The following is a 42,006-nucleotide window of genomic DNA, read 5'->3' as shown; positions in this document are numbered from 1 at the left end:
CGTCAGCCCCAAAGCCTGGGTGAAGAGTTGTTCTTGCATCCGCCAAGGCTGACATCATCCGGCGGCCCGTTCCACACCAGACGCGATGGAGCCTTTTCTTTTCTGCCACCGTTCTGCCACCTCCCGCCTGGCCAGGCGCATCACCCGCCAGGCGCAGGTAGACCAGGCAACCTTCGCGCACACGATTGCCGCGTATGCGCCAAGCCCAAACATGGGCTGGGATCGACCTGAGCTGACAACGCCAGGCTGGCGTTGTTCAGAGCGTCCTTAGCGTTCCAAAATCGCCGCCACACCCATGCCGCCGGCGGTGCAGATGCTGATCAGGCAGCGGCCATGGCCGCGCAGTTTCAGTTCCTTGGCGGCGGTGGCGACGATGCGCGCGCCGGTGGCCGCAAACGGGTGGCCAGTGGCGAGCGAAGAGCCATTGGGGTTGATCCGGTTCGGGTCGATCCGCCCCAGCGGCGCCGACAGCCCAAGCCGGTCGCGGCAATACGCCTCGCTTTCCCACGCCCGCAGCGTGCACAGCACCTGCGCCGCGAACGCTTCGTGGATCTCGTAGAAATCGAAGTCCTGCAAGGTCAGCCCGGTGCGCGCCAGCAGTTCGGCCACCGCCACCGTGGGCGCCATCAGCAGGCCTTCGCCATGGATGAAATCCACCGCGGCGACCTGGGCATCGCGGATGTGGCAGAGCACTTCAAAGCCGTGTGCCGCTGCCCAGTCGTCGCTGGCCAGCAGGCAGGCGGCCGCACCGTCGGTAAGCGGGGTGGAGTTGCCGGCGGTCAGGGTGCCCTTGCCCGAGGTCTTGTCGAAGGCGGGCTTGAGCGTGGCCAGCTTCTCGATGCTGGTATCCGGGCGCAGGATGTTGTCGCGGCTGACACCGCGGAAGCTCACCACCAGGTCATCGAAGAAGCCACGCGCGTAGGCCGCGGCCAGTTTGTGATGGGAATCGACCGCCAGTGCGTCCTGGGCCTCACGCGAAATACCCCATTCCTTGGCCATGTCCTCGCAGTGCTGGCCCATCGACTTGCCGGTGCGCGGTTCGGCCACGCCAGGGAACTCCGGCTTGAGTTCCGACAACCGAAATCCCTTGAACGCCGCCAGCCGATCCCGCAACGTCTTGGCCGCGGCGGCTTTCAGCAGGCGTTGCCGCAGCGCTTTGCTATACACGATCGGTACGTCCGAGGTGGTATCGGAACCGCCACCGATGCCGGCGTCGATCTGGCCGGTTGCAATCTTGCCGGCGATCAGTAGCACGCTGTCCAGCGAGGTGCCGCAGGCGCGCTGCAGGGTGATGCCAGGCGTCAGCGGCGACAGGCCGGAGGACAACGTGGCCTCGCGTGCCAGGTTCCAATCGGATGAGTGCTTGATCACCGCCCCCATCGCCACCTCGCCCAGCCGCTGCCCGTGCAGGCCGAACTTTTCGACCAGCGCACCCAGGGTGCGCACCGACAACCCCAAGTTGCCGACATCGGCATACGCGGTGTTTTGCCGGCAGAACGGAATGCGCACACCCCCCAGCACGGCGACCGGACGACCAAACTGCATTGCCTCACCTCAAAAGTTGACGCCCGCAGCGCGGGCATAATGTCGGCAAAGTGTAGCCTCCCCTTGCCGAGCCGGAACTTCAGATGCCGTCCATGGATGCCGAACCCGTCTTCCGCGGCGTGATCGCCCTGGAACTGCGCAATGGCACGCCCCCCGACAGGGCGGCCCTCGCGGTGGATGCCGCCGGGCAGATTGCCGAACGGCTGGGCCGCGACCTGGCGGCACAGGTTCCTGCGGTCACCGGGTGCGAACTGGCGCTGCTGGGCGCGCACTTCGATCCGGCTGAAGCCCTGCGGCCAGGCTGGCCGCTGCATCGGCGCGCACTGGAACTGCTGCAACGCGCCCCCGGCAAGGCCCAGGGCGCCCGCATCGTCGGGTTTGGCGCCGATGCCCGCGGCGAGGTGCCGTTGCCTTTGCAGGCTGATCCTGAACTCACCGGCGGCGGCTTGCGGGTGCTTCCGTTCGTGCTACGCGGCGACCAGGTCAGCACCGTCACCGCCGCGCTGGAAGAGCGTCTGCTGGATCACGGCATGCTCTCCGCCGATACCGCTCTGGCCGTGCAGGAGGCGCTGGCCGCGCAGATCGAGCACGGCCGCCTGCTCAGCCTGCACGACCTGCTGGCGATGACCGCCCTGCAATATCGCAACGTCGGCCTGGACGGGCTGTGGTCGCTGCTGGAAGCCGCACTGCTGGCCCCGGACAGCGAATACCTGCTGGACGCTCCGCCCGAGCCGCTGGCCCGCTACGTGCAGGGCCAGGTGCAGATCGCTCTGCTCGATCCGGTGGCCTGGCGTCGTCGCAACCAGCCCGATGCCAGCGACCCACAACAGCTGGAACGCGGTTTCAAGCTGTTCCAGATGCGGCAGCGCCAATACGCCGCGGTGCTGCAGGCACACGCGGTGCCGGTGGAGTTCGTGCACTGCCGCGCGGGTGAAGCCGCCGCCCTGTGCTAAGGCTGGCGGATCACGCCGCAGGCGATTCGGGCCCCGGCATTGCCGGCGGGTTGGCTGGTGTAATCGTCGGGCACCGCATGGACGATGAGCGCACGCCCAAGGACATCGTTTGCTTCGCCCCCGCCGAGGCTAACCCCGGCCACGTGCACATCGACGTGGGCCACGCCATTGCGATTGGCAATCAGGTTGTCGATATCTCCGGCGTGGTGGGCGCCGTGACCGGCACGGCCGTGTGGCTGCCCCGCAGGATTGAAGTGCCCGCCGGCACTGCTGGCATCGGCCGCACTGCAGTCGCCTTTTTCGTGCACATGGAACCCGTGCACGCTATCCGGCGCCAGGCCACCGATGTCACCGCGAATCCGCACGCCATCGCCCTCCGGGGTGAGGATGAGTCGGCCGCTGACCAGGCTGCCCGAAGCCGGCGCCATGATCGCCACCGCCTGCGCGACCCTGGCACCCGCCAGCGGGGGCGATCCTGACGCCACGGACGCTGTCGGTATGGGCCCGGCACATGCGACCAACGTGCCGAAGGTTGTCAGTAGCAAGCAACGCAAGATGACCATAGGAACGCTCCGGGATGGGTGGCAATGCCCGCCAGACACAGCCGTTTGAACGCCGCCATCTCTGCGGGATCAGCGTCGTCAAGGTAACGCATCCCCAGCTGGTTGGTGCCTTGATCTCAGCGGCGCTTGCGTGAAGTACCCAGCTTGCGGGTGACGGTATTGCGGCTGAGCCCAAGGGCGCGGGCGGCACGCTGGCGATGCCCGGCGTGGCGCGCAAGCGCCGCGTCCAGCAACGTCTGGTCGAGCAGAGCGCGGGCGCGGGCATGGATGTCCGCTGCTCCGACCTCCAGCTGCGCACGCGCCCAGGCCGCCAGCGCTGCCGTCCAGGCGGACTCCGACGCCCCGTCGTCGTTTCCACCCGGGGTGGCTTCGGGCCAGGCCAGGGCCAGGTCTTCGGGGCCGATGCGCTCACCGGGTGCCAGCGCCGCCAGCCGCCAGCAGACGTTCTCCAGCTCACGCACATTGCCGGGCCAGGCATGCGCGCGCAGCCGTTCCAGCGCGGCCGGGGACAACCGCTTGGGCGGCAGCCCCAGGCGCTGCGCCGCCTCGGTCAAAAACCGTCCGGCCAGCAGCGGGATGTCTTCGCGGCGTTCGCGCAGGGGTGGCAGGTGCAGCCGCACCACGTCCAGCCGATGCAGCAGGTCGGCGCGGAACCGGCCCTGCGCAACCAGTGCTTCCAATGGCTGATGGGTGGCGGCGATCACCCGCACGTCCACGCGCACCAGCTCGCGGCCACCGACCCGGAAAAACTCGCCCTCGGCCAGCACGCGCAGCAGGCGGGTCTGCAACGCGGCAGGCATGTCACCGATCTCGTCCAGGAACAGGGTGCCGCCGTCGGCCTGCTCGAAACGGCCCAGATGCCGCCGCTGGGCTCCGGTGAAGGCGCCGGCTTCGTGGCCGAACAGCTCCGACTCCAGCAACTCGGCCGGGATGGCCGCCGTATTGAGGGCGATGAAGGGCTTGCCGGCACGCGGCGATTCGCGGTGCAGCGCGCGCGCCACCAGTTCCTTGCCGGTGCCGGTCTCGCCGGTGATCAGCACCGACAACGGCACCTGCGCCAGCCGACCGATGGCACGAAACAGTGCGCGCATGGCCGGTGCCTGTCCGATCAACGCCTGCCCGCCCTCCACCGTCGGGGTGGGTGCGACCGGACGCGGCGGGCTGCCCGGAAGCGCACGCTGCACCAGCGCCACCGCCTCGTCCATGTCGAACGGCTTGGACAAAAACTCCTGCGCGCCGCCCCGGAAGGCCCCGGCGGTGCTGGCCACGTCGGTATGCGCCGACATCACGATCACCGGCAGGTGCGGCAGCGCAGCTTTCACCTTGTCCAACAGCACCAGCCCGCTGTCACCCGGCATGCGCACATCGGTCAACAGCAGATCCGGGCATCGCCCGGCCACCAGCGCCGCCAGCACTTCGGCGGCATCGGCAAATGCCGTGACCTGAAAGCCCGCCTCCTCCAGCGCCGCGGCCAGCACGAAGCGCACCGAGCGGTCATCGTCCACCACCCAGATCCGGGCCGGTTCAGTCATGGGCGCCCTCCGTCCCTGTCAGCGGCAGCAGCAGGGTAAACACGGTATGCCCCGGACGGGAGCGCCAGGTCAGCACGCCGCGGTGCTCGCGCGCCACCTGCTGCGCCAGCGCCAGCCCCAGCCCGGTCCCATCGGCACGGCCGCTGACCAGCGGCAGCAGCAGGTGCTCGGCCAGTTCCGCAGGCACGCCACGGCCGTCGTCGATCACGTCCAGCCGCAGCGCCAGGGTGGGCGGCGCCTCGCCGATGCGGGCCGCGTGCTCGACGCGGGTGCGCAGGGTGACCGTGCCGGCGCCGGCCTCCAGGGCATTGCGCACCAGGTTCCACACCGCCTGACTGAGCCGGTCGGCATCGCCTTGCAGCTCCGGCAGCGAGGGATCGTAATCGCGCTGCAACTGCACCGCCCAGCCGGCATCGTGCTCGGCCAGACGCAGCACCCGTTCCAGCACGGCATGGATGTTGACGGGCGCGAATGGGCGTGGCGGCGCCGGGCTGAGCAGACGATCCACCAGGGCCGACAGCCGACCGACTTCGCTTTCGATGATCGCCGTCAGCTCGCGGCTCTCGCCTTCCACCCGCCGCGCCAGCAGTTGTGCCGCACCCTTGATGCCCAGCAGCGGATTGCGCAGCTCATGCGCCAGGCCTTTCAACGAGGCGGCCAGGGCCGAGGGCAGCAGCCGCGCCGGATCCTCGCCCGGAAACTCCTCCACCGGATGCGCCTCCAGCCAGCACCCGGCATCCGCTGGGGCCAGCCAGAGGTCGGCAAACCGCGGGGCCGGGCCATTGGGCAGCCCGAGCATCACCCGTCGCAGCCGCAGCGGTGCCTGCAAGGGAACCGCCAGGCAATCGGCCAGCTGGCGGCCATCCTGCTCCAGCGCCGCCGCATGCAGCCCCAACAACCGGCGCACGCCCACGCCCAGCCAGCGCGCAGTGGCAAGGTTGGCAAAGCGCACCACGCCCGCCGCATCCAGCCGTAAGACCGGCGTGGACAGGGCATCGAGCAGGGCCGGATCGGGAGCAAGGTCCATTTGCACTAATCTAGCAGGGTGTTGCAAACCGCCCCGCCACGCGCTGCGGCGGTGGATTCCGCATTGAAAATCCGTCGGCGCGGCCGTCAATGTCATGGCTGGACGCCCCGGCACCCCGTTACGCGCCACCGCCGACCGCATGACCGACCAACCGCACGCCCCCGCCCAAGCACACGATGAGGCCCCCACCGCACCTGCGGGCTGGCAGGTGCGGCTGCGGCAGATCCTCTGGCTGCTAGTGCTGTGTTTCTGCCTCACCCTGGGGCTCAACCTGGCCATCGGGTTCTATCCAGTGGCCGCGCTGGAAGCCTTGCTGATCGGCATTTTGCTGTTTGCACTCAGGCAGGTCGAACAACGACCACGGCTGGCCGCCAATCTGACTGCGGTTGCCCTGTTTGCCGTGCTGACCCTGGTGATGGTTCTCAACCAGGGGCTGTACGACGAAGCATTGCTGACATTCCCCGCACTTCTGCTGTTTACCCAGACCTTTTCATCCCGGCGCGCACTGCCATGGATGCTGGCCGCCATGCTGCTGGTGGTGGTGGGCTTTTTCGTGCTGGATCGCACCGGCATCCTGCCCAGCCTGCCGCGTCAGCCGCTGCCGTGGCGGCGGCTGTTTGTCATCGCGCTGGTACTTGCCGCGACCGGGCTGTTCGTTCGGCTGATCTCCCAGGACATCCAGCGCACCATGCGCCAGCTCGAAGAAGGCAAGCAGGCGTTGGAGCAATCGCATGCGCAGATCGAGATCCTGGCCCAGCGCGACAGCCTGACCGGCCTGCCTAACCGGGCGCTGGCCAAGGATCGGCTGTCCCAGCTGCTGCAACAGGCCCGCCGCAACCGGGACATGGTGGCGGTGATGTTTCTGGATCTGGACAACTTCAAGACCATCAACGACTCACTGGGCCATGCCGCCGGCGACGCCCTGCTGTGCCAGGTGGCGGATACCCTGCAAGGCTGCGTGCGCGATTCCGACACGGTGGCGCGGTTGTCCGGCGACGAGTTCCTAATCCTGATGGGTGGCCTGCAGGAAGAAGACGCCATCGTTTCGGTGGTGGCCAAGCTCACCCACCTGCTCAGCCAGGCGTTTTCGGTCGATGGCGTGGATGTGCTGGTCACCGCCTCGCTCGGCATCGCGGTGGCACCCCGCGACGGCATGGACGTGGGCACCCTGCTCCGGCACGCGGACATGGCCATGTATCAGGCCAAGGATGCCGGTCGCAACACGTTCCGCTTCTTCGACCCGAGCATGAACGAGAGCGTGGCCGAACATCTGCATCTGGCCGCCGCACTGCGCTCGGCGCTGGGCACCCCGCAACTGGAACTGCATTACCAGCCGCAGATCGAACTGGCCAGTGGCCGCATCATCGGCGCGGAAGCCCTGGTGCGCTGGCGCCATCCGGAACTGGGCCCGATCTCGCCGGCACATTTCATCCCGGTGGCCGAACGCAGCGGCCTGATCCACGACCTGGGCGCCTGGGTGCTGCATCAAGCCTGCCGAGACGCCCAGCACTGGCGCACGCAAGGGTTTGCCGATCTCAGCGTGGCGGTGAACGTGTCCGCGCTGCAGTTCCGCCGTGATGATTTCGAGCGCGAAATCACCCAGGCACTGGCCACGTCCGGGCTGCCCGCCAGTGCCCTGGAGGTGGAACTCACCGAGTCGTTGCTGATGGCCGATGCCGCCTACATCACCAACACCCTGCAAAACCTGGCCAGCCGCGGCGTGCGGATCGCCATCGACGACTTCGGTACCGGCTACTCCAATCTGGGCTACCTGCGCCGGTTTGCCGTGCATCGCCTCAAGATCGACCAGTCCTTCGTGCGGCGGATGACCAGCGACCCGCAGGATGAAGGCCTGGTGCGCGCCATCATCGAGATGGGCCGCTGCCTCAATCTGCAACTGGTGGCCGAAGGCGTGGAAGATGCCCCGACCCTGACCCGCCTGCGCCAGTTCGGATGCGATGCCGGGCAGGGCTTCCATTGGTCCCCTGCGCTGCCGGCACCAGCGTTTCTGGACTATCTGCGCACGCACACGCCATCCGTCGCCTGAGCACCGTTGCGGGGGGGGGGGTAGATCCGCGCCACCCTGACCAACGGCTTCGGACGCCGCGCAAGATCGCAGCCCCTCTCTTTTCGCTCGATTGCTCTGGCCGACTTCTGCACGCGCCATGCCCGGCCCGCAAGCGCTTGAGGCCATTGGGCGGCTTGCCTCAATGCTCTCCGCGGCACAACGGAGTAGAGGCGACCTTCGGGGCACACCTGGCGTTACAAAAACGCACACACAATTGACTTTGATAGTGGAATTAGAACAACCTTGCGACATGGATCCCCACGCCAAAGCCAAACGCCTGCTCGCAGCCCAGGGCAGTGTCCGCGCCCGCGACCTCCGGGCCGCCGGGCTGGAAGGCGCCCAGATCACGCGTCTGGTGCAGCGGGGTGAGCTGGTCAGACTGGCACGTGGCGTCTACTCGCTGCCCGGACGGGTGCCGGCGGCGGACGAGGGACTGCAGATCGTCTCGCGCCGCGTGCCCGATGGCTTCTTCTGCCTCCTGACGGCGCTGCGCTTCCACGGACTGACGACACAGGCACCGCACTCGGTCTGGCTGGGTATCGCCGCAGGACGGCACGCGCCCAAGCTGGACTGGCCTTCGCTGCGAGTCGTTCGCTACTCGGGTGTCAGCCTCTCGGCCGGGATCGAAACGCATGTCCGCGACGGCGTGCCGCTTCGGGTGACCGGGGTCGCACGGACCGTCGTGGATTGTTTCAAGTTCCGCAACAGGATTGGCCTGGACGTGGCACTGGAGGCGCTGTCCCAGGTGCGCCGCGAGCGTCGCACGAGCCACGATGAAATCTGGCGACTGGCGAGCCAGCTTCGGATGGCGAACGTCATGCGACCCTATCTGGAATCGGTGGCATGAGTGCGTCCTCGCCAGCCCGCGTCGATTCGATCCGCCAGCGGCTTTTGAACCATGCGAAGGCGACGGGCGAGGAGTTCCAGCGCACGCTGGATCGCTATGCCGTCGAGCGCCTGCTGTATCGACTGTCGATCTCGCGCCACCGGGACGATTTCCTGCTCAAAGGGGCAATGCTTTTCCGGCACTGGTTCGAGCAGGAACACCGTCCGACGCGCGACGCAGACTTTCTGGGCTTTGGCGCACCAGATCCGGCGCGGATCGAAGCAATCATCAGCGAACTCTGCGAGCTTGAGCTCGACGACGGCCTGGCCTTCGATCTTGCCAGCCTGCGCGTCAGCGAGATCCGAGAAACGGCGCACTACCACGGCCTGCGCGTGAACCTGCGTGCCCGACTCGGGACGGCGGAATGCCTGATCCAGTGGGATATCGGGTTCGGGGATGCCGTGACGCCTGGGCCCGAAGACGCCAAGCTGCCGACCCTGCTCGACGATCTGCCGGCACCTTGGCTGCGCATCTATCCACGCGAAACCGTCTTCGCCGAGAAGCTGGAGGTGATCGTCATGCTCGGCATGACCAACAGCCGGATGAAGGATTACTTCGATCTGTTCAGCCTGGTCCGGGAGGGCCAGCTTGATCCGACGCTGCTTCGAGACGCCGTGTCTGCCACGTTCGCGCGACGGAACACCCCGATGCCTGATTCCCTGCCGGTGGGGCTGACGCAGGCGTTCGCCTCGGACAACACCAAGCAGAAACAATGGCGGGCATTTCTCGAAAGGGCTCGGCTAAAGGCACCTGGGCTTGAGGAGGTCGTGGCCGAGCTCGCTGGCGTCGTGGCTCCGCTTCTGAGGTGAGGGCCTGTGCTCCGAACGCCCGCCGCCATGCGGCGGGCCGGGAATCCTGGAAGGAAGCCATCCGAAGGATGGCGCGCCTGGAGGGATTCGAACCCCCGACCAACGGCTTCGGAAGCCGCTACTCTATCCGGCTGAGCTACAGGCGCGTCGACGCGATCAATCTCGCGGTGGCGCATTCTCGCATGAATGCGGCCGTTTGTGCCGCCAGTGACCGCACATGGTACCCGACTCTTCCCCGATGGTGACACGTCCCAACTGGCCGCAACGGCTGCGGCATTACTGGCAACTGGTGCGCGGGGACCGTCCGATCGGTTGGCTGCTGCTGCTGTGGCCGACCTGGTGGGGCTTGTGGCTGGCGGCGGGCGGGCTGCCGCCGGCCTGGATCCTGCTGGTGTTCTCGCTGGGGGTGTGGCTGACCCGTTCGGCGGGCTGCGTGATCAACGACTACGCCGACCGCTGGCTGGATGGCGAGGTGGCGCGGACCCGCCAGCGCCCGCTGGTGACCGGCGCGGTATCTGGGCGCGAGGCGCTGGCGTTGTTTGCGGTGCTGATGCTGGTGGCGTTTGCCCTGGTGCTGACGCTCAACCGCCTGACCGTGTGGCTGAGCGTGGTCGGGGTGTTCCTGGCGGCAACCTACCCGTATCTGAAGCGCTACACCTACCTGCCGCAGGTGTATCTGGGCATGGCGTTCGGCTGGGGCATCCCGATGGCGTTCGCCGCCATCCAGGGGACGGTGCCGCCGCTGGCCTGGCTGCTGTATGTGGCCAACATTTTCTGGGCCACCGCCTATGACACCTGGTATGCGATGGTGGACCGCGACGACGACCTGCGCATGGGCGCCAAATCCACCGCGATCCTGTTCGGTGAGCTGGATCTGCCCGCCCAGGGCGTGCTGTATGCCGGGATGTTTGCGGCGCTGGCCCTGGTCGGACGGCAGGCCGGGCTGGGCCCGTGGTACTGGGCTGGACTCGCGGTGGCGCTGCTGCTGGTGGTCTGGGAGTTCCGGCTGGCCCGCACCCGGGCGCGCGAGGACTGCTTCCGCGCCTTTTTGCACAACAACTGGGTGGGGCTGGCGGTGTTTGCCGGCATCGCGCTCGACTTTGCCCTGCGCGCCAAGGTCGTGGCCGCCTGACCACCGCCGCGGCGCCGGTCAGGCGACCCGTGCGCACACCCACGCCTCGACCACGGCCACACCGGCCGCACGCAGTGCCCGTGCCGCCGCCTGCAAGGTGGCACCGGTGGTCATCACGTCATCGAACAGGGTGACCCGGGTGGGCAGCGCTACCCCGCTGCGCACCCCGAAGGCGGCGTGCAGGTTGCGCTGCCGGGCGGCAGCGTTCAGGGATGTCTGGGCGGCCGTGGCGTGCCGACGGACGAGCAGGTCGTCGCGCAGCGGCACACCCAGCCGCCGGGCCAACGGCCGCGCCAGCTCCAATGCCTGGTCGTAGCCACGCCAGCGCAGGCGACGCCGGTGCAGCGGCACCGGCACCAGGGCCTGCGGGCGCGGCAGCGCGGCAAAACGCTCGGCCAGGCAGTGCGCCAGCACCCGCGCGACCGTCAGATCGCCGTGGAACTTCAGCCGCGGCAGCAGCTGATCCAGCGGAAAGGCGTATTCGAACCCGGCATGGATCCGGGTCAGGGCACCCCCGTCCGACTGCCGGCAGGCCGGGCAGAACTGTGCGCGGGGCTGCGGCAGGGCACAGCGCGGGCAGGGGTGGTGCAACCACGGCAGCGCCGCATGGCAGTCGGGGCAGAGGTCGCGCCCCGGTGCGCCAGGCGCGGCGCAGATCAGACAGCGGGGCGGCCAGCAGAGAAACGACAGGCCGCCGTCGACTTTGCCGGGGCCGGATTGGTTGACGGCGCGGAACATGATCTCCAGACTGCCGGCTCCATCGCCTGCCGTCAGTCGGGAAATCCCCATGTCCGAAGTCACCCACTTCCCCATCCGCCACGACTGGACCCGCGCCGAGGTCGAGGCCCTGTTCGAGCTGCCGCTGCCGGAACTGCTGTTCCGCGCCGCCTGTGCCCATCGTCAGTATTTCGATCCCCGCCAGGTGCAGGTGTCCACCCTGCTGTCGATCAAGACCGGCGGCTGCCCCGAGGACTGTGGCTACTGCCCGCAGGCGGCGCGCTACCACACCGGGGTTCAGGCCAGCAAACTGATGGACACCGACGCGGTGCTGGAAAAGGCCCGGCAGGCCAAGGCCGCCGGTGCCACCCGGTTCTGCATGGGGGCGGCCTGGCGCAGCCCCAAAGACCGCGACATCCCCAAGGTCGCCGAAATGATCCGCGAAGTGAAGGCACTGGGGCTGGAGACCTGCGCCACGCTGGGGATGCTCACCGCATCCCAGGCACAGGCACTCAAGGAGGCCGGCCTGGACTACTACAACCACAATCTGGACACCGACCCGGAGTACTACGGCAGCATCATCCACACCCGCGAGGTGCAGGACCGGTTGGACACCCTGGCTCATGTGCGCGACGCCGGCCTGAAGACCTGCTGCGGCGGCATCGTCGGCATGGGCGAATCGCGGCGCCAGCGCGCCGGGTTGCTGCAGACGCTGGCCAACCTGCCGGCGCATCCGGATTCGGTGCCGATCAACCGGCTGGTGCAGGTGGAAGGCACACCGCTGCACGGCACGGTCGAACTGGATCCATTCGAGTTCGTGCGCACCATCGCGGTGGCACGCATTCTGATGCCGGCGTCGATGGTGCGGCTGTCGGCCGGCCGCGACACCATGAGCGACGAACTGCAGGCGCTGTGTTTCCTGGCCGGGGCCAACTCGATCTTCTACGGCGAGAAGCTTTTGACCACCGGCAACCCGGACACCGAACGCGACCAGGCGCTGTTTGCGCGGCTGGGCCTGCAGCCGATGCCGGTGGCCGAGGCGATGGATGACCGCATCAGCGCCTGCACCACCACCGTCCACGCCGGCATCACCGAAGCCGCGTAAGCCCCATGCCCCGGCGTGCCTTAAGCGCTCGCATCCAGGCCCTGCGCGAGCAACGTCAGGCCCGCCAGCGCCAGCGCGTGCGTCGCACCGTGCTGCGTCGTGACGGCATGCGCTGCGAGGTGGCCGACCCCGCTGGCCGGTCGCGCTGGCTGCTCGACTTCTGCGGCAACGATTATCTGGGCCTGGCGCGCCATTACGCGGTCAGCACGGCCCTGCAGGACACCGCGGCGCGCGTCGGCAGCGGCGGTGTGGCCTCGCATCTGGTGTGCGGGCACCACGCCGCCCACGCCGCCCTGGAGCGGGAAGTGGCCGACTGGTTGCAGGCCCCCGCGGCACTGCTGCTGGGCAGCGGCTATCTGGCCAATCTGGCGGTGGTGCAGGGGTTGCTGGGACGCGACGATGTCTGCGTACAGGACCGGCTCAATCACGCCAGCCTGATCGACGGGGCGCGCCTGGCCGGCTGCACCCTGCGCCGCTACCCGCACGCCGACCCGGAAGGTGCCCTGCGCCAGTTGCGCGCCTGTCCGGACGGAGCCGCCCTGCTGGCCAGCGACGGGGTGTTCAGCATGGACGGTGATGTCGCGCCGTTGCGTGCCCTGGCACTGGTGGCACTGGCCCAGCGCGCCACCCTGTACATCGACGAGGCACATGCCATCGGGGTGCTGGGCGACGCCGGCCGTGGCAGTGTCGCCGCCGCTGGACTGGATCACACCCAGGTGCCGCTGCGTCTGGTGACACTGGGCAAGGCGCTCGGGGTGCACGGCGCGCTGCTGGTGGGCGATGCCGACCTGATCGGCCATCTGGCGGAAACCGCCCGGCCCTACCTCTACACCACCGCCACCCCGCCAGCGCTGGCGGCCGCGGCGCTGGCCGCCGTGCAGCGCGCACGGCAGGACGACTGGCGAAGGCAGCGGCTGGCGGCGTTGGTGGCGCGCTTCCGCGAAGGCGCGCAGCGACGCGGGCTGCCGATGCTGGCGTCGCAGACACCGATCCAGCCCCTGCTGTGCGGCAGCGAGGCGCGCGCGCTGGCGCTGGCCGCCGCACTGGAAGCGCAGGGGTTCTGGGTGGCCGCGATCCGGCCGCCGACCGTGCCGGAAGGCAGCGCACGGTTGCGCATCACCCTCTCTGCCGCCCATACCGAAGCCGAGGTCGATGCCCTGCTCGACGCGCTGGCCCGTGCCTGCGACAGGGTGGCCGTCGATGCCACGGCCCCCAGCCACGCCCCGCCGCCGGCGCTGGAGACGGCCTGAACGGGCGTGCTCAAGCGTGCGCCATCAACCGCCTGCGCGCATATCGAGCCCGCCGATGCAGACGTACTTGATGTGGCTGTAATCCTCCAGCCCGTGCTGCGAGCCTTCGCGCCCGAACCCGGACTGCTTGATGCCCCCAAACGGCGCCACTTCGGTCGAGATCAGCCCGGTGTTGAGGCCCACCATCCCGCACTCCAGCGCCTCGGCCACGCGCCAGGCGCGGGCGTTGTCGCGGGTGTAGAAATACCCGGCCAGGCCGTACTCGGTGGCATTGGCCAGGGCGATGGCCTCCGCCTCGGTCTTGAAGCGGAACAGCGGCGCCACCGGCCCGAAGGTTTCTTCGTGCGCCAGCCGCATCTGCGGGGTGGCGTCCAGCAGCACCGTCGGCGCGTAGAACGTGCCGCCCAGCGCGTGACGGTGCCCGCCGGTCGCCACGCGTGCGCCATGCGCCAGCGCGTCGGCCACATGCGCCTCCACCTTCTCCAGCGCCTTGGCATCGATCAGCGGGCCCTGATCGGTCTCGCCGGTCAGCCCCGGCCCCACCCGCAACGCCTGCACGGCGGCCACCAGTTTTTCGGCAAACGCGTCGTACACCCCGTCCTGCACCAGCAGCCGGTTGGCGCAGACGCAGGTCTGCCCGCTGTTGCGGAACTTGCTGGCAATGGCGCCGGCCACCGCGGCGTCCAGGTCGGCATCGTCGAACACGATGAACGGCGCATTGCCACCCAGTTCCAGCGACAGCCGCTTGAGGCCATCCGCGCATTGCGCCATCAGCCGGCGGCCGACCGCGGTGGAGCCGGTGAAGCTGAGCTTGCGCACCTTCGGGTTGCTGGTCATCTCCGCGCCAATTGCTGCGGCATCGGCCCCGGTGACGATGTTCAGCACGCCGGCGGGCAGGCCTGCGCGTTCGGCCAGCACCCCCAGTGCCAGCGCCGAGAACGGGGTCTGCACGGCAGGCTTGCACACCACTGTGCACCCGGCCGCCAGCGCCGCCGCCACCTTGCGACCCAGCATCGCCGACGGGAAGTTCCACGGCGTGATCGCCGCCACCACCCCCACCGGCTGGCGCAAGGCCAGCAGGCGCACGCCTGGGACATGGCCGGGGATCACCTCGCCGTCCATCCGTTTGGCCTGTTCGCCGAACCATTCGAAATACCCCGCCGAATAGGCGATCTCGGCGCGTGCCTCGGCCAGCGGCTTGCCCTGCTCGGCGGTCAGCAACCGGGCCAGGTCTTCCTGATGGGCCAGCATCAGGTCGTGGATCCGGCGCAACACCTGCGCGCGTTGTTTGGCGGTTTTGCCCGCCCAGGCCGGGAAGGCCGCATCGGCGGCATCGATGGCGCAGCGGGTTTCGGCTGCACCCATGTCCGGCACGCTGCCCAGCCGCAGGCCATCGGCCGGATCGTGCACGGCACAGGTGCCGGCGGCATCGGCATCGCACCAACGGCCCGCGATCAGGGCCTGCTGCCGCCACAGGGTGGGCTCGCGCAAGGCCAGTCGGGTGGCTGCATCCATGGAGATTCTCCTGGCACATCACAGACAGAACAGCACGATACGCCAGACCATCCCGGCCTGAACACCTGCGGGCGTCCTGCGCCCACCCAATGCCGCAATGCACGCCGGCAAGGCCATAATGCGCGCCTTCCTCCCCCGGGCCGGCCGCCTTGCCGGCCCACCACGTCACCCACATGAACGCTCTGCACCTGGACATCGTGGGCGCCGGCCCACCGCTGGTCGTGCTGCATGGCTGGGCCATGCACGGCGGCATCTTTGCGCCACTGGTGGAACGCCTGCGCGATCACCGCACGCTGTATCTGGTCGATCTGCCCGGCCACGGCTACAGCCGCCACAGCCCGCTGCCGCTGGCGCTGGCGCCCTGCGCGCAGGCCATCGCCGCCCAGGTGCCCGCTGGCGCCCCCTGGTGCGGCTGGTCGCTGGGTGGGCTGATCGCCCTGTACGCGGCGCTGCAGACGCCCACGGCGGTGCCGGCACTGGCCCTGCTGTGTGCCACGCCGCGCTTTGTGGACGGGCCGGACTGGCCGCAGGGCATGCCCCAGCATGTGTTCGACACGTTCGCCCAGGGCCTGGCGCAGGACTGGCAGGCCACCGTCGATCGTTTCCTGGCGCTGGAAGCATTTGGCTCTGATCACATGCGCGAGGAAATGCGCCTGCTGCGCGATGCCGTGCTGGCGCGTGGTGCGCCGGATCCGCGTGTGCTCGACGAAGGGCTGCGGCTGCTGGCGCAGACCGATCTGCGCCAGTCGCTGCCTTCGCTTGCCGTGCCCAGCCTGTGGCTGGCCGGCCGTCGCGACCGCTTGGTGAACCCGCAGGCGATGCAGGCCGCTGCCGCGCAAGCGCCGGGCGCACGCTACCTGGCCATCGAGCACGCCGGCCATGCACCCTTTTTGACCCATGCCGACGCCGTCGCCGAGGCATTGCTGGACTTTCTTGCCGGGGCGCGGGCATGACCGGGCTGTTTGACACCCGTCAGGTGCGGCGCGCCTTCTCGCGCTCGGCCAGCCAGTACGACAGCGCGGCAGTGCTGCAACGCCAGGTGGAAGCGCGCCTGCTGGAATCGCTGGACTACTGGGACGACCCGGCCCTCGGGCACGGCCCGCCGCAGGTGGTGCTGGATCTGGGCTGCGGCACCGGCCACGCCAGCGGGTTGCTGCAGCAGCGCTGGCCGAAGGCGCAGGTGGTGGCGCTGGATCTGGCTCTGCCGATGCTGCGTCAGGCACGTGCCGCCACCACCCCCCGGCTGCCCGGGCTGGGCCTGCCCAACCCGCTGGCACGCCGGCCGCACCTGGTCTGCGCCGATGCCCGCGCCCTGCCGCTGGCCGACGGCAGCGTGGACATCCTCTTCTCCAACCTGTGCCTGCAATGGGTGGACGATCTGCCGGCGGTGCTGGCCGGGTTCCGGCGCGTGCTGCGTCCGCACGGTCTGCTGCTGTTTTCCACCTTTGGCCCGCAAACGCTCTGGCAGCTACGCGATGCTTTCGCCCAGGCCGATGCCGCACCGCATGTCAGCCCGTTCCCGGATCTGGCCATGGTGGGCGACGCCCTGCTGGCCGCCGGATTCTTCCAGCCGGTGGTCGATCGTGATCTGGAAACCCGCTTCCACCCCGACCTGCCGGCGCTGATGCACGAACTGCGCGCACTCGGCGCCACCAACGCCCTGACCCGCCGGCGCCAGACCCTGACCGGCCGCCGCCGGTTCACTGCGGCCGCCCGCGCCTACGAGGCGCACCGCACCCCGCATGGGCTGCCGGCCGACTGGGAGATCATCAGCGCACTGGCCTGGGCCCCCGAACCGGGCACGCCGATCCGGGCCGATGGCATCGAGCAGGTGGCCATCCCCCTCAGCCGGATCCCGATCCGCCGGCGCTGAGCGCCGCGTCCGGCGGCCGGTCGCGCACCACCCGGAAGATCACCCGTCCCCGATACGGCGCACCGGCCACCTCCGCCCGCCAGCCGTGCCGCGCCAGCGCCGCCTGCACCTGCGGCAGATGCGCCTGCGGCGTGTACCAGACCTGCCCGGCCTGCGGCTGACGCAGGGCATCGTCCAGCGTGCGGTCGTAGGGCGGGTTAATGCGTGAGACGTTGGGCACGGCGGTCAGCGCCACCTGCACCACCGGCACCCCCAATGTCAGATGCAGGCCATAGCGCGGTGCATCGTCCAGCGCATTGACCGCCACGATCGGCGCCGGCACCCGTGCGCGGATCGCCTGCGCCCAGGCAGTGGCATCCTTACCCGTCTCCAGCCGTGCCGCCAACCCTTTCAGGCCCAGGAGCAACAACGCCCAGGCCATGATCCAGCCCACCCGCGGCAACCGCCCGGGATGACGCTGCTGCCACTGACGCGCCACCAGCACCGCGATCGGCAGGAACAACGGCAGCAGGTACAGCGGCAGACGCGAACGTGCCAGGCAAAACACCAGCAAGGGCAGCAGCAGCCACAGCGTCAAAAGCAGCGCCTCGGCGTCCTGCAGACGTGCCTCCGGCTGCCGCCAGCGCCGCACGCTGGCCGGTAACTGCGCCGCCCAGCGCAGCAGCCACCCGGTCCACGGCAAACTGCCCAGCAGCAGGGTGGGCAGATAGACCTTCAGCCAGCCGTACCACTCGCCGTTGCGGCCAAAGCTGTCGCTGGCCACCCGCGCATACACCTCCTGCCCGAGGAAGTAGTTCAAAAGCCCCGGCGTGTGGGTGATCACCCACAGGTACCACGGCAGCGCCACCAGCAAAAACACCCCCAGCCCAGCCGGCAGCCACAGCGTGCGCTGCGCCTTGGGAACCGGCCGCAGGCGGTCGAACACCAGCACAGCCAGCAGCGGCAGCAGCGCCGGCGGCCCCTTGGTCAGAAAGCCCAGCCCGAAGCCCAGCCACATCAGCGCCAGCCAGCGCCGCTGCGCCGCGGGCGGGCCAAACCGGGCCTCGACGAACGCCGCCATCGCCAGCCCCTGCCAGACCGCAAGCCAAGGGTCGGTGGTGATCAGCTGCGAAGCAGCAAACGGCAGCAGCATGGTGGCGTAGGCCAGCGCCGCCATCGCCTCGCCGCCGGGGGCCAACCGCCGCGCCGTGCGCCAGGCCAACGCGATCAGGGCCAGATAGGCCAGCACCGACGGCAACCGCGCCGCAAACGCGGTGCGGCCCAGCGTGCCCATGCTGGCCGCCAGCACCCAGTAGGTCAGCGGTGGTTTGGTCCAGTGGCCGGTGTCCGGGCTGCGGTGCGGTGACACCCAGTCGCCGCGATCGAGCATGGTCAGGGCGACGTTGGTATAGCGCCCTTCGTCGGGTTCCCACAGCCCGCGTGCGCCCAGCCCGGTCAGCGCCAGCACCAGTGCCAACAGCGCAATCGCCCAGGCCGGTGTGAAGACGTTTTTCATCACGCAGCGGACTCTCCCTCCAACAGCGCCGGCAGCGCCGACAGATCGACATTGCCGCCGGACAGCAGCAACCCCACCCGCGCCCCGGCAAAACGCTCCCGATGGGCCAACACCGCCGCCAGGGTGATCGCGGCTGAAGGCTCCACCAGCTGTTTGGTCCGGCTCCACAGCAATCGCAGCGCCGCCCGCGTGTCGGCATCCTCCACCGTCAGCACCTGTGCCCCGGCGGCACGCAGCAGCGCGAAGTTGGGCGCCCCCAACGTCCCGCGCAGACCGTCGCAGATGGTGTCTGGCGGCACCCCATCCGGTTCCAGCACACCCCGTGCGAACGCGCGCGCACCGTCGGCGGCACCGGCCGGCTCGGCCAGATACAGCCGACATTGCGGGGCCCGCCCCTGCAACGCCAGCGCGCTGCCTGCGGCCAGCCCGCCACCGCCCAGCGGCACCACCAGCGCGTCCAGATCGGGCTGCGCGGTCAACAGCTCCAGCGCCGCGGTGCCCTGGCCTGCGATCACCTGCGAATCAGCATACGGATGCACCAGGGTGGCACCCGTCTCCGCCTGGACCTGCGCACAGGCGGCCTCGCGCGCGGCGATGCCGGGCGCACAGCGATGCAGCACCGCCCCGGCCCGCACGATCGCCTCCAGCTTTGCCTGCACCGCGCCCTCGGGCACCACCACATGACAGGGAATCCCGCGCAGCCGTGCCGCCAGCGCCAGCGCCGCCCCGTGGTTGCCAGACGAATGCGTCACCACCCCCCGCGCAGCCGTGGCCGCATCCAGAGAAAACACCGCATTGCACGCACCACGGAACTTGAACGCCCCCACCCGCTGCAGATGCTCGGCCTTCAGCCAGAGCGCCGCCCCGGCCTGAGCCTCCAGCGAACGGCTGCGCAAAACCGGCGTGACCTGCGCATACGGCGCAATCCGCGCCGCGGCATCCAGCACATCAATGAACGTAGGAAGCGGGGACAAGGAAGAGGGCGACATCCGGGCATGCTAACCCGCAACCATGGTGGCATGGCCTGACTCTGCCCCCGGCAAATGGACGATGGCCTGCAGCCCAGCAAACCGTGACCGACGCCACAGGTGGCCCTCAGGGTGTCAAAAACTGCCCCTGTTGCGTCACATCGCACCAAATCGGGTAAGCTTACGCGTGCCGGCATCGGCAGGATTTCCCGGATCCCCCCTGTTCCGCTTTCCTGTCGGTGCCGGCGCTTTGTTTGCGCCAGCCCGGCACAGCCGCGCCCGTAGCGGGCGTTTGCCGGCGCAGAAAAGATCGAGGGCCGGCTGTCCCCCGACAACCGGCCCTCATAGCATCCTCGACCTGCGCAGGGTCGGCCCCTGTTCAGTCCGACCATCGCCTGACGGCGTGCCAGGTCGAGTGCTGGCCCGATAAATGCAGGAAGCATGCCAAACCCGGTCTGCATTGGCCGCCCGTGCGCGTGATAATGCCTCCATGAGTGACTCCTTCTACCGCTACGACGTCATCGTGATCGGCGGCGGCCATGCCGGCACCGAGGCGGCCCTGGCTGCCGCCCGCAGCGGTGCGCGCACGCTGCTGCTGACCCATTCCATCGAGACCGTGGGGGCGATGAGCTGCAACCCGGCGATTGGTGGCATCGGCAAGGGCCATCTGGTGCGCGAGATCGATGCGCTGGGCGGGATCATGGCGCGTGCGGCGGACGCCGCCGGGATCCAGTGGCGCACGCTCAATGCCAGCAAGGGGCCGGCGGTACGCGCCACCCGCTGCCAGGCCGACCGTGCGCTGTACCGCGCCTTCATCCGGCGCGCGGTGGAAACCCAGCCCAACCTGACCGTGTTCCAGGCCGCGGTGGATGACCTGATCATCGACCAGGACGCCGTGCACGGCGCCATCACCAACACCGGCCTGCGCTTTCACGCCCCGGCGGTGGTGCTCACTGCGGGCACGTTCCTGGCCGGGAAAATCCACATCGGCCAGACCCAATACGCCGCCGGGCGCATGGGCGATCCACCAGCCGTCACCCTGGCCCAGCGCCTGCGCGAAGGGCCGTTCACCGTGGCCCGGCTGAAGACCGGCACGCCGCCGCGCATCGACGGCCGCACGCTGAACTACGCGGTGATGACCGAACAGCCCGGCGATACCCCACGCCCGGTGTTTTCGTTCATCGGCTCAACGGAGGATCACCCGCGCCAGGTGTCGTGCTGGATCACCCACACCACCGAACGCACCCACGACATCATCCGCGCCGCGCTCGACCGCAGCCCGCTGTATTCCGGCCAGATCGAAGGGATCGGCCCGCGCTACTGCCCGTCGATCGAGGACAAAGTGGTGCGCTTTGCCGACAAGCCCAGCCATCAGGTGTTCGTCGAGCCGGAAGGGCTGGATGTGGTGGAGATCTACCCGAACGGCATTTCCACCTCGCTGCCGTTCGACGTGCAGCTGGCGCTGGTGCGCAGCATCGTCGGCTTCGAGCAGGCGCACATCACCCGCCCCGGCTACGCCATCGAATACGACTTCTTCGATCCGCGCGGGCTGAAAGCCTCGCTGGAGACCAAGGCGGTGTCCGGGCTGTTCTTCGCCGGCCAGATCAACGGCACCACCGGCTACGAGGAAGCCGCCGCGCAGGGCTTGCTGGCCGGCATCAACGCCGCCCGCTATGTGCGCCAGCAGCCGGCCTGGACGCTCCGCCGCGACGAGGCCTACCTCGGCGTGCTGGTGGATGACCTGATCACCCACGGCACCAACGAGCCGTATCGCATGTTCACCAGCCGCGCCGAATACCGGCTGCAACTGCGTCAGGACAATGCCGACCTGCGCCTGACCCCGGCCGGACGTGCGCTGGGGCTGGTGGACGACCACCGCTGGGCGCGCTTCTGCCGCAAGCAGGAGGCCATCGAACGCGAACGGGCTCGGCTGGCCGCGCTGTGGGCCGCCCCCAACAATGCCCTGGGCGCCGCGCTGGAACGCCAGCTGGGGCTTTCCGTCAGCCACGAAACCTGCGTCCTGGATCTGCTGCGCCGGCCGGAGCTGGACTACGACACGCTGATGACGGTGCCGGCGCTGGGGCCGGGCGTGGACGATCCGGACGTGGCCGAGCAAGTAGAAATCGACAGCAAATACGCCGGCTACCTGCAACGGCAACGCGAGGAAATCGCCCGCCAGCAGCGCCATGAAGCCACGCCGATCCCGGACGGGTTCGACTACAGCCAGGTGCGCGGACTGTCCGCCGAAGTCCTGCAGAAACTGCAACAGGTGCGGCCGCAGACCGTGGGCCAGGCACAACGCATCCCTGGTGTGACGCCGGCGGCGATCAGCCTGCTGCTGGTGCATCTGGAGCGGCAGCGCCGACAGCACGCCGCCTGAACCCTTGTCTTCGCACGGCCCGCCTTCAAGGCGGGCACGTCTGCAGGCGCCGTTTGTGCAGGCGCAGCGCCGGCGTATCCTTGCGCGCATGAACACCCTGCGCGCCCGTCTTGCCGTTTTCGCCCTGCCGCTGCTGCTGGCTGCCTGTGGCCATGACACGCCGCCGCCCCGAGCCAGCAATGGCGACTATGCCGCCCAGGTCTGGGCGCTGCCGGCCGAGCCCGGCTCGCTGGCTCCGACCTTGCGTCAGACCCCGGACGGCCGCCTGCTGCTGGGCTGGATCAACCGCCGCGAAGGCCGCCGCACTGCGCTGCAGTTTGCCATCTACAACACCCGCGACGGCTGGCAGAGTCAGCCGCGCACGATTGCCGTGGGCAACGCCCTGGCCGCCAGCCCCGCCGACCCGCCGCACCTGCTGGCCACCGCCGATGGGGCGTTGTGGGCGCAATGGGTGCAGGCGCAACCCGACCAGGCCGGCGGCACCGACGTGGTGCTGGCGCGTTCCCGTGATGGCGGGATGCGCTGGGAGCAGATCACCCGCGTCAACAGCGACGGCATGCCCACCGAGCACGGCTTTGCCGCACTGTGGCCGGATGGCAGCGATGCCCTGGGCATCGCCTGGCTGGATGGCCGTGCCAAGACACCGGAGCATGGGCAGGCCGAGGCCAGCGGCGACATGCAGCTGCGGGTCAACCGCTTCGATCTGAACCTGCAGCGCGGCACCGACACCGTGCTGGACACCCGCACCTGCGACTGCTGCACGCTGGCGGTGGCGATGACCGCGCGCGGCCCGCTGCTGGCCTGGCGCGACCGCAGCCCGGACGACGTCCGCGACATCGTGGTGGCGCGCTGGCAGAACGGCGCCTGGAGCGCCCCGCGCCCCGTGCATGCCGACCACTGGGTGCAACCGGGCTGCCCGGTCAACGGCCCGGCCCTGGCCGCCCGTGGCGATACGGTGGCGCTGGCCTGGTACACCGAGGCCGATGGCGGCCCACGACTGCGGCTGGCGCTCAGCCGCGATGCCGGCACCCAGTTTGCCGCCCCGGTGGACGTGGACCAGGGCCCTGGCGTGCTGGGCCGAGCAGCGGTGGCACTGGATGCCCACCAGGTGTGGGTGGCCTGGCTGCGCGAGGACGCCAGCGGCCAGCACCTGAAGCTGGCCCGCTATGCCCCCGACCTGTCGCGCCGCCTGCAGACCCTGGATGTGGCCACCCTGGCCACCCGCGGTCTGGCCAGCGGTTACCCCAGCCTTGCGGTCGATGCCGACGGGGCATGGCTGGTGTGGACCGACCAGGACGCCAATGGCACCCCCCGTCTCAAAGGCGTCCGGCTGACCCGTTGAGCAGGCCCGGCTTCGATTGGCACACCCGTGTGCTGCCGGCTTATTTCTCCTTGCGCCAGTTGATCGAGGCGCGATTTTCCACGGTGGACGATTCCACCTGGATGTCGAAGCCCTTTTTCAGCAGGTATTTGAGCATCACCACTTGACCGGTGCCGAGCAGGGACACCCCGTAGCTGACATACAGCCGGGGCGAGAGGTATTTGCCTACACCCAGCACCTCGCCGCCGAGTGCGCGCGACGTGCTCACCCCGGCCTCGTCCAGCCCGATCCGGGCGCCCAGTTGCGCCGCCAGTAGCCCGACACCGGCATTGAGGGCGGTGCGGGCGGCATCGACCTGCTGCAACTCGCTGCGGCTCAGATCCGGCAGCGGCCGGCCCAGGGTGAGATAGGCCAACGCCTCCGATGGGCTCATCACCGGATCCGACCACACGCTGGCCCGCGGCGAGGACACCCGCCCGGTCACCTGGATCCCGGCCGTGACCTCGCCCACCGTACGCTCCGCCCGCAAATCGAGCAGCGGATCGTCCAGCGCCGTGTTCGACCACAGCAGCCGGCCACGGGTGATGCGCAGATCCTGCCCGTAGGCGCGGTAACGGCCGCCGAGATCCAACGCGCCAGTGGCGCGCATCGCCTGGCCCGGTGCCTGACGAACGTGCAGACTGCCGCCGACGGTGCCGGCCAGGCCGTAACCGTCGATACGCACGGCGTCACCCGCGGTCAGGGTGAGATCCAGATCAACACCCAGCGGAGCGCGCGCCCGGTCAGGATCGACCGGATCCAGCACCACCACGTCCGGGGATGGCGACACCGCCATCTCCAGCCGTTCCAGATGCAGATCGGTCTGCGCCACGGTCACCGCGCCACGCACCTGCACCGGCGAACCGGCGCGATAACTCACCGCGATATCGGGCGATGCCAGGATGCGCGCCTGACGGGTATCGGCCAGCAGCACGTCGGTGCCACGCAGGGTCAGTTGCAGTGGCGCGGACTGATCCTGCCAGCCCAGCCGCCCGGCCACGACCAGCTCGCCCTTGCCGGTGGGCAGGCGGCCCTGGATCTGGGCCACGCCATCGGCGTCTGCCTGCAACTGCAGCTGGCCGTTCTCGATCGCAATGCCCAGCGCCGGCAGTTCGGCATTCAAACCGTGCAGGTCGGCGGTGCCGGCCAGTGTCGGCTGCGTGCGGGTGCCGCCCAGCTGCAGGGCAAGATCGAGCTGGCCCTGCGGCGCCACCAGGTCGGGCGAGAGCAGCTCCAGCAGACGTAACTGCCGGGTGCGCAGACGCAGTGCCCCCTGCAGCGGCGCCTGTGGCTGCGGGCCGGTGTCCAGCCGGGCCGCCAGGGTGCCGGTATCGCCCAGCGCCGCATAGGCCGACAGCTGCCACTGGCGCGGCCCAAGCGCGGCAGTGACCACCAGATCGCGGTATTCGAGCAGGGCGCTCCCTGCCCGCGGGCGACTGCGCAGACGACCATTGGCCGACGTCAGCTGGGCGTCGAGCTGCCAGTCGGCGCCCTGCGGACGCAGCCTGGCCTCGAGGCCGGCCTGACCATCGAGCCCCCAGGGCTGATTCGGCGCGCGCGCCGGCAGCCACCCGGCCAGCAAGGCCAGCGGCAGCGCCTGCCCCTGCAGCGTCAACCCCTGCCGCGGCCAGTCAGCACTGAGGCACAGCACACCGCCGATGGTGGCGTGCAGGCAGGCCGGCGTCAGCACGCCGTTGCCGCCATTCCAACGCCACTCTGCGGGAGCCTGCAGCGTCCACGCCGCCGCCTGCGCGGGCGTGAACTGCAGCTGTGCCAGCCGCCCCTGCCAGCGCGCCCCCTGCGCCTGGGCCGTGCCGGCCAGCACCAGCGCACCGAAATCGCCACGCGCTTCGGCATCCAACTGCAGACGTGTCACCGCCCCGCGCAGGGTGGCGTGCACGGCATCCAGCGCCAGCCCGGCCTGCACTGCGCTGGCATCGAGCCGTAAGCGGCCCTCGCCGTGCTGCCACGGCAGCCGGCCCTGCGCCTGCACCTGGGCGGCGCGCAGGTCACCGAAGGCCAGGCCGCTGCCGGTCAGGTCCACGGCCAGGTCTGGGGCAGTGCGGGTACCGCGCAGGGTGAGCGTGCCGCGCAGCATGCCGTGGGCCCCCGGCAGCAGATCCTCCAGGCGCAGCGGGGCCAGCGTCGCCGCCACGGCCATCGTTGTCGCAATGCTGGCGCGTGCGTCGATGCGGCTGCCGCCCAGCGTCAGCGCGAGTTCGCCGGCATAGCGGTCGCCATCGATATCGCCATGGGCATGCCCGGACAGGGCGCGGCCGCGCAAGGTGCCGCCCAGTTCCTGCGCGTCGATCTGCGCGCGCAGACCTCGACCATCGCGCAACGTGCCTTCGCTGCGCAGGCGGCCGCGGATTGCGCCGGGCCAGTCCGGTGCGAAGTAGCCAGGGTCGAAGCCGGCCAGCTGTGCTTGTGCCGTCCACTGCAGTGCTGGTGTCCATGCCAGCGTGCCTGTGGCATCCAGCCGGCCCTGCGGCATGACGGCCGAGAGCGCCTCGACGCGCAGGCCGGCACGATCACCACGACCGGTCAGATCGACCGTGGCGTGCTCCTTGCCGCGCGTCAGCCGGGCCTGGCCAGTCAGCATCCAGCGATCGACCGTGCCGGTCAGCGCAACCCCGGCGTCGGCCAGAATCGCACGGGTGCCGGTTTGATCGCGCCAACGCAGCCCGCGGGCATTGATCGTCAGCGCCAGCATGGCCTGCGCCGGGTCACGCAGATCGACTTCGCCGGTTGCCTCGATGCGCCCATCCAGGATTTGCAACGCCAGTGCCTGTAGTTGCACGCGCTGATCCTGCACCTGCAGCCGCGAAGGCAGCACGCGCACGGTGAACGCGCCGCGTTGCAGCGTTCCGTGCCACTGGGCACTGCCCCCGGTGCCAGTGGCGGTAAAGCCAAAACGCAACGGCATGCCAGGCTGGCCACCTGTCAGCAGGCCGGGGTCGAGCCCGTCGCTGCGTGCCTGCAACCACCAGCGTGGCCGATCCGGGTTGCCCTGCACGATCAGCGCCGCCTGCAGTGGCTCACCGGCACGGCCAGCCAGCGCCACCACCATCCGCGACAGATTGCCGCGCGCCACTAGCCCCAGCCGCGCCGCAGGCTGCCCGGCAGGTGCAGGCAGCACGGCGGTGGCGAGCAATTCGGTGTGATCGCGATGGCCGGGTGCGTAATCGCCATGCAGGGTAAAGCGACCACGATCGCTGTCCACCCGGAGGTGTTCCACGTGCAGACGGCCACGCTGCACGTCGAGCCCGCCGCGGGCATGGCGAATGTCGATCACCGGCGCGCCCTCATGCCGGATGCGCAGCGCATCGATGCCGATGGCCGTAGCACGGATCGTCAATGGTGGCGCGACCTGCGGCAGCAGCTCGGGCCAGCTGGGCAGCTTGAACGGGGCGTCACTGCGCGGCAGGTCCAATGTCGCATCCGTCACCTGCACCTGCTTGAGCCGCACGGTACCGGCAAGGAGTGCAGCCAAATCCGGATCCAGCATGACCATGCCGGCGGTGAAGGTGAGCGTACCCATCGCACAGCGGGTCGATGCCGTGGCAATGCAGTCCGGGTCCCGCGGGCGCGGCATGGACAACCGCACGCCATGCAGGGTCATCGGGCCGGACAGCGGCCCGTCCACCTGCTGCCAGGTCAGCTGCGTATTCGCTGGCAGGTGCGCCACGACCTGCCGCAACACGACATCGCGGCCCGCGCGGGTGGTCAGCAGCCAGCCCAGCAGCACCGAGATCGCCACCGCCAGCAGCGCCAGCCCGGCCAGGCTGGCCATGCGCCATCCGCGTCGGTGCCGCCGGGGCTGTTCGTCGTGCTGGGTCACAGGTCAGGCCCGATGTTGAGGTACAGCCCCAGCGGTGACTGCGGCGAATCCAGGCCGCGGGCGATATCGATCCGCACCGGCCCGATCGGCGAACGCCAGCGCACGCCAATGCCGACGCCGGTCCGCAGGCCCAGTGTCCGGTCAGCAAACGCATTCCCGCTATCCACGAATACCGCCGCGCCCCATGCGCCGTTGAAATAGCGCTCATATTCCACGCTGGCGGTGAGCACATTGGGGGCGCCGGTGTAGTACAGGCCACCGCTGGTCGCCACGGCCGGGCCGAGTTCGTGCCAACCGTAGCCGCGCACGCTGCGGTCGCCGCCGGCATAGAAGCGCAGGCTGGGGGCCAGGTTGAGCACGTCGCGGGTGAAGGTATGGCCCACCTCGCCGCGCAGCAGCAGGCGGCTGTCGGCGTCCAGCCCGTGGAACCACTGGGCACGGACATGCACTTGGGCAAAGCCGGTGCGGGTATTGGCACCACCACTGCCGCCGCGCAGGGTCAGGCTGAGCCCGCCGCCACGGCGCGGTGCCAGGCGATCGTCGACGTCGATGTAATCGGCCGTGAGCGCCGGGTACAGGAAACTGCCGAACTGCTCGGCCGGCGCGGTCAGGGTGGGATCGAGGTAGGCCCAACGCTCACGCAGCACGTGCAGGCCGGCCGACAGGGTGAGGTGGCGACGGTACTGTCCGGTGCGGCCCAACACCAGCTCCAACCGGCGGCTATCGACATAGGCGGTCTGTTCGTCGCCGGCCTGCAGGCTGACGCTGTACCAGCCGTCCAGCCAGGCAAATGCCGGAACCCGGTACTGCAGGGTCGCGGTCTTGCGCTTTTGTGCCCAGTCCAACTGGGCCAACGCCTTGTGACCGCGGCGGTTGAGGTAACGCCGCTCCACCCCAAGGCTGACGCCGCTGCCGCTGGCGGTGCCATAGCTGAAGCCGGCGCTGTAGAGGCTGCGCCGGGCCGGAGTCAGGGTGGCCTCGATCGGCACCTGCCCCGCGCGCGCCTGTGCCGGATCAGCCTGCACATCGACCAGGGCGAAGTAATCGAGTGCCTGCAAGGCATCACGCAGGCGATCCACCTGCGCCTCGTCGTAGGGTTGGCCCGGTGTCCACAGCACCAGCCGCTCCAGCAACCGCGGCCACACCACTACCTGCGGGGTCTGGGTGAAATGCACCGGCCCCAGCGCCATCCGTTCGCCGCTGTCCCAGCGCAATGTCACGGCGGCGCTGTGGCTGGCGCGGGTGACCTCGACCCGATGTTGCAGCGGGCGTGCCGCGAAATAACCGTGCCGGGCCAGAGCGGCCTCCACTGCGGCCTTGCTGGTGTCATAGCGGGTGTGATCGAACACCTCACCGGGGCGCGGACGAAACGCCGCCAGCGCCGCCTCCACCCCGGCATCGGCCCCTCCCGGTCCCTCCACCGCCAACACCTCTGTGCTGACCCGCACCGGCGTCCCTGGGTCGATGGTGAGCGTCACCGTGATCCCCATGGCACCATCCTCCCCGGCGTCATCCTCCCCAGCCTCGTCTTCGCTGGCAGCCTCCAGGGCATCCGGGTTGCCGGTCGGCACCGGCTCGGCGCGATCGCTGCGGCTGAGGGTGATGACCGGGTCGTAATAGCCGAACGGTTCCAGCGCCTGTCGCGCCTCGTCCGGCGCAATCTCCAGCAGATACACCAGCCGGCTCGGCCGCACGTTCTTGCCCAGCGCATCGCTGAGCGACAGCGTGCTGCGCACGTTGGCTTCCATCGCTTGGTCGTGCAGCCCACGAATTTCGATCCTGGTCACCTTGGCCGCCAGCGCCGGCATGGCGGCCAGGCAACAGAGCAGGAACAGCGTCGGACGGGCGCGGCAGAGTGGCATCGGCGCAGGATACCGATGCAGCGTCAAAGTGTGATTAACGGCAGCGTCGGTATCCGCCGCCGCGACCGCTTACTGTAGCCAGGCCTTGATCTTGCGCTTGAGCCAGCCGTCGTGGGCGCCGCTCTGACCCGGCCGCTTGTAGGTGTCCAGGTAGTGGCGCACGTGCGGGGCATAGGATTTGTCGTCACCGCGAATGTGGTTGAACAGCCAGCGCGCCAGCATGCCTTTCAGTTCGCCAGCGATATTCTCGCCCGCGTCGAAGCGCATGCGGTACTCATTGACGCGGCGCACGAACATCTCATGCACACGCTTGTGTGCCGGCCCGAAGGCATAACCGGACTCTTCCATCAATTCTTCTTCGAATGCAAAGTGCGAGAGGGTGTAGTCAACCAATTCCTCCAGCACGGCCGCCTGGTCGTCGCGGGTGGTCGCCGCATCAAGCTGGTTGATCAGCGCCACGATGCGGTGGTGCTGCTGGTCGATGATATCGATGCCGGTGTCGAGTTCGGGTTGCCAAACAAGGAGGGCCATGGGGTGCTCCGGAAAAACTTTTCCCAGCAGCCTAGGTGCGCGCACCCCGTGGCATGTTGATTTCGCTCAAAAAAGTGGCCCTCAGGCGGACAGGCACTCGATCGCCGCCACGCTGTCCAACCGGCTGGCCAGCCGTGCCAGCAACGCCAGCCGGTTGCTGCGCAGGGCTGGATCGTCGGCGTTGACCATCACGGCCTCGAAGAAGGCATCCACCTGCGGCCGCAGCTGTGCCAGCCGGGTCAGCACCTGCACGTAGTCGCCGCGTTGCAGCGCCGGCATGGTCTCGGCCTCGGCGGCTGCCACCGCGTCGGCCAATGCCTGTTCGGCGGGTTCGACCAGCCGCGCCGGGTCGATCTGGTCGGGGATGGCGCCATCGGCTTTCTTCAGGATGTTGCCGATGCGCTTGTTGGCGGCGGCCAGCGCAGCGGCTTCCGGCAGTTGCGCAAACAGGCCGATGGCGGCGAGGCGACGGTCGAAGTCGTACAGCGAGGCGGGCTTCAGCTCGGCCACGGCATTGAAATGCGCCGCCGGCACACCGCGTTCAGCGTAGTAGCTGCGCAACCGGTCGAGGATGAAGTCGTACAGCTCGGCAACCTCTGCGCGCAGACCATGCGCGGCAAGCCCGGCATTGGCCCGCGCCAGCAGATCCGGTAGGTCCAGCGTCAGGCCGCTTTCGATGATGGTGCGCGCCAACCCCAGCGCATTGCGACGCAGCGCGAACGGGTCTTTGTTGCCGGTGGGCTTGAGACCCGCAGCAAAGCCGCCCGCCAGGGTGTCCAGGCGCTCGGCGATGGCCAGCACTTTGCCCAGCATGGATGCCGCGATGTCGTCGGCGGCAAAGCGTGGCCGGTAGGCCTCGTCGATCGCCAGCGCCACTGCCTCCGGCTCACCCGCGGCCAGGGCGTAGTAGCGCCCGGCGATGCCTTGCAACTCGGGGAACTCGTTGACCATGCGCGACTGCAGATCGTTCTTGCACAACTGCGCCGCACGCCGCGCCTGGGCGACATCGGCACCGACGCAAGACGCGATCACCTCGGCCAGCGCCGTCACCCGCACCACCTTGTCGGCCAGGGTGCCAAGCCGGGCCTGATAGGTGACGGTCTTGAGCCCCTCGCCCATCGCCAGCAGGCCCTGCTTGAGATCTTCGTCGTAGAAGAAGCGGGCATCGGCAAAGCGCGGCCGGATCACGCGCTCGTAGCCCTTGCGGATTTCTGCCGGATCCTTGGACGCGATGTTGGCAATGCCGATGAAGTGCTCGGTCAACCGACCCTGCGCATCCAGCACCGGGAAGAACTTCTGGTTGGTCTCCATGGTCTGGATCAGCGCTTCCTGCGGCACCGCCAGAAACTCGCGCTCAAACGCACAACGGATGGCGACCGGCCATTCGGTGAGGCAGTTGACCTGTTCGAGGATGTCCGGCTCGATCCGCGCCTGCCCGCCAGCGGCCTTGGCCGCATGCTCCACCTCGGCGACGATGCGCGCCCGGCGCTGGTCGGGATCGACCAGCACGAACGCCGCCCGCAACGCCTCGACGTATGCCTGCGGCGTGGCGACGGGCACCGGCTGGGGATGGTGGAAGCGATGGCCACGCGTTTCCCGACCGGCGCGAATGCCCAGCGCGGTGACATCGGCCACCGCATCGCCCAGCAACGCCACCAGCCAGTGCAACGGACGGGCGAAGCCATAGGGGTGATCGCCCCAGCGCATCGGCTTGGGGATGGGCATCGCAGCCAACGCCTCATCCAGCACGTCCTGCAGCAGATCCAGCGTGCGTGCGCCGGGCTTGACTGTCCGATGGACGAAGCGTTCGCCCTTGGCGTCGGAGATTTTCTCCAGCTGCGTCCAGTCCACCCCGGCCTTGGCCGCAAAGCCTTGCAGGGCGCGGGTGGGCTGGCCGTCGGTATCGAGCGCGATGTTGAGATACGGGCCCAGCACTTCGCTGTGCTGCGCTGGCTGTTCGCTGGCCACACCGGGCAGCAGCACCGCCAGCCGACGCGGGGTGTACAGCGGCTTGGCATCGCCACGCTCGACGGCGACGCCACGCTTCTCCAGCGCCGCGATCACGCCATCGAAAAACGCCTGCGCCAACCCCGGCAGCGCCTTGACCGGCAGCTCCTCGGTGCCCAGTTCGATCAGCAGCGGTTGCATGCTCATGCCGCCACCTCCGAATGGATGGCGGCCCGCTTCAGGCCAGGAAAGCCGAGTTTTTCGCGCTGCGCGTAATACGCCTCCGCCACCGCCTGCGCCAGCTTGCGCACGCGCAGGATGTAGCGCTGACGCTCGGTCACGGAGATCGCCCGGCGTGCATCCAGCAGGTTGAAGCTGTGGCTGGCCTTGGTGACCTGCTCGTAGGCCGGCAGCGGCAGGCCCAGCTCGACCAGCTTCATCGCCTCGGCCTCGCAGGCATCGAAGCGGTGGAACAGTTCCGCCACGTCGGCATGCTCGAAGTTGTAGGCGCTCTGCTCGACTTCGTTCTGGTGATAGACATCGCCATAGGTCACCGGCAAGCCATCCGGGCCGTAGGTCCAGATCAGGTCATAAACGTTGTCGCAGTGCTGCAGATACATGCACAGGCGCTCCAGGCCATAGGTGATCTCGCCCAGCACCGGCCGGCACTCCAGCCCGCCAGCCTGCTGGAAGTAGGTGAACTGGGTCACCTCCATGCCGTTGAGCCAGACCTCCCAGCCCAGGCCCCAGGCCCCCAGCGTGGGCGATTCCCAGTTGTCCTCGACCAGACGCAGGTCGTGCACCAGCGGGTCGATGCCAAGGCTTTTCAGCGAATCGAAATACAGCTCGACGATGTTGTCGGGCGACGGCTTCATCACCACCTGGTACTGGTAATAGCGCTGCAGGCGGTTGGGGTTTTCGCCGTAACGGCCATCGGTGGGCCGACGCGAGGGCTGCACATACGCGGCATTCCACGGCTCCGGGCCGATCGCACGCAGGAAGGTCGCCGGATGGAACGTGCCGGCGCCGACTTCCAGATCCAGCGGCTGGATCAGGACGCAGCCCTGCTCCGCCCAGTAGGCGTTGAGGCGGGAAATGAGTTGCTGGAAGGTGATCGGAACGCGTTCGTGAGCCATCGGGGCAAAATGCAGCAACGTGGCCGGCTAGTATAAGGGCCGCGCCTGTGCGCCCCTGCCTGCACCCTTGCTTGCCGCCCTGCCCATGTCCGCCCGCCGCCATCGCCCGCCCCTGTTGATCCTGCAGACCGGCCAGCCCACCGACAGCATGCGCCGGCACGGCAGTTTTGCGCACTGGATCCGGGTGGCCGCAGGCCTCGACCGTGATGACGCCGTGGTGGTGGACGTGGCCCAAGGCGAGCCGCTGCCGGCGCGCGCTGGGTTCGCTGGCGTCATCGTGACCGGCTCGGCGGCGATGGTGACCGACCGTCACGACTGGAGCGAGCGCAGCGCGGCGTGGCTGGCCGAAGCGGCGCAGGCCGGGTTACCGCTGTTTGGCATCTGCTATGGCCACCAACTGCTGGCGCATGCGCTGGGCGGCACGGTCGGCCCCAACCCGCGCGGACGCGAAATCGGCACCGTGCCCATCGAGCTGACGCCTCTGGCCCAGCAGGATCCGTTGTTCGCCGGCCTGCCCGCGCGCTTTTCCGCCCAGGCCACCCACCTGCAAAGCGTGCTGCAGCCACCCGCTGGCGCCCATGTGCTGGCCCGCAACGAGCACGACGCCTGCCACGCCTTCCGCTGGGGCCAGGCGGTCTGGGGCGTGCAGTTCCACCCCGAGTTCGCCACCCGCCACATGCACGGTTATCTGCAGGCACGCCGCGCGGCACTCAGCGCCGAAGGCCGCGATGCCCGTCACCTGCAGGCGCAGGTGCACGCCACCCCGCAGGCCCGCCGCGTGCTGCGCCGGTTCGTGCGTCATGCCCATGGCCGGCGTGCAGGTTGAGTATGCTGTGCATTGGGCCCGCACCGCGGGCCGATGACGGACACGAGAGGACATGATGACCACACGCGCGGTGGGCGCCGGCGCCGGCCTGACTTGGCTGCAGCGCGCCCTGGATCTGGGACGGGACAATCCGAAGGCGATTTTTGGCGGCGCCCTGCTGCTGCTGACGACACTGATCGCCATGGCCATCGGGCTGGCACTGGTGATGACGGCGATCAGTGTGAGCGCGGGCACAAGCGGCCTGATCTCGGGCCTGGTGTCGCTGCTCACCGGCGTGGCCATCAGCGCCCTGATGGCGGTGTTGATGGCAGGCTATCTGCAGCTGCTCGACGCGGTCGAGCAAGGCCGGCCGGTGAGTGCCCTGCAGGTGTTCTCGGTGCTGGGACAGAGCGTGGTGGCGGTGCGGGCGGCCGCGTTCATGGTGCTGCTGATGCTGGCCCAGAACCTGCTGCTGGGCGCGCTGGTCGGCCTGCTGGCTCCGGATATCGGCAGTTGGTATCTGCAGACCTTGCAGTCACCGGAGAACGGCGACGCGCTTCCTGCCCTGCCGCAGGGGTTTGGCCCGGCGCTGCTGATCTTCTGGGCCGTGGGCCTGCTGAGCTACGGCGTGCAAGCCATCGGCTTGGGCCAGATCGCGCTGCGCGACAAGGGCGTCGTGGACGCCCTGCAGGACGGTGTCGCGGGCACTCTGCGCAATCTGCTGCCGCTGCTGGTGCTGTTCCTACTGGCGATGGTGGCCGCCGTGGTGCTGGCACTGCTGCTGGTGATCGCCGCGCTGCTGGTGGGCGTCCTGGCAAAACTGCTGGGTGGCTGGGTGGTGGTCGTGCTTGCGGTGCCGCTGTACTTGGTGCTGGTGCTCGCCCTGATGGTGGTGATGCTGGGCGTGATGTATGGGGTCTGGCGTGATGTCTGCGCCGCGCCGGGCAGCCCGGCCACGACCGTGAGCAATCAGATCGAACTCTGACGCTGCGCCCGCAGACGGCATCGACGCAGGCTGGTTCAACCGGGCGCGGCCATCCCCAACGCCGCCAGGGTCCACGCCTGCACCAGCCGCCACAGCCAGATCAGCGCCAGCAGGGCGCCGACCGATTGCAGCCCCAACCAGGCCTGGGCCCAACGCGGCAGCCGACGCGTGCCGCTGTGCGTCTGCACGCAGGTGCCGCTCAGCCGGTCATGCAACGCAAGATGCGGCGGCACGGCCGCCAGCGCATGGCCGAGGTTGAGCGACGCCCACGACAGCCCGGCGGCCAACCAGCGCAGCGCCAACCGGGCCAGACTGGGTTTGCCGCCCTGGCTGTCGGTCACGGCAAGCCCCAACACCCGCTTGCCGGGGGTGGCCTGCCAGGCCGAGCCCTCGAACCCCAGCGTCCACAGCGCCGACAGCAGGGCATAGAGCAGCACCGGCAGCCCGAACAGGGTGAACAGGGCGGCGTTCAACACGGCCGCACCCGCCTGCACCTGCGGGTCTGCCAGCACCCCTGACAACAGGGCCTGCGGCGGTTGACCACTGGCCAACGCGATCTCCAGTTGCCGGCCCAGCAGGGCGGTCAGGGTCTTCAGCGCCTGCGCGGCCTGCGCCCAGGCGCGCTGAAGCGGCGACCACGCCAGTCCTGCGACCAGCGGCAGCAGACAGACGGCATCCAGCGACCAGGCGGCATAGCGCTGCCAGAATCCGGCCGGCACACCCTCAGGCGAGGTCATCCCGTTGCCCTCCGGCCGGCGCCAGGATCCGCGCCGCCAGGATGCCGGCTTCGTACAGAAGGCACATGGGGATCGCCAGCAGCAGCTGGCTGATCACGTCGGGCGGGGTCACCACGGCGGCGATGATGAAGATGCCCACGATCGCGTAACCGCGCCCCTCGCGCAGCTGGTCTGGCGTCACCCAGCCCAGCAGGGCCAGGATCACCAGTGCCACCGGCAGCTCGAACGCCAGCCCGAACGCCAGAAACAGCACCAGCACGAAATCGAGGTAGGCGCTGATGTCGGTCATCATCGCCACCCCTTCCGGGGTGATCCGGGCCAGAAAGCCAAACACCGTTGGCAGCACCAAAAAGTACGCAAACGCGCAGCCGGCATAGAACAACAGCAGCGCCGAGACCAGCAACGGCAGCGCCAGACGCTTCTCGCGCCGGTACAGGCCCGGCGCGACGAACGCCCAGAGCTGGTAGAGCAGCCAGGGCATGGCCAGCATCAACGCCGTCACCAGCGCCAGTTTCATCGGTGTGAAGAAGGGGGCCGCCACCTGCGTGGCGATCAGCTGACCACCTTTGGGCAGTTTGGCCAATAGTGGCTGTGCCAACCAGGCGTACAGGCGATTGGCAAATGGCAGCAGCAGCAACAACACCAGCCCGAACCCCCACAGCCCACGCAGCAGCCGCATGCGGAGTTCCAGCAGGTGGCTGATCAGCGGGCGCTGCTCGTCGTCGGGCACCTCAGCGGTCATGCCGTGCCTCGTCGGATGGGGCGGGTGGCGACGCTGGTCGCTGCTCCAGGGAGGCGCGAGTTTCGTCCAGTGCCTGCTGGGTTTCGCGCAGGCTGCGGGCCAGCTCTTCGCGGGCCAGCTCCTGTTCCAGCTCGTTCTTCATGGTCACCCACTGCGCACGCAGCCGGCGCAAGCCCAACCCGGCCAGACGTGCGGCCTTGGGCAGCCGTTCCGGGCCAAGCACGACCAACGCCACCAGGGCCACCACCACCAGCTCGCCCAGCGAAAACTCGAACATGGCAGCGTCAGGCCGAATCAGCGCCCGCTGTCGTCGTGCTCGCGCGGGCGCGCCGTCGCAGCGGGATCCTTCGACTCCTGACCGATACGGGCCGCAGGTGCGTCCTGCCCCGCCTCTTCATCGTCGCCGCGCATGCCTTTCTTGAATTCATGCACGGCGCGCCCCAGATCGCGCGCGCCCGACGTCAGCCGCTTGGTGCCAAACACCAGCAGCACGATCAACAGCACGATCAGCCAGTGCCAGATGCTAAACCCGCCCATGGATGCACCTGCGTCGAAAGGGGAGATGCAACAGTCTAGCAGCTGCGCCGGATCACCTGTGCCGTCCGGCGTGGCTGGTGGTCAGGGCGTGCCGGCGGGCGGCAACGGGGTGCGGGCAGCCGGCGCGTCCTCGCCCAGCGGCGTGACGGTGGCGCTGCCGGGAGCCGGGGCCGGCGCCTTGGCCGCCTCGCTGCGCTTGCGTGCGTAACGGGCAGCGGCGGTGGCTTCCTCCAGGGTGTCGCGGAAGGCACGGATGGCGGCAGAGGGTGCCGGGGCGCGACCCTCAAACACCATCCGCGGCGTCACCCCTTCGCCATACACGCTGCGGTTGGCGCCGTGGTCGATCTGCAGCACCGCACCGTCCAGGGCAACACCGGCAAACAGCCCGCGTGCACGCGACCACGACCAGATCTCGGCCTTCATCGCACCATCGGTGGCGGCAGCGGCATTGCGCCCGACCGGGCCGGCGGCCACGCTGGCATCCGCGCCGAGGGTGAACTTGCCGTTGACGATGTTGTCCAGGCCGCGCTCGCTGCGGAATACCAGGATCACGTCCGCCGACTGCACCCCGGCCTGGAAGCCAAAGCTGGCGCCGGACAACTTGACGAACACCGGGTTGGACCAGGTGCCATCGGGCCGCTTGACCGCCATCAGGCCCAATCCGCGCCGGCCACCCACCATGAACCCGGCTTTGATGGTGTCGGGCACCACCACGATGGCGTGTGCCTCGTCGAGCAGGCGGTCGGGAATGGACGCTTCGGGGATGGCCTGGATCTGCTTGACCACACGGCTGGCGTCCTCGGCGCGAACGTCCTCGCGGGCCCCGGCAGTGACGCTGCCAATGGCAAGCAGGGCGGCCAAGGCCAGGGTCAGGCGGCGTGAAGGTGTGCGCATCGCGATCTCCGGTTGCCAAAAATGACCTGCGCATCGTGGCGCGGGCGGGATGAATCGATGATAAGTCAGCCGCCTGCACGGCGGAGCATGCGATCCTATTGGCATGCAAACGCCTGCCCCCGACACCGCGGCGCCATCCGCGCGCGCATTGCTGCTAGTCAATCTCGGTACGCCAGCGGCGCCCACGCCGCGCGCCGTGCGCCGGTATCTCGCGCAGTTCCTGCATGATTACCGGGTGGTGCAACTGACCCGCTGGTTGTGGTGCCCACTGCTGCATTTCGTGATCCTGCCGCTGCGCAGCCCCAAGGTCGCGCACAAATACGCCGAAATCTGGATGGAGGGCGGCTCACCGCTGGCCGTGCACACCGCCGCATTGGCGCGCGCGGTAGCCGCACGCCTGCCGGGCTGGGAGGTGCAGCATGCGATGCGCTACGGCGAGCCGGCGCTGGCAACGGTGCTGGCGACGTTGCGGGCGCGTGGCGTGCAGGAGGTGCGGGTGCTGCCGCTGTATCCGCAGTATTCGACCACCACCACCGCCAGCGTCGAAGACGTGCTGGCGCGGGCAGGTGCCGGGCTGCAGCTTGCCCTGCGCCGGGACTACCACTCCGATCCCGGCTGGGTCGCGGCGATCGCCGACAGCATCCGCGCTCACTGGCAGCAGCACGGCCGCGGCGAGCGGTTGCTGCTGTCCTTCCACGGCATCCCGCAGCGGCTGGTCAACCAAGGCGACCCCTACGCGGCCCAGTGTGAGGCCAGCACGGCGGCCATCGCCCAGGCGCTGGGATTGCCTCGCGACGAGGTACTGCTGACTTTCCAGTCCCGCTTTGGCCGCGAGGCCTGGCTGCAGCCGTATACCCAGGCCACTCTGGAAGCATTGGCACGCAGTGGCGTGCGCACGGTGGACATTGCCTGCCCGGGCTTTGCGGTGGACTGTCTGGAAACCCTGGAAGAAATCGCCATGCAGAACGCCGAGGCGTTCCGGGCCGCGGGTGGCCAGGCCCTGCGCTACATCCCCTGCCTGAATGCCAGCCCCGCGCATGCCGACGTGATCGCCGCCCTGGCGCAAGCGGAGGAGGGCTGGCAGTGATGCAGGAGGCGGTGATTGAGGTCGCCCTCGGACGCATCGCGGCACTGCGCACCTATGGTCGCGGGCCGCGGGTGCTGGCACTGCATGGCTGGCTGGACAATGCCGCCAGCTTTCTGCCGCTGGCACCGGCGCTGGCCGAGCTGGACCTGGTGGCGCTGGATCTGCCCGGCCACGGCCACAGTGTGCATGCACCACCCGGCACCGACTACGGCTTCCCGCTGGCACTGCACACCCTGCTCGATGTCGCCGATGCGCTGGGCTGGGAGCGGTTTTGCCTGCTCGGTCATTCGATGGGCGCGGGGTTGGCCAGCCTGCTGGCCTCCGGCTGTCCTGAGCGGGTGGAGCGGCTGGTGGTCATCGAAATGCTGGGTGCGCTGGCAGAAGCGCCGGAACGCACCGCGGCACGACTGCGCGAAGCCCTGGCACCGCGGCAGCGCCCCAGCCGTGGGCTGCGGGTGTTCCCGGATGTGGAGACCGCCGTGCGCGCCCGCCTGCAGTCGGTGCGTGTGCCCGGCACCGGGCTGACCGAGGCGGAGGTGCGCCTGCTGGTGGAGCGCGGCCTGCGCCGGGTGGATGGTGGCTTCGTCTGGCGCAGTGATCCGCGCCTGGTGCAACCGACCGCATTCCGGCTGACCCAACCCCAGATCGACGATCTGCTGGCGGCGATCGAATGCCCGACCCTGGCCCTGTTTGCCGACCCAGCCCAGCCCTATCTGCCCGATGCCGAACGTCGGCGCCGGGTGGCGCTGTTGCCGCGTGGCCAGATGCACACCTTGCCCGGCGGTCACCATCTGCACATGCAACAGCCGGAGGCGGTGGCGCGGGTGATCCTGCCGTTCTTGACCGAGCGCTGAGCACGGCCCGGTGCCCGGCTGCATGCCGGTCGCACCGCGCGCCTAATCCCCGCTGCCCAGCCGCACGACCAACCGGGTGCCACCGCCCGGATCACCGACCAGCTGATAAAACACCGACCGGTCGGCCTTGCGATAGGCCAGCGTGCTGACGTCATCGGACTGCATGGCCAGCTCACGCGTCCAGCCCTGGCCCTGCATGCGCTGCTCGATGTCGGCATAGACCGCCGGCAGTGCCTGTGCCGTGACCAGAGTGACCATCTGCATCCCGGCTATATTGGCCACCGAGACGATGCGCCGCTGCGCCGGCAGATAGATGTCCTGCGGAAAGGTCGCCGGCAAGGTCAGCTCGACACTGGTCGCGGATACCGGCGCTGCCGGACTGGTCGTATGCATGGCGGCGGCATCGGCCGGCTCGACCGCAGGCGGCCGGGCCTGCTGGCAGGACGTCAGCAGCATGAAGACGGCGCATGACACGCCAAGGCGGCAGCATGCCGGCATGAAAGACCCCATCAGTTGGACGTTTGCTTGGGAAAACGCAAATGTCGCTTTCACCCGGTCAGCAATGCCCGCAGCCGCGCCTTCAGACGCATTCCGTCCTGTTTCAGCAGATCGCGATGCCGGCGCCAGTCGGGACAGCGTGACTCCACCTCGCGCCAGAAACGCGGCGAGTGGTCGCGATGCAGGAGATGGCACAGCTCATGGACCAGGACGTACTCAAACACTGCGGGCGGCGCCAGCAGTAACGCCAGATCCAGCATCAGGCTGCCGTCCACGGTCAGTGACCCCCACAGCGAACGGGTGCGCTTGAACAGAATCCGGCGCGGCGCCCGCGGCAGGCCAGGCAGGTAGGTTGGCAGCCAGCGGCCAACATCGGCGCGCCCCTGCGCCTCATAGAAATCCCGCAGAACACGCCGCACCGCAGCGGGGGCGGCACGCGGCGGCCAGTGAATGCACACTCCGTCGTCGGCATCGGGACTGATGCCAAGCGCACGCGCGTGCTGCCAGCGCAGCGGCACCTCACAGCCGCGCAGGGGCAGCCACGCGGTCTGGCCGGGCACCAGCGCGGTATCACCCAGCGTCGCCTGACGGTCAAGCTGGTCGACCAGCCAGGGCAGGTGCGCGTGCAGGAAATGCTCGGCGTCGCGCACGCTGGCATGCGGCGGCACGGTCAGGCGCCCGCCCTGTTCGTTCACCGTCAACTTCAGCCGCCGTGCGCGCGGGTCGCGTACCCGCAGCACCTGGATGTTGCGGCCCTGCGCCAGAGTGAGCACGAGCGTCTCCCGCTGCGGCGGCACGGCGGGCCGTGTCCGCGCGATCAGGCGACGCAGACCGCGCATCACGGCTCAGCCCTGCGGCCAGCCCGGCATGCGCACGGGGTCAAGCCCGCCGACCTCGAATACCGCGGTCTTGCGGCCGACTGCGCGGGTGGGGAACGTGATCGCCAGGGTCTGGCCGGACCGGGCCAGCCGCCACAGCCCTTTCCAGTCCTCAATGAACATGGCGATGGCCTCGTCGGTCTTCGGCCGCAACCCCGGCAGGACATGGGCCTTGCCATCCAGCGTCACCGTCAGTCGGCAGCCCTTGTAACAGTCGAAATCACCCGCCTGCAGCACCAGATAGGCGCTGCGCCCCCAGGCCGGATGGTCGCGGAAAATCAGCCGCACCGGGTGCGCGCCGCTGCCATCGGTGTCCACCGGTTCTTTCGAGTAGATCGAGGCCGACCGCTGCTGGCCGTCCTTGCCGACCGGCTGCTCGGCATAGCTCCACAGCGCCGCCAGCCGCTGCTGTTGCGCCTGCGCCTCGGCCTTGGCGCGGACCTCGTCCAACCGTGGCCGCACCCGGGCCGCCGCCGCGCTGTTGGGGTAATCGGTCTGCAACACCTCGGCATAGCCCTTGGCCAGTCGCCAGTTGCCTTCGCCGATTGCCGCCTCGAACTTGGCTTCCATCGCCTGCGCCGCCTGCTCCCGCTCCGCCTGGGCGGCCTGGGCCTGGGCCGCAGCCTGGCGATCGTCCTGCGGCTGGCAGGCCAACAGGGACATCAGGGCGATCATCAACATCGGGCGTGTCGGGTTCATCGTCTGTGTTTCTCCGTCCAGCCATTGAAATCCTCTCCGACCTGAATGCCGGAGGGCTGTTGTGCGTGAGCCAGTCTGCCCGTTAGGCTACTTATGGCATATCATTAGATCAAATTTAGCCTTTTGAAAGATAGAACAGCATGGATCGGATCGAGACAAGACGGATGAAGGGCAAGCCCATCAAAGCTGCGATGGCCCCCAGAACGTCTGTCTATTCATACAGGCAGATGCTGCGCCAAGCGACTCCGATGGAGCGTGTGAAGCTGGAGCGGAGAGGCGTGCCCGCAGAGATTATCAAGGTGCTGCTAACGGAGTTCGGCATGACCACGGGCGCGGTGCAGAAGCTGGCCGGAATACCGAAGTCCACCTACACGAAAAAGATTCGGGAGAAGGCGCCTTTCGCGGGAACGCCCGGGCAGTCAGTGATCGGCTTGCTGGATTTGGTCAACATGGTCGAGGACATGCTCAAAGACATGCCGGACATGGCCGTGCCACCCGGATTCAGCGCTGAGAAATGGGTGGCGGAATGGGTGGAGCGTCCGCAGCCCGCTCTAGGTGGTGTGGCACCTATCGACATCATGGATACGCCCACGGGGCGTGCGTCGGTGATGAAGCTGCTCGGCTCACTCCAGAGCGGGGCGTACCAGTGAGATTGGCGAGGATCGCAACAGCCGGGAAGGCGTGGTTGGCCAACGATCTGACGGGTGCGGGCGCTGCAAGGTACCCAGGCCGGTGGAACCTCGAAGGGGAGTATGTCGTCTATGCATCGACGACACTCGCCTTGGCGATGCTGGA

The 42,006-nt window shown here is 69.0% G+C and carries 37 protein-coding genes, 1 tRNA gene and 1 pseudogene (1 of these 39 running past the window's edge); 17 read left to right on the top strand and 22 right to left on the bottom strand.

Annotation, left to right across the window (positions count from 1 at the left end; genetic code table 11):
• Positions 1 to 267: 267 nt before the first annotated feature.
• Positions 268 to 1,545 (bottom strand): acetyl-CoA C-acetyltransferase, encoded by a 1,278-nt coding sequence (locus BUA29_RS03005; protein ID WP_072755147.1) that lies wholly within the window; start codon positions 1,543 to 1,545, stop codon positions 268 to 270.
• An 83-nt stretch (positions 1,546 to 1,628) separates the two neighbouring features.
• Here BUA29_RS03005 and BUA29_RS03000 point away from each other — a divergent pair, with 83 nt between their 5' ends.
• Positions 1,629 to 2,498, top strand: coding sequence for a hypothetical protein (locus tag BUA29_RS03000; RefSeq protein WP_072755146.1), 870 nt, complete (start codon positions 1,629 to 1,631; stop codon positions 2,496 to 2,498).
• On the opposite strand, the gene BUA29_RS02995 is transcribed toward BUA29_RS03000, so the two are convergent.
• From BUA29_RS02995 to BUA29_RS02985, 3 genes are all read right to left on the bottom strand, one after another.
• Complete coding sequence (locus tag BUA29_RS02995; RefSeq protein WP_084602320.1) at positions 2,495 to 3,061, bottom strand: superoxide dismutase family protein; 567 nt, start codon at positions 3,059 to 3,061, stop codon at positions 2,495 to 2,497. The two genes, BUA29_RS03000 and BUA29_RS02995, sit on opposite strands and share 4 nt — an antisense overlap.
• A gap of 116 nt (positions 3,062 to 3,177) precedes the next feature.
• Entirely contained in the window at positions 3,178 to 4,593 is a 1,416-nt protein-coding gene (gene ntrC / locus BUA29_RS02990; RefSeq protein WP_072755145.1) for a nitrogen regulation protein NR(I), read from the bottom strand.
• Positions 4,586 to 5,620 (bottom strand): two-component system sensor histidine kinase NtrB, encoded by a 1,035-nt coding sequence (locus tag BUA29_RS02985; RefSeq protein WP_072755144.1) that lies wholly within the window; start codon positions 5,618 to 5,620, stop codon positions 4,586 to 4,588. The genes ntrC and BUA29_RS02985 overlap by 8 nt, the downstream gene beginning before the upstream one ends.
• Positions 5,621 to 5,714: 94 nt before the next feature.
• Here BUA29_RS02985 and BUA29_RS02980 point away from each other — a divergent pair, with 94 nt between their 5' ends.
• The 3 genes from BUA29_RS02980 to BUA29_RS02970 all read left to right on the top strand — a co-directional run bounded on the left by BUA29_RS02980 (position 5,715) and on the right by BUA29_RS02970 (position 9,383).
• Positions 5,715 to 7,667, top strand: coding sequence for a putative bifunctional diguanylate cyclase/phosphodiesterase (locus tag BUA29_RS02980; RefSeq protein WP_084602319.1), 1,953 nt, complete (start codon positions 5,715 to 5,717; stop codon positions 7,665 to 7,667).
• Positions 7,668 to 7,938: 271 nt separating this feature from the next.
• Positions 7,939 to 8,535, top strand: a complete 597-nt coding sequence (locus tag BUA29_RS02975) for a type IV toxin-antitoxin system AbiEi family antitoxin domain-containing protein (RefSeq protein ID WP_072755143.1) — start codon at positions 7,939 to 7,941, stop codon at positions 8,533 to 8,535.
• Positions 8,532 to 9,383: a nucleotidyl transferase AbiEii/AbiGii toxin family protein gene (locus tag BUA29_RS02970; RefSeq protein ID WP_072755142.1), complete on the top strand. Its 852-nt coding sequence runs from the start codon at positions 8,532 to 8,534 to the stop codon at positions 9,381 to 9,383. Before BUA29_RS02975 ends, BUA29_RS02970 begins: the two co-directional genes overlap by 4 nt.
• 69 nt (positions 9,384 to 9,452) lie before the next feature.
• On the opposite strand, the gene BUA29_RS02965 is transcribed toward BUA29_RS02970, so the two are convergent.
• Positions 9,453 to 9,529, bottom strand: a tRNA-Arg gene (locus BUA29_RS02965).
• A 92-nt stretch (positions 9,530 to 9,621) separates the two neighbouring features.
• On the opposite strand from BUA29_RS02965, the gene ubiA reads away from it, so the two are divergent.
• Positions 9,622 to 10,515: a 4-hydroxybenzoate octaprenyltransferase gene (gene ubiA, locus BUA29_RS02960; protein WP_245770488.1), complete on the top strand. Its 894-nt coding sequence runs from the start codon at positions 9,622 to 9,624 to the stop codon at positions 10,513 to 10,515.
• An 18-nt stretch (positions 10,516 to 10,533) separates the two neighbouring features.
• On the opposite strand, the gene BUA29_RS02955 is transcribed toward ubiA, so the two are convergent.
• Complete coding sequence (locus tag BUA29_RS02955; protein ID WP_245770487.1) at positions 10,534 to 11,304, bottom strand: ComF family protein; 771 nt, start codon at positions 11,302 to 11,304, stop codon at positions 10,534 to 10,536.
• On the opposite strand from BUA29_RS02955, the gene bioB reads away from it, so the two are divergent.
• Both bioB and bioF read left to right on the top strand, forming a co-directional pair.
• Complete coding sequence (gene bioB / locus BUA29_RS02950; protein WP_072755140.1) at positions 11,303 to 12,337, top strand: biotin synthase BioB; 1,035 nt, start codon at positions 11,303 to 11,305, stop codon at positions 12,335 to 12,337. The two genes, BUA29_RS02955 and bioB, sit on opposite strands and share 2 nt — an antisense overlap.
• Before the next feature lie 5 nt (positions 12,338 to 12,342).
• Positions 12,343 to 13,587: an 8-amino-7-oxononanoate synthase gene (bioF, locus tag BUA29_RS02945; RefSeq protein WP_072755139.1), complete on the top strand. Its 1,245-nt coding sequence runs from the start codon at positions 12,343 to 12,345 to the stop codon at positions 13,585 to 13,587.
• Between the two features lie 24 nt (positions 13,588 to 13,611).
• Here bioF and BUA29_RS02940 read toward each other — a convergent pair whose 3' ends face one another.
• A complete protein-coding gene (locus BUA29_RS02940; RefSeq protein ID WP_143148781.1) occupies positions 13,612 to 15,102 on the bottom strand; it encodes an NAD-dependent succinate-semialdehyde dehydrogenase in 1,491 nt (496 codons plus the stop codon).
• Between the two features lie 182 nt (positions 15,103 to 15,284).
• On the opposite strand from BUA29_RS02940, the gene bioH reads away from it, so the two are divergent.
• Together bioH and bioC are read left to right on the top strand one after the other, a co-directional pair.
• The gene (bioH, locus tag BUA29_RS02935; RefSeq protein ID WP_072755152.1) at positions 15,285 to 16,055 is read left to right on the top strand and encodes a pimeloyl-ACP methyl ester esterase BioH; all 771 of its coding nucleotides are present in this window, start codon (positions 15,285 to 15,287) and stop codon (positions 16,053 to 16,055) included.
• Complete coding sequence (bioC, locus tag BUA29_RS02930) at positions 16,052 to 16,975, top strand: malonyl-ACP O-methyltransferase BioC (RefSeq protein WP_072755138.1); 924 nt, start codon at positions 16,052 to 16,054, stop codon at positions 16,973 to 16,975. Before bioH ends, bioC begins: the two co-directional genes overlap by 4 nt.
• On the opposite strand, the gene BUA29_RS02925 is transcribed toward bioC, so the two are convergent.
• Together BUA29_RS02925 and BUA29_RS02920 are read right to left on the bottom strand one after the other, a co-directional pair.
• A complete protein-coding gene (locus BUA29_RS02925; RefSeq protein WP_072755137.1) occupies positions 16,947 to 18,470 on the bottom strand; it encodes an ArnT family glycosyltransferase in 1,524 nt (507 codons plus the stop codon). The two genes, bioC and BUA29_RS02925, sit on opposite strands and share 29 nt — an antisense overlap.
• Complete coding sequence (locus tag BUA29_RS02920) at positions 18,470 to 19,459, bottom strand: pyridoxal-phosphate dependent enzyme (protein ID WP_072755136.1); 990 nt, start codon at positions 19,457 to 19,459, stop codon at positions 18,470 to 18,472. Before BUA29_RS02920 ends, BUA29_RS02925 begins: the two co-directional genes overlap by 1 nt.
• Before the next feature lie 469 nt (positions 19,460 to 19,928).
• On the opposite strand from BUA29_RS02920, the gene mnmG reads away from it, so the two are divergent.
• Together mnmG and BUA29_RS02910 are read left to right on the top strand one after the other, a co-directional pair.
• Positions 19,929 to 21,818 carry a tRNA uridine-5-carboxymethylaminomethyl(34) synthesis enzyme MnmG gene (mnmG, locus tag BUA29_RS02915; RefSeq protein WP_072755135.1) on the top strand — a complete coding sequence of 630 codons (1,890 nt, stop codon included), beginning with the start codon at positions 19,929 to 19,931 and terminating at the stop codon, positions 21,816 to 21,818.
• An 88-nt stretch (positions 21,819 to 21,906) separates the two neighbouring features.
• Positions 21,907 to 23,160, top strand: coding sequence for a sialidase family protein (locus BUA29_RS02910; RefSeq protein WP_072755134.1), 1,254 nt, complete (start codon positions 21,907 to 21,909; stop codon positions 23,158 to 23,160).
• 40 nt (positions 23,161 to 23,200) lie between these two features.
• Here the strand turns inward: BUA29_RS02910 and BUA29_RS02905 are convergent, their stop codons facing one another.
• The 5 genes from BUA29_RS02905 to glyQ form a co-directional block, all read right to left on the bottom strand.
• The gene (locus BUA29_RS02905; RefSeq protein ID WP_084602318.1) at positions 23,201 to 26,971 is read right to left on the bottom strand and encodes a translocation/assembly module TamB domain-containing protein; all 3,771 of its coding nucleotides are present in this window, start codon (positions 26,969 to 26,971) and stop codon (positions 23,201 to 23,203) included.
• 44 nt (positions 26,972 to 27,015) lie between these two features.
• Complete coding sequence (locus BUA29_RS02900; RefSeq protein WP_072755132.1) at positions 27,016 to 28,881, bottom strand: autotransporter assembly complex protein TamA; 1,866 nt, start codon at positions 28,879 to 28,881, stop codon at positions 27,016 to 27,018.
• Positions 28,882 to 28,950: 69 nt separating this feature from the next.
• On the bottom strand, positions 28,951 to 29,412 hold the full coding sequence (locus BUA29_RS02895) for a bacteriohemerythrin (protein WP_072755131.1): 462 nt from the start codon (positions 29,410 to 29,412) through the stop codon (positions 28,951 to 28,953).
• 81 nt (positions 29,413 to 29,493) lie between these two features.
• Positions 29,494 to 31,566 (bottom strand): glycine--tRNA ligase subunit beta, encoded by a 2,073-nt coding sequence (glyS, locus tag BUA29_RS02890; protein ID WP_072755130.1) that lies wholly within the window; start codon positions 31,564 to 31,566, stop codon positions 29,494 to 29,496.
• A complete protein-coding gene (glyQ, locus tag BUA29_RS02885) occupies positions 31,563 to 32,495 on the bottom strand; it encodes a glycine--tRNA ligase subunit alpha (protein WP_072755129.1) in 933 nt (310 codons plus the stop codon). Before glyQ ends, glyS begins: the two co-directional genes overlap by 4 nt.
• Before the next feature lie 85 nt (positions 32,496 to 32,580).
• On the opposite strand from glyQ, the gene BUA29_RS02880 reads away from it, so the two are divergent.
• Positions 32,581 to 33,321, top strand: a complete 741-nt coding sequence (locus BUA29_RS02880) for a glutamine amidotransferase (protein WP_072755128.1) — start codon at positions 32,581 to 32,583, stop codon at positions 33,319 to 33,321.
• Between the two features lie 52 nt (positions 33,322 to 33,373).
• A complete protein-coding gene (locus BUA29_RS02875) occupies positions 33,374 to 34,285 on the top strand; it encodes a hypothetical protein (RefSeq protein ID WP_072755127.1) in 912 nt (303 codons plus the stop codon).
• 35 nt (positions 34,286 to 34,320) lie between these two features.
• Here BUA29_RS02875 and BUA29_RS02870 read toward each other — a convergent pair whose 3' ends face one another.
• The 5 genes and pseudogenes from BUA29_RS02870 to BUA29_RS02850 all read right to left on the bottom strand — a co-directional run.
• Entirely contained in the window at positions 34,321 to 35,022 is a 702-nt protein-coding gene (locus BUA29_RS02870; RefSeq protein ID WP_072755126.1) for an RDD family protein, read from the bottom strand.
• Positions 35,009 to 35,764 (bottom strand): twin-arginine translocase subunit TatC, encoded by a 756-nt coding sequence (tatC, locus tag BUA29_RS02865; RefSeq protein ID WP_072755125.1) that lies wholly within the window; start codon positions 35,762 to 35,764, stop codon positions 35,009 to 35,011. Before tatC ends, BUA29_RS02870 begins: the two co-directional genes overlap by 14 nt.
• Complete coding sequence (gene tatB, locus BUA29_RS02860) at positions 35,754 to 36,041, bottom strand: Sec-independent protein translocase protein TatB (RefSeq protein WP_072755124.1); 288 nt, start codon at positions 36,039 to 36,041, stop codon at positions 35,754 to 35,756. The genes tatC and tatB overlap by 11 nt, the downstream gene beginning before the upstream one ends.
• Before the next feature lie 17 nt (positions 36,042 to 36,058).
• Entirely contained in the window at positions 36,059 to 36,301 is a 243-nt protein-coding gene (tatA, locus tag BUA29_RS02855) for a Sec-independent protein translocase subunit TatA (protein WP_072755123.1), read from the bottom strand.
• Between the two features lie 84 nt (positions 36,302 to 36,385).
• Positions 36,386 to 37,195, bottom strand: a pseudogene (locus BUA29_RS02850) (lipid-binding SYLF domain-containing protein); the annotation flags it as partial.
• A gap of 103 nt (positions 37,196 to 37,298) precedes the next feature.
• On the opposite strand from BUA29_RS02850, the gene hemH reads away from it, so the two are divergent.
• Together hemH and BUA29_RS02840 are read left to right on the top strand one after the other, a co-directional pair.
• Positions 37,299 to 38,282, top strand: coding sequence for a ferrochelatase (gene hemH, locus BUA29_RS02845; RefSeq protein ID WP_072755122.1), 984 nt, complete (start codon positions 37,299 to 37,301; stop codon positions 38,280 to 38,282).
• The gene (locus BUA29_RS02840; RefSeq protein ID WP_072755121.1) at positions 38,282 to 39,136 is read left to right on the top strand and encodes an alpha/beta fold hydrolase; all 855 of its coding nucleotides are present in this window, start codon (positions 38,282 to 38,284) and stop codon (positions 39,134 to 39,136) included. Before hemH ends, BUA29_RS02840 begins: the two co-directional genes overlap by 1 nt.
• A gap of 42 nt (positions 39,137 to 39,178) precedes the next feature.
• Here BUA29_RS02840 and BUA29_RS02835 read toward each other — a convergent pair whose 3' ends face one another.
• From BUA29_RS02835 to BUA29_RS02825, 3 genes are all read right to left on the bottom strand, one after another.
• The gene (locus BUA29_RS02835) at positions 39,179 to 39,592 is read right to left on the bottom strand and encodes a hypothetical protein (RefSeq protein WP_072755120.1); all 414 of its coding nucleotides are present in this window, start codon (positions 39,590 to 39,592) and stop codon (positions 39,179 to 39,181) included.
• 92 nt (positions 39,593 to 39,684) lie between these two features.
• Positions 39,685 to 40,476, bottom strand: a complete 792-nt coding sequence (locus BUA29_RS02830; protein WP_143148780.1) for a M48 family metallopeptidase — start codon at positions 40,474 to 40,476, stop codon at positions 39,685 to 39,687.
• A gap of 3 nt (positions 40,477 to 40,479) precedes the next feature.
• Positions 40,480 to 41,211 (bottom strand): hypothetical protein, encoded by a 732-nt coding sequence (locus BUA29_RS02825; RefSeq protein ID WP_072755118.1) that lies wholly within the window; start codon positions 41,209 to 41,211, stop codon positions 40,480 to 40,482.
• 140 nt (positions 41,212 to 41,351) lie between these two features.
• Between BUA29_RS02825 and BUA29_RS12305 the strand changes: the two genes are divergently transcribed.
• On the top strand, positions 41,352 to 41,861 hold the full coding sequence (locus BUA29_RS12305) for an antitoxin Xre/MbcA/ParS toxin-binding domain-containing protein (protein WP_072755117.1): 510 nt from the start codon (positions 41,352 to 41,354) through the stop codon (positions 41,859 to 41,861).
• Positions 41,858 to 42,006, top strand: partial view of a type II RES/Xre toxin-antitoxin system toxin gene (locus tag BUA29_RS02815; RefSeq protein ID WP_072755116.1) — the 5' portion only. The gene runs 337 nt beyond the window's last position; 149 of the gene's 486 nt are visible here — the first part of the coding sequence; its start codon is at positions 41,858 to 41,860; its stop codon lies off the right edge, out of view. The genes BUA29_RS12305 and BUA29_RS02815 overlap by 4 nt, the downstream gene beginning before the upstream one ends.

This window comes from Thermomonas hydrothermalis, from assembly GCF_900129205.1.
In the GTDB taxonomy this organism is placed as follows: domain Bacteria; phylum Pseudomonadota; class Gammaproteobacteria; order Xanthomonadales; family Xanthomonadaceae; genus Thermomonas; species Thermomonas hydrothermalis.
This window is presented reverse-complemented; position numbering and strand designations above follow the sequence as displayed.

What these genes read in the sequence shown, in the direction of transcription:
- BUA29_RS02880 (WP_072755128.1), top strand. Translation starts at nt 32,581, where the DNA reads ATGTCCGCCCGCCGCCATCGCCCGCCCCTGTTGATCCTGCAGACCGGC.
- glyQ (WP_072755129.1), bottom strand. Translation starts at nt 32,495, where the DNA reads ATGGCTCACGAACGCGTTCCGATCACCTTCCAGCAACTCATTTCCCGC.
- BUA29_RS02940 (WP_143148781.1), bottom strand. Translation starts at nt 15,102, where the DNA reads ATGGATGCAGCCACCCGACTGGCCTTGCGCGAGCCCACCCTGTGGCGG.
- ntrC (WP_072755145.1), bottom strand. Translation starts at nt 4,593, where the DNA reads ATGACTGAACCGGCCCGGATCTGGGTGGTGGACGATGACCGCTCGGTG.
- BUA29_RS02995 (WP_084602320.1), bottom strand. Translation starts at nt 3,061, where the DNA reads ATGGTCATCTTGCGTTGCTTGCTACTGACAACCTTCGGCACGTTGGTC.
- BUA29_RS02955 (WP_245770487.1), bottom strand. Translation starts at nt 11,304, where the DNA reads ATGGGGATTTCCCGACTGACGGCAGGCGATGGAGCCGGCAGTCTGGAG.
- glyS (WP_072755130.1), bottom strand. Translation starts at nt 31,566, where the DNA reads ATGAGCATGCAACCGCTGCTGATCGAACTGGGCACCGAGGAGCTGCCG.
- BUA29_RS02825 (WP_072755118.1), bottom strand. Translation starts at nt 41,211, where the DNA reads ATGAACCCGACACGCCCGATGTTGATGATCGCCCTGATGTCCCTGTTG.
- hemH (WP_072755122.1), top strand. Translation starts at nt 37,299, where the DNA reads ATGCAAACGCCTGCCCCCGACACCGCGGCGCCATCCGCGCGCGCATTG.
- BUA29_RS02925 (WP_072755137.1), bottom strand. Translation starts at nt 18,470, where the DNA reads ATGAAAAACGTCTTCACACCGGCCTGGGCGATTGCGCTGTTGGCACTG.
- BUA29_RS02910 (WP_072755134.1), top strand. Translation starts at nt 21,907, where the DNA reads ATGAACACCCTGCGCGCCCGTCTTGCCGTTTTCGCCCTGCCGCTGCTG.
- tatB (WP_072755124.1), bottom strand. Translation starts at nt 36,041, where the DNA reads ATGTTCGAGTTTTCGCTGGGCGAGCTGGTGGTGGTGGCCCTGGTGGCG.
- BUA29_RS02895 (WP_072755131.1), bottom strand. Translation starts at nt 29,412, where the DNA reads ATGGCCCTCCTTGTTTGGCAACCCGAACTCGACACCGGCATCGATATC.
- BUA29_RS02920 (WP_072755136.1), bottom strand. Translation starts at nt 19,459, where the DNA reads ATGTCGCCCTCTTCCTTGTCCCCGCTTCCTACGTTCATTGATGTGCTG.
- BUA29_RS02905 (WP_084602318.1), bottom strand. Translation starts at nt 26,971, where the DNA reads ATGGCCAGCCTGGCCGGGCTGGCGCTGCTGGCGGTGGCGATCTCGGTG.
- BUA29_RS02840 (WP_072755121.1), top strand. Translation starts at nt 38,282, where the DNA reads ATGCAGGAGGCGGTGATTGAGGTCGCCCTCGGACGCATCGCGGCACTG.
- ubiA (WP_245770488.1), top strand. Translation starts at nt 9,622, where the DNA reads ATGGTGACACGTCCCAACTGGCCGCAACGGCTGCGGCATTACTGGCAA.
- bioF (WP_072755139.1), top strand. Translation starts at nt 12,343, where the DNA reads ATGCCCCGGCGTGCCTTAAGCGCTCGCATCCAGGCCCTGCGCGAGCAA.
- tatA (WP_072755123.1), bottom strand. Translation starts at nt 36,301, where the DNA reads ATGGGCGGGTTTAGCATCTGGCACTGGCTGATCGTGCTGTTGATCGTG.
- bioC (WP_072755138.1), top strand. Translation starts at nt 16,052, where the DNA reads ATGACCGGGCTGTTTGACACCCGTCAGGTGCGGCGCGCCTTCTCGCGC.
- tatC (WP_072755125.1), bottom strand. Translation starts at nt 35,764, where the DNA reads ATGACCGCTGAGGTGCCCGACGACGAGCAGCGCCCGCTGATCAGCCAC.
- mnmG (WP_072755135.1), top strand. Translation starts at nt 19,929, where the DNA reads ATGAGTGACTCCTTCTACCGCTACGACGTCATCGTGATCGGCGGCGGC.
- BUA29_RS02900 (WP_072755132.1), bottom strand. Translation starts at nt 28,881, where the DNA reads ATGCCACTCTGCCGCGCCCGTCCGACGCTGTTCCTGCTCTGTTGCCTG.
- BUA29_RS02835 (WP_072755120.1), bottom strand. Translation starts at nt 39,592, where the DNA reads ATGCTGCTGACGTCCTGCCAGCAGGCCCGGCCGCCTGCGGTCGAGCCG.
- BUA29_RS02985 (WP_072755144.1), bottom strand. Translation starts at nt 5,620, where the DNA reads ATGGACCTTGCTCCCGATCCGGCCCTGCTCGATGCCCTGTCCACGCCG.
- BUA29_RS03000 (WP_072755146.1), top strand. Translation starts at nt 1,629, where the DNA reads ATGCCGTCCATGGATGCCGAACCCGTCTTCCGCGGCGTGATCGCCCTG.
- BUA29_RS02875 (WP_072755127.1), top strand. Translation starts at nt 33,374, where the DNA reads ATGATGACCACACGCGCGGTGGGCGCCGGCGCCGGCCTGACTTGGCTG.
- BUA29_RS02975 (WP_072755143.1), top strand. Translation starts at nt 7,939, where the DNA reads ATGGATCCCCACGCCAAAGCCAAACGCCTGCTCGCAGCCCAGGGCAGT.
- BUA29_RS02870 (WP_072755126.1), bottom strand. Translation starts at nt 35,022, where the DNA reads ATGACCTCGCCTGAGGGTGTGCCGGCCGGATTCTGGCAGCGCTATGCC.
- BUA29_RS02980 (WP_084602319.1), top strand. Translation starts at nt 5,715, where the DNA reads ATGGCTGGACGCCCCGGCACCCCGTTACGCGCCACCGCCGACCGCATG.
- BUA29_RS02970 (WP_072755142.1), top strand. Translation starts at nt 8,532, where the DNA reads ATGAGTGCGTCCTCGCCAGCCCGCGTCGATTCGATCCGCCAGCGGCTT.
- BUA29_RS12305 (WP_072755117.1), top strand. Translation starts at nt 41,352, where the DNA reads ATGGATCGGATCGAGACAAGACGGATGAAGGGCAAGCCCATCAAAGCT.
- BUA29_RS03005 (WP_072755147.1), bottom strand. Translation starts at nt 1,545, where the DNA reads ATGCAGTTTGGTCGTCCGGTCGCCGTGCTGGGGGGTGTGCGCATTCCG.
- bioB (WP_072755140.1), top strand. Translation starts at nt 11,303, where the DNA reads ATGTCCGAAGTCACCCACTTCCCCATCCGCCACGACTGGACCCGCGCC.